The 42,283-nt window shown below is 62.3% G+C and carries 39 protein-coding genes; 13 read left to right on the top strand and 26 right to left on the bottom strand.

Annotated features, from left to right (window positions below):
• Window positions 1-128 precede the first annotated feature (128 nt).
• The 5 genes from JMJ54_RS18575 (at window position 129) to JMJ54_RS18595 (ending at window position 13,270) form a co-directional block, all read left to right on the top strand.
• Window positions 129-1,982 (top strand): DUF927 domain-containing protein, encoded by a 1,854-nt coding sequence (locus JMJ54_RS18575; protein ID WP_203540026.1) that lies wholly within the window; start codon window positions 129-131, stop codon window positions 1,980-1,982.
• A gap of 229 nt (window positions 1,983-2,211) precedes the next feature.
• Window positions 2,212-2,535, top strand: a complete 324-nt coding sequence (locus JMJ54_RS18580; protein ID WP_203540027.1) for a hypothetical protein — start codon at window positions 2,212-2,214, stop codon at window positions 2,533-2,535.
• Between the two features lie 675 nt (window positions 2,536-3,210).
• Window positions 3,211-3,525 (top strand): BON domain-containing protein, encoded by a 315-nt coding sequence (locus JMJ54_RS18585; RefSeq protein ID WP_203540028.1) that lies wholly within the window; start codon window positions 3,211-3,213, stop codon window positions 3,523-3,525.
• 218 nt (window positions 3,526-3,743) lie between these two features.
• On the top strand, window positions 3,744-12,482 hold the full coding sequence (locus JMJ54_RS18590) for a glycoside hydrolase family 94 protein (protein ID WP_239000205.1): 8,739 nt from the start codon (window positions 3,744-3,746) through the stop codon (window positions 12,480-12,482).
• Window positions 12,483-12,562: 80 nt separating this feature from the next.
• Entirely contained in the window at window positions 12,563-13,270 is a 708-nt protein-coding gene (locus JMJ54_RS18595) for a Crp/Fnr family transcriptional regulator (RefSeq protein ID WP_203540029.1), read from the top strand.
• Window positions 13,271-13,369: 99 nt separating this feature from the next.
• On the opposite strand, the gene JMJ54_RS18600 is transcribed toward JMJ54_RS18595, so the two are convergent.
• The 11 genes from JMJ54_RS18600 to JMJ54_RS19660 all read right to left on the bottom strand — a co-directional run bounded on the left by JMJ54_RS18600 (window position 13,370) and on the right by JMJ54_RS19660 (window position 19,291).
• Window positions 13,370-13,555 (bottom strand): CsbD family protein, encoded by a 186-nt coding sequence (locus JMJ54_RS18600; protein ID WP_203540030.1) that lies wholly within the window; start codon window positions 13,553-13,555, stop codon window positions 13,370-13,372.
• A gap of 226 nt (window positions 13,556-13,781) precedes the next feature.
• Window positions 13,782-13,943 (bottom strand): DUF3309 family protein, encoded by a 162-nt coding sequence (locus tag JMJ54_RS18605; protein WP_203540031.1) that lies wholly within the window; start codon window positions 13,941-13,943, stop codon window positions 13,782-13,784.
• Window positions 13,944-14,611: 668 nt separating this feature from the next.
• The gene (locus tag JMJ54_RS19320) at window positions 14,612-14,956 is read right to left on the bottom strand and encodes a hypothetical protein (RefSeq protein WP_239000206.1); all 345 of its coding nucleotides are present in this window, start codon (window positions 14,954-14,956) and stop codon (window positions 14,612-14,614) included.
• Between the two features lie 63 nt (window positions 14,957-15,019).
• Window positions 15,020-15,205, bottom strand: coding sequence for a CsbD family protein (locus JMJ54_RS18615; protein WP_203540032.1), 186 nt, complete (start codon window positions 15,203-15,205; stop codon window positions 15,020-15,022).
• Between the two features lie 380 nt (window positions 15,206-15,585).
• Window positions 15,586-15,744: a DUF3309 domain-containing protein gene (locus JMJ54_RS18620; protein WP_239000207.1), complete on the bottom strand. Its 159-nt coding sequence runs from the start codon at window positions 15,742-15,744 to the stop codon at window positions 15,586-15,588.
• Window positions 15,745-16,059: 315 nt separating this feature from the next.
• A complete protein-coding gene (locus tag JMJ54_RS18625; protein WP_203540033.1) occupies window positions 16,060-16,887 on the bottom strand; it encodes a BON domain-containing protein in 828 nt (275 codons plus the stop codon).
• A gap of 138 nt (window positions 16,888-17,025) precedes the next feature.
• Window positions 17,026-17,484: a hypothetical protein gene (locus tag JMJ54_RS18630; RefSeq protein ID WP_203540034.1), complete on the bottom strand. Its 459-nt coding sequence runs from the start codon at window positions 17,482-17,484 to the stop codon at window positions 17,026-17,028.
• A 601-nt stretch (window positions 17,485-18,085) separates the two neighbouring features.
• Window positions 18,086-18,415, bottom strand: a complete 330-nt coding sequence (locus JMJ54_RS18635) for a transposase domain-containing protein (protein ID WP_465262094.1) — start codon at window positions 18,413-18,415, stop codon at window positions 18,086-18,088.
• Window positions 18,297-18,593, bottom strand: a complete 297-nt coding sequence (locus tag JMJ54_RS19655) for an IS66 family transposase (protein ID WP_373310165.1) — start codon at window positions 18,591-18,593, stop codon at window positions 18,297-18,299. The genes JMJ54_RS18635 and JMJ54_RS19655 overlap by 119 nt, the downstream gene beginning before the upstream one ends.
• Window positions 18,594-18,718: 125 nt before the next feature.
• Entirely contained in the window at window positions 18,719-19,036 is a 318-nt protein-coding gene (locus JMJ54_RS19480) for an IS66 family transposase (protein ID WP_275411153.1), read from the bottom strand.
• Window positions 19,037-19,069: 33 nt separating this feature from the next.
• The gene (locus tag JMJ54_RS19660) at window positions 19,070-19,291 is read right to left on the bottom strand and encodes an IS66 family transposase zinc-finger binding domain-containing protein (protein ID WP_373310166.1); all 222 of its coding nucleotides are present in this window, start codon (window positions 19,289-19,291) and stop codon (window positions 19,070-19,072) included.
• 287 nt (window positions 19,292-19,578) lie between these two features.
• Between JMJ54_RS19660 and JMJ54_RS18650 the strand changes: the two genes are divergently transcribed.
• Both JMJ54_RS18650 and JMJ54_RS18655 read left to right on the top strand, forming a co-directional pair.
• Complete coding sequence (locus JMJ54_RS18650; protein ID WP_203540038.1) at window positions 19,579-19,755, top strand: hypothetical protein; 177 nt, start codon at window positions 19,579-19,581, stop codon at window positions 19,753-19,755.
• On the top strand, window positions 19,745-20,308 hold the full coding sequence (locus JMJ54_RS18655; RefSeq protein ID WP_203540039.1) for a hypothetical protein: 564 nt from the start codon (window positions 19,745-19,747) through the stop codon (window positions 20,306-20,308). The genes JMJ54_RS18650 and JMJ54_RS18655 overlap by 11 nt, the downstream gene beginning before the upstream one ends.
• A 998-nt stretch (window positions 20,309-21,306) precedes the next feature.
• Here the strand turns inward: JMJ54_RS18655 and JMJ54_RS18660 are convergent.
• Genes JMJ54_RS18660 through JMJ54_RS18670 form a run of 3 tightly spaced genes read right to left on the bottom strand, consistent with a single transcriptional unit; the run spans window position 21,307 to window position 25,547 of the window.
• A complete protein-coding gene (locus JMJ54_RS18660) occupies window positions 21,307-22,617 on the bottom strand; it encodes an MFS transporter (RefSeq protein ID WP_203540040.1) in 1,311 nt (436 codons plus the stop codon).
• A 2-nt stretch (window positions 22,618-22,619) separates the two neighbouring features.
• Window positions 22,620-24,770, bottom strand: a complete 2,151-nt coding sequence (aas, locus tag JMJ54_RS18665; protein WP_203540041.1) for a bifunctional acyl-ACP--phospholipid O-acyltransferase/long-chain-fatty-acid--ACP ligase — start codon at window positions 24,768-24,770, stop codon at window positions 22,620-22,622.
• A 12-nt stretch (window positions 24,771-24,782) separates the two neighbouring features.
• Window positions 24,783-25,547: a hypothetical protein gene (locus tag JMJ54_RS18670; RefSeq protein WP_203540042.1), complete on the bottom strand. Its 765-nt coding sequence runs from the start codon at window positions 25,545-25,547 to the stop codon at window positions 24,783-24,785.
• 116 nt (window positions 25,548-25,663) lie between these two features.
• On the opposite strand from JMJ54_RS18670, the gene JMJ54_RS18675 reads away from it, so the two are divergent.
• Window positions 25,664-26,395, top strand: coding sequence for a helix-turn-helix domain-containing protein (locus JMJ54_RS18675; protein ID WP_203540043.1), 732 nt, complete (start codon window positions 25,664-25,666; stop codon window positions 26,393-26,395).
• A 109-nt stretch (window positions 26,396-26,504) separates the two neighbouring features.
• Here JMJ54_RS18675 and JMJ54_RS18680 read toward each other — a convergent pair whose 3' ends face one another.
• The 4 genes from JMJ54_RS18680 to JMJ54_RS18695 all read right to left on the bottom strand — a co-directional run bounded on the left by JMJ54_RS18680 (window position 26,505) and on the right by JMJ54_RS18695 (window position 29,255).
• A complete protein-coding gene (locus tag JMJ54_RS18680; protein WP_203540044.1) occupies window positions 26,505-26,948 on the bottom strand; it encodes a YdeI/OmpD-associated family protein in 444 nt (147 codons plus the stop codon).
• Window positions 26,949-27,032: 84 nt separating this feature from the next.
• A complete protein-coding gene (locus JMJ54_RS18685; RefSeq protein WP_203540045.1) occupies window positions 27,033-27,341 on the bottom strand; it encodes a hypothetical protein in 309 nt (102 codons plus the stop codon).
• 96 nt (window positions 27,342-27,437) lie between these two features.
• Window positions 27,438-27,737: a hypothetical protein gene (locus JMJ54_RS18690; RefSeq protein WP_203540046.1), complete on the bottom strand. Its 300-nt coding sequence runs from the start codon at window positions 27,735-27,737 to the stop codon at window positions 27,438-27,440.
• 768 nt (window positions 27,738-28,505) lie between these two features.
• Entirely contained in the window at window positions 28,506-29,255 is a 750-nt protein-coding gene (locus JMJ54_RS18695) for an SDR family NAD(P)-dependent oxidoreductase (protein ID WP_203540047.1), read from the bottom strand.
• Window positions 29,256-29,370: 115 nt separating this feature from the next.
• On the opposite strand from JMJ54_RS18695, the gene JMJ54_RS18700 reads away from it, so the two are divergent.
• Window positions 29,371-30,288 carry a LysR family transcriptional regulator gene (locus JMJ54_RS18700; RefSeq protein ID WP_203540048.1) on the top strand — a complete coding sequence of 306 codons (918 nt, stop codon included), beginning with the start codon at window positions 29,371-29,373 and terminating at the stop codon, window positions 30,286-30,288.
• 5 nt (window positions 30,289-30,293) lie between these two features.
• On the opposite strand, the gene speG is transcribed toward JMJ54_RS18700, so the two are convergent.
• The 4 genes from speG to JMJ54_RS18720 form a co-directional block, all read right to left on the bottom strand.
• Window positions 30,294-30,824 (bottom strand): spermidine N1-acetyltransferase, encoded by a 531-nt coding sequence (gene speG / locus JMJ54_RS18705; protein WP_203540049.1) that lies wholly within the window; start codon window positions 30,822-30,824, stop codon window positions 30,294-30,296.
• A gap of 11 nt (window positions 30,825-30,835) precedes the next feature.
• The gene (locus JMJ54_RS18710; RefSeq protein WP_203540050.1) at window positions 30,836-31,276 is read right to left on the bottom strand and encodes a PACE efflux transporter; all 441 of its coding nucleotides are present in this window, start codon (window positions 31,274-31,276) and stop codon (window positions 30,836-30,838) included.
• A 113-nt stretch (window positions 31,277-31,389) separates the two neighbouring features.
• The gene (locus JMJ54_RS18715; protein ID WP_203540051.1) at window positions 31,390-31,785 is read right to left on the bottom strand and encodes a hypothetical protein; all 396 of its coding nucleotides are present in this window, start codon (window positions 31,783-31,785) and stop codon (window positions 31,390-31,392) included.
• Between the two features lie 103 nt (window positions 31,786-31,888).
• Window positions 31,889-33,793 (bottom strand): hypothetical protein, encoded by a 1,905-nt coding sequence (locus JMJ54_RS18720; protein WP_203540052.1) that lies wholly within the window; start codon window positions 33,791-33,793, stop codon window positions 31,889-31,891.
• Between the two features lie 224 nt (window positions 33,794-34,017).
• Between JMJ54_RS18720 and mutL the strand changes: the two genes are divergently transcribed.
• From mutL to JMJ54_RS18740, 4 genes are read left to right on the top strand one after another with little or no spacing between them, the layout of a single operon-like run.
• A complete protein-coding gene (gene mutL, locus JMJ54_RS18725) occupies window positions 34,018-35,931 on the top strand; it encodes a DNA mismatch repair endonuclease MutL (protein WP_203540053.1) in 1,914 nt (637 codons plus the stop codon).
• Between the two features lie 8 nt (window positions 35,932-35,939).
• Window positions 35,940-36,704: a hypothetical protein gene (locus JMJ54_RS18730; RefSeq protein WP_203540054.1), complete on the top strand. Its 765-nt coding sequence runs from the start codon at window positions 35,940-35,942 to the stop codon at window positions 36,702-36,704.
• Window positions 36,701-37,627, top strand: a complete 927-nt coding sequence (gene miaA / locus JMJ54_RS18735) for a tRNA (adenosine(37)-N6)-dimethylallyltransferase MiaA (protein WP_203540055.1) — start codon at window positions 36,701-36,703, stop codon at window positions 37,625-37,627. The genes JMJ54_RS18730 and miaA overlap by 4 nt, the downstream gene beginning before the upstream one ends.
• Window positions 37,628-37,632: 5 nt before the next feature.
• Complete coding sequence (locus tag JMJ54_RS18740) at window positions 37,633-39,096, top strand: sigma-54 interaction domain-containing protein (protein WP_203540056.1); 1,464 nt, start codon at window positions 37,633-37,635, stop codon at window positions 39,094-39,096.
• 116 nt (window positions 39,097-39,212) lie between these two features.
• Here JMJ54_RS18740 and JMJ54_RS18745 read toward each other — a convergent pair whose 3' ends face one another.
• From JMJ54_RS18745 to JMJ54_RS18760, 4 genes are all read right to left on the bottom strand, one after another.
• Window positions 39,213-40,598: a T6SS phospholipase effector Tle1-like catalytic domain-containing protein gene (locus tag JMJ54_RS18745; RefSeq protein WP_203540057.1), complete on the bottom strand. Its 1,386-nt coding sequence runs from the start codon at window positions 40,596-40,598 to the stop codon at window positions 39,213-39,215.
• Window positions 40,599-40,604: 6 nt separating this feature from the next.
• Window positions 40,605-41,096: a hypothetical protein gene (locus tag JMJ54_RS18750; RefSeq protein WP_203540058.1), complete on the bottom strand. Its 492-nt coding sequence runs from the start codon at window positions 41,094-41,096 to the stop codon at window positions 40,605-40,607.
• A 22-nt stretch (window positions 41,097-41,118) separates the two neighbouring features.
• Window positions 41,119-42,051 (bottom strand): DUF4123 domain-containing protein, encoded by a 933-nt coding sequence (locus tag JMJ54_RS18755; protein WP_203540059.1) that lies wholly within the window; start codon window positions 42,049-42,051, stop codon window positions 41,119-41,121.
• A partial coding sequence (locus tag JMJ54_RS18760) for a DUF2345 domain-containing protein (protein ID WP_203540060.1) occupies window positions 42,048-42,283 on the bottom strand: 236 nt, incomplete at its 5' end. The genes JMJ54_RS18755 and JMJ54_RS18760, both read right to left, overlap by 4 nt.

Genomic DNA, 42,283 nt, shown 5'->3' on the forward strand with positions numbered 1-42,283 from the left:
AACGGCACCGGCCAGCATGCGGCTAACACCCTCGCCGCCCGGCTGTTGGCCGAGGGCCGCACGGTGCGGGTACTGCTGCCCTCGGCACCCGGGCGGGACTGGCTGGATGTACTGGTCGGAGGTCGGGTATGAGTGATGACCTCGCACTGTTGATGGACCCGGCTGCAGCCCTACCCCTAGCTGCCACAGCCAACGACAAACCCAAGGCCAAGACGAAATCCAAATCGACCAGTAAGCCCGTCTCCGGCGGCTTCGACCGCTTCCGCAGCAAGGATGACGGCGTCTGGTACCGACCCGATGAAGATACCGAGCCGCGCAAGCTGTGCGGACCGTTGCAGATCGTCGCGCAGGTGCGACATCTGGACGGCAGCGGCTGGGCGGTGCTGGTGCAGCTGGCCGATCTGGACGGGACGTCCAAGGCGCACCTGATTCCACGGGCCAAACTGTTGTCGGACCAGTCATCCAAGGTGCTGGAAGAACTGGCCGAGAAGGGTTTGTGGTTCTCGTATGCGGCCGATCTGAAGAAGCTGATGCTGCAGTACCTGCAGACCGGGATCGATGCCCCCCGGGCGCGATTGGTACCGCGCACCGGCTGGCAGGGTCCGGCCTTCGTGCTGCCGGAACGGGTGATCGGTGACGGTGGCGAGCTGCTGGTCTATCACGGCGGCGCCAGTGCCGAGCTGGTGTCCAGCGGGACGCTGGCCGGCTGGCAGGACGGCGTGGCGAGATTTGCGGTCGGCAATCCCTTGCTGGCACTGACGCTCAGCGCGGCACTGGCCGGGCCGTTGATGGCCTTCTTCGGTATGGACTCGGGCGGTTTCCATCTGGCCGGGCCGTCGAAGAATGGCAAGAGCGTCGCCTGCCGCGCGGCGGCATCGCTGTTCGGTGCGCCACCGCGTTACGAGAAGTCGTGGCAGACCACGGCGTCCGGGGCAGAAGCCCAGCTCGAAGCGCACAACGACCTGCCGCTGATCCTGGACGAGATCGGCCGCGCCAAGGCGTCGGATGTGGCGGCCGTGGTGTACATGCTCAGTCAGGGCCAGGGCAAGAGTCGCAGTCGGGCCGATGGCGGTTTGCGGGCGATGACCCGCTGGCGCTGTTTCGTACTCTCGAACGGCGAACACTCGGTCGCCGACTACCTGAAGATGCACGGTGTGCCGGTCAATGCCGGCCAATTGGCGCGGCTGCTGCACGTGAGCGCCGAACGCGCGCACGGGGCCTTTGATGATCTGCACGGCTTCGCCGATCACCCGGCGCTGTGTTCGGCCATCGCCAAGGCCGCCGACCAGCATCATGGCGTGGTCGGGCTGGCTTGGCTGGAACAGCTGGCCGGCCTCGATCACGACCTGCTGCGGCAGCAGTTGGGCAAGGCGCAGGCCGCCTTTGCTGCTGCGTTCGTACCGGCCGGTGCGTCAGGTCAGGCAAGGCATGCGGCGAACTACTTCGCCCTCGCCGCCTTCGCAGGTGAAACCGCCACGGCAGCGGGGCTGACCGGCTGGCCAGCGCAAACCGCGTGGCAATCGGCCAGCGGGCTCTATCGTGACTGGCTGAAGCAACGCGGTGGTGCCGGCAACGAGGAAGACCGGCAGATCCTCCGGCAGGTCCGGCTGTTCTTCGAGCAGCACGGTGAAGCCCGCTTCACCCGCTGGGACCGGGAAGACGCGGTGATCGACGAACACGGGCCGAAGACGCTGGCCCGTTGCGGCTTCCGCAAGACCGAGCTGATCTGTGAATCCGGCAAGGCCAGTGGTACCCAGCACAGCGAGACCACCTATTACGTGTTGCCCAATTCCTGGGCCAGCGAAGTGCTCAAGGGGCTGGACCTGAAGCGGGCCAACCGGCTGTTGCTCGCCCTCGGCGTGCTGTTGCCGGGCACCGGCAACAAGGCTTCGAAGACCGAACGGCTGCCCGGCATGGGCTCGCCCCGGGTATACGTCGTGCTGCCGACGCTGTGGCAGATGGGCAGTGATGATGACGTCTGATCAGGACGGTTTCTTCAACTGGATCAACGGCTTGGATCCAGTTTCATCCCCGCCCGCTCCCGGTGAAAGCGTGACACCTGTGACACGTGCCGACACCCCCGGTGTCACGACAAAAACCCTTATGAATCAACGTTGTGACACCTGTGACACGTGTGACACCACAAAATCGACGGAGTCGGGGGAAGGCCTGCTGAGAACAGGCCAGCAGGACACCCTTCGCGCGGGCATTTTGACGAAAGACGACTGGGGTTTGTGGCGGGAGATCACCGGGCAGGTGGCCGACCATTACGACGCCAGCGATGCCGAAACAGCGGACCTGATGCGGCAACTGGCAGGGCAGGATCCGGCCTTCCTGACCCTGCTGCTGGACGAAGCCCGACGTCATGCCCTGCCGGTGACCGAGCGCTTCGACTTCTGGCAACTGGTCTGCCCCGACCACGCCCTCCTGCGCATCGTCACACCGACGCACAGCGGCTTCATCGCCCTCCCCGCCGACCGCCCCGGCGCCCGGCTCTACCATCAGGCCACCGCCACCCTGTCCCCGATGCCTTAAGGGGCACGGGTCCTTCCGGACGGGGTGGCCCTCACGGGTAACGTGGCCGCGCAAGTCCGCTGACGTCCGGTTGCCGGGCATTACTTAACAGTTAACCGACTTAACAGGGCAAGCCGATAGGCTCGGGCGATGGTCCGGTCACCGCAGGATACAGGGGGGCTTCAAAGGATTGGGCTGCCTTCCCCTTGACCGAGTAGTCGGCGATCTCTGTGACACGACTGAAAAAAAGGGACATCAAACCGGGGAGAGAAGCAGGTTACCCCAAGTTGAATCAGTCCGATTTCTCTAGGCACTCAAGCATTCAATAGGTCTGGAATGCCTACAAATCCAAGCACAGCACGCCCTTATTGCTAGCGCCGTCTGCAAGTCCGGCAGGTATTGTAAGAAACCCTGGTTTAAGTTGGCAGTCCACTGCAAAAAGTTGGGAGACAAACTGCCGTGCGGCGCCTCGCTCCCGCCATTTTGCTTCGGCACATCATATTTAAAATCTTTCTGTCCCGTGGAAGCCGGCCGTAACTGGCATATGTGCGTTATCGCACCGAATTTTGGCATTGCCGCATATAGCCTGTTTCGCATGATCGGGAGCCTCCGGAAGCACCTTCATCCACTTTTCGGCCTCCGTGCCGCACTGGCCCCTTTCTTGAAGACTTCGTCGATCGATCTGGAGCAACTGCTATGAAAAGACTGGTCAGGTACCTTTCCGCATTTTTTATTGCCATCACGGCACTGTCAGTCGCCGGTTGTGCGTCAACCGCGACGCAATCGGGCACCGGCGAATATGTCGACGACAGTGTCATCACCACCAAGGTCAAGACCGCGATTTTCAATGAACCGACTCTGAAAGTTGCCGAAATCAGCGTTGAAACCTACAAGGGTGTGGTGCAGCTCAGTGGATTCGTCAGCTCGCAAGCCGCGGCCAATAAAGCGGTTGCAGTTGCGCACAGTGTTGCCGGCGTCAAGTCGGTCAAGAACAACATGACCATCAAGTGAACCAAGCTGGTCGGCTTGGGTACACAACGCGGTTCGCCCATATAGCGGCACCAAACTGACACCGACCCGACCGAGCCCCGCCCCCCATCGGGGCTCGTCTTCGCATAGGACGTCCGCCATTGAATGCCGGTCAGTACCTTTTCGGGCAGTTTCAACGCTGGCCGTCGCGAGTGTGGGGCATCGGCGCGTCCCGCACTCGGCCAGACGAAACCCCGCCTTTGCGTGCAACACTGTTCAGTGCCGAGCAGATGGCGCAACACGGCAAGATGCTGGCCGCTGCACACGCGATCGCATCTGGACGAGCACATGATCAGCTGCTGGCCCGCTTGGCGGATAACGAAAGCACACTGATCAGCGTATGCAAATCGTTGACGGAAGCCGTGACCGAAAAGCGCCGGATCACACCGGCCGGGGAATGGCTGCTCGACAATTTCTACCTCATCGAAGAACAGATACGTACGGCCAAACGGCATCTTCCCAAGGGATATAGCCAAGAGCTGCCAAGGCTGGCGCACGGCCCGTCGACCGGACGTCCACGCGTGTATGACATTGCGCTGGAAATCATTTCGCACGGTGACGGCCGCGTCGATACCGAGGGGCTGCGACGTTTTGTTGCCGCCTACCAGAGCGTCACCCCGCTTACTCTGGGCGAGTTGTGGGCCATCCCCATCATGCTGCGGCTGGCGATCATCGAAAACCTTCGCCGTGTCGGGGTGTGGATCGCGGCCGGGCGCGCCGAGCGCAATCAGGCCGATGTCTGGGCAGACCAGATGATCGGTGCTGCGGAAACCGATCCCAAGAGCCTGATTCTGGTCATCGCCGACATGGCGCGTGCCAGACCGCCAATGGTCAGCGCGTTTGTGGCCGAATTGGCGCGCCGCTTGCAGGGACGCGGCCCTGCGCTGACCCTGCCGCTCACGTGGATCGAGCAGCATCTTTCCGAATCGGGGCTGACGATCGAGCACCTGGTTCAACAGGAAAACCAGCAGCAAGCCAACGATCAGGTCTCGATCAGCAATAGCATTGGCAGTCTGCGAATCCTCAGTACGGTCGACTGGCGCGAGTTCGTCGAGCACCTGAGCATCGTCGAGCAAACGCTGCTGGAGGACCCAGCGCACATTTATGCCAGCATGGACTTCGCCAGCCGCGATCACTATCGCCATGCAGTGGCAAGCATTGCCCGGCTCGGCCAACTCTCCGAAGGCGATGTTGCGCGCAAGGCGGTCGAACTGGCCGGCGCCGTTGCATCCGGCGCACCGGAAGAACGTACCAGGCACGTCGGTTTTTATCTGATCGACCGAGGATTGCCGCAACTGGAGCGCGCCGCACAAATCCGCCTGCCCCGCATGCAAGCGCTGCGCAGATCCGCAGCCCGTCACTCCTTGTGCCTGTATCTGGGCGCCATTCAACTGTTTACGATCGGGCTTACCGGCTTGTTGCTGGCACAATTTGACGACGCCATGCTGCCGGACTGGGCATGGGCGCCGATCGGCCTGTTGCTGCTGCTAGCCACCAGTCAGTTGGCAGTCGCGCTGGTGAACTGGCTGACCACGCTGCTGGTCTCGCCACACCCGCTGCCCAGAATGGATTTCTGCAGCGGCGTTCCTTCTGCGTCACGTACCCTCGTCGTCGTCCCGACCCTGCTTACCAGCCCGCAAAATATCGAGGATCTGGTCGAAGCGCTGGAAGTGCGCTTTCTGGCCAACCGCGATGCCCAGCTCCATTTCGGACTGCTGACCGATTTGCGCGATGCGCAGGCGGAGTCACTCCCTGAGGACGAACAACTACTCCAACTCGCGCAAACACGCATCGCCGAGCTGAACGCCAAGTATGCCAGCGAGCGCGGCACCGACGCCTTCTTCCTGTTTCATCGCCACCGACGCTGGAACCCGCAAGAACGAGTCTGGATGGGGCACGAGCGCAAGCGCGGCAAGCTGGCGGATCTGAATGCGTTGCTGCGCAGTGGCGATCATCCGCAGGCCGGCAGTGCGTTTGCGCTGATAGTCGGAGATACCTCCGTCCTGCCCGGTGTCCGCTACGTCATTACACTCGATACCGATACCCAGTTGCCGCGTGATGCGGCAAGGCAGTTCATCGGCACGATGGCGCACCCGCTGAACCGGCCAAGGTACGACAACGAAAAGCGGCGTGTGGTCGAGGGCTACGGAATTCTGCAGCCTTGCGTGGCAATCAGCCTGCCGGGAACGAACCGTTCGCTGTACGCCCAGCTGTATGGCGGTGAGCCGGGTATTGATCCCTATACGCGCGCGGTTTCGGATGTCTATCAGGACGTGTTCGGCGAGGGCTCCTTCATCGGCAAGGGTATCTATGACGTCGATGCATTCGAATCCGCGCTGAGTCACCGCTTCCCTGAAAACCGTATCCTCAGCCACGATCTGCTGGAAGGCTGCTACGCGCGCGCCGGCCTACTCAGCGATGTGCCGTTGTACGAGGCCTATCCGGGCCGCTACAGCGCCGATGTCAGTCGCCGTCACCGCTGGATCCGTGGTGACTGGCAGCTCGCAGGCTGGCTGTTGCGAAGAGTGCCCGGCGTGCGTGGCAGTCAACTGGAGCGGCAACGCAACCCGCTCTCGGCATTGTCTCAATGGAAACTGGCCGACAACCTGAGACGGAGTCTTGTCCCTGTCGCCCTGACGCTACTGTTGCTACTGGGATGGATATGGCTGCCATTTGCATGGTTGTGGACCCTCGTCGTTGTCGGCATCAAACTGGTTCCTTCGCTTTTCGCACTGGCCTTCGAGCTGTTTCGCAAACCGCCGGACATCGGGCTGATGCAGCATCTCTCAGCATTGGGACGCTCGGCAGTCAGACAAGGCGCCCGACTGGTGTTCGAACTGGCTTGCCTGCCCTATGAGGCACTATTCAGCCTCGATGCGATCCTCCGCACGACCTGGCGAATGCTGATCACGCGCAGACGCTTGCTCGAATGGAATCCGTCCAGCGAAGTTGAACGCGAAGCGGATCGCCCCGGCCGCACCGGGGTACTCGCCAGCTTCAGGGCCATGCGGTTTGCCTGCGTGATCGCAGTCGCGACAACAGCCTATTTGCTGACCCGCTCACCCGCCACGCTGTTGCTGGCAGGGCCGATCCTGTTGCTGTGGTTCGGTTCACCGGCCATCGCTTGGTGGATCAGCCTGCCAAGGCGACAGCGACCGCTCACGCTGAGCAGCGACCAATTGCATTTTTTGCGTGCACTGTCCCGCCGGACCTGGGCCTTTTTCGACCACCTGGTCGGCCCCGCCGACCATTGGTTACCGCCAGACAACTACCAGTCGTACCGCATAACCGCCATTGCGCACCGCACCTCGCCGACCAATATTGGACTGGCCCTGCTGGCCAATCTGGCCGCGCACGATTTCGGCTACATCCCGGCCGGCCGGCTGCTTGACCGCACTGCCAACACCCTCAAGGCCATGGGCAAGCTGGAACGGTATCGCGGCCATTTCTACAACTGGTACGACACCCAGACAATGCAGCCGCTACCGCCGTTGTATGTTTCGACCGTCGACAGCGGCAATCTTGCCGGCCACTTGCTGACCCTGCAGCCGGGCCTGCTCGCGCTTGCCGACGCGCCCATCCACTCGGCACGCGCGTTCGACGGTCTGCAAGACACTCTCTCGCTGCTGCTTGAAGCAGAGAACGGTGCGGCTGCCGCGCAAGCGGCAACGTTCCGGCACGAACTGGTACAAGCCAGCGCTGCTCCTCCGGACTCACTTGATGCGCTGTATCAGGCGCTCATTCGTCTGGACGCCAGTGCAGCCGCCCTGCTCGGGCTGGTCACAACCTGCGCCGACCCGGATGACTTGGACGACACGGCGCCCGAGCATCGGAGTGGCGAAGCGAACCCACAAGATGCCGCCCGGTGGGCTCTTGCCTTGGCCAGACAATGCCGGGAAGCGCTGGACGAGCTGGTTTTTCTGGCACCTTGGCTGTTGCAAGCACCTGCGCCTGTTGGATTGAGCCTGCGATCTAGCATTACGCTGCCATGGTCCGTTCCGACATTGCGAGAACTCGCGCAACTCGGGCAGACACCAAGTGCCGACCTAGCCAACAGCCCCGTCACGACACCGGAGCAGGCACGCTGGCTGGCCGAGCAGCAAAAGCACTACGCCGAAGCCGCGACCCGCGCCCGTGACAGAATCGCCGAGAGCGAGCGCCTGGCCGCGCAATGTGCCGCGTTTGCACAAATGGATTACGACTTCCTGTTCGACAAGACCAGTCACCTGCTCGTGATCGGCTACAACGCCAGCGAGCACCGTGCAGACGCCAGCTACTACGACCTGCTGGCCTCCGAAGCACGACTGTGCAGTTTCGTCGCCATCGCACAAGGACAGGTGCCGCAGGCCAGCTGGTTTGCGCTGGGACGCTTGCTCACCCGAACCAATCATGGCCCGGTGCTGCTGTCCTGGAGCGGATCCATGTTTGAGTACCTGATGCCGATGCTTGTGATGCCAAGCTACGAAAACACCCTGCTCGAGCAGACCTGCAAAGCGGCCGTGGCCCGGCAGATCGAGTACGGGCGCCAGCGCAATGTGCCCTGGGGGGTTTCCGAATCCGGCTACAACACCGTCGATGCGCATCTCAACTACCAATACCGCGCTTTCGGCGTACCGGGGCTGGGGCTCAAGCGCGGGCTGGCAGACGATCTGGTCATTGCGCCATATGCCGCGACGCTGGCACTGATGGTTGCACCCGAGGAAGCCTGCCAGAACCTGCAGCTACTGGCAGCCCATGGCTTGCTCGGCAAGTTCGGTTTTTTCGAGGCTGTCGACTACACACCTGCACGGCAACGCCGGGGGCAAACGAGCGTCGCCATCCGATCCTTCATGGCCCATCACCAAGGCATGAGCCTGCTGGCTCTGGCGTATGTACTGCTGGATCGCCCCATGCAGCGCAGGTTTGAATCGGACCGGCTGTTCCAGGCCGTGATGCTGCTCCTGCAAGAGCGCATCCCCAGAGTCACCGCGCTGTTCACCCATACGGCACAACGCTTCGACGAACATGCCACATCCGGTGCGTCCGACGCCCCCATCCGGATTTTCACGACACCGGATACGCCGACGCCGGAAGTGCAGCTGCTGTCGAATGGCCGCTACCACGTGATGGTGAGCAATGCCGGAGGCGGCTACAGCCGCTGGAAAGACCTTGCCGTAACCCGCTGGCGCGAAGACGGCACCTGCGATCAATGGGGAACGTATTGCTTCCTGCGCGACATCGCCAGCGGCCGCTACTGGTCGACCAGCAGCCAACCGACCGCCAAGCGCCCCGCCCACTACGAAGCGATTTTTTCCGAAGGCCGCGCCGAGTTTCGCCGCCGGGACGCGCTGCTGCCCACGGATCAGCGCGGCGACGAGGGCTTCGAAACGCATACCGACATCGTGGTTTCGCCGGAAGACGATATCGAACTGCGCCGGGTTCGCGTCACCAACCGGTCATCGCAACGCCGCAACATCGACATCACCAGCTATGCCGAAGTCGCCATTGCGCCACCGGCGGCCGATGAACTGCATCCGGCGTTCAGCAAACTGTTTGTCCAGACCGAAATTCTGCCCGCCCAGCAAGCCATTCTGTGTACCCGCCGGCCGCGCGCAATCGGCGAGACGGTGCCATGGATGCTGCACCTGTTAGCAGTTCGCGATGCCGAAACCTTGGCAGCATCCTACGAAACGGATCGCGCGCGTTTTATTGGCCGCACCCGCAGCGTCGCAGCGCCGTTGGCTATGGATACGGCTGCGCCGCTTTCGGGCACCGAAGGGTCGGTACTCGATCCCGTTGCCGCGATCCGCATCTCGCTCACCCTGGAGCCAGGCCAATCGGCCACCATCGATATGCTCACCGGCATGGCCGAAACGCGGGAAGCTGCCGTCGGGCTGGTCGGCAAATACCAGGACCGCTATCTGGCAGACCGCGTCTTTGATCTGGCATGGACGCACAGTCAGATCGTGCTGCAGCAGCTCAATGCCACCGAAGCCGATGCGCAGCTGTATGCCCAACTGGCCGGTGCGGTGATCTACGCCAATGCCTCGCTACGGGCCGACGCGGCGGTGCTGATCAGGAACCGTCGTGGTCAGTCCGGCTTGTGGGGCTATGCAATTTCGGGCGACCTGCCCATTGTGCTGCTGCAGATCGGCGATGCCGCAAACATCGATCTGGTACGCCAGCTGGTACAGGCACACGCGTACTGGCGCCTGAAAGGGCTGTCGGTCGATCTGGTGATCTGGAACGAAGATCATGCCGGGTACCGACAACGACTGCAGGAACAGATCATGGGCATGATCACCTCGGGGATCGAGGCCAACGTCATCGACCGGCCCGGAGGTATTTTCGTACGCTCGGCCGAGCAGATTTCCGCAGAGGATCGCACCCTTTTCCAATCGGTTGCACGGGCTGTCATTACCGACGCACAGGGTTCGCTGGCCGAACAGCTCGATCATCGTGTGCTCGCGGGACGCCCCGCCCCGCTGCTGCGGCCCAGTCGTCCCTACCAACCCGGAACGCTTGGCGACATCGGTCAGCCCCGACGCGATCTGCTCCTGTTCAATGGGCTGGGCGGTTTCAATCCTGACGGCAGCGAATACGTGATGACGCTCGCCCCCGGCCAGATCACGCCGGCACCATGGGTGAACGTTCTCGCCAACCCTGCATTCGGCACTGTCGTTTCGGAAAGCGGCAGCGCCTACACCTGGAGCGAGAACGCCCACGAACTCAGACTGACCCCATGGCACAACGATCCGGTCGGCGATGCCTGCGGCGAGGCACTCTACCTGCGCGATGAAGAAACCGGGTATGTCTGGTCCCCGACACCGCTGCCGGTTGCAGCCGACGCCGCGTATGTAGTTCGCCACGGCTTCGGCTACAGCGTGTTCGAAACGCTGGTCGATGGCATTCGCTCGGCGCTCTGGGTGTACGTGGCACAAGACGCCGCGATCAAGTTCACCGTGCTACGGATCAGCAATGAATCCGGGCAGTCACGCCAACTTTCGGCGACCGGCTACGTCGAGTGGGTACTGGGCGACCTTCCGGCCAAATCGGCCATGCATGTCACGACCGAAATCAATCCTTTGAACGGCGCGCTCTACGCGCGCAACCCCTACAGCGCCGAATTCGCCGAGCGGGTCGCCTTCTTCGATGTCGACGATCCCCGGCGCCATATCAGCGGCGATCGCACCGAGTTCCTCGGCCGCAACGGCACACTGCAACACCCCATTGCGATGCGCCGGACCCGGCTTTCCGGCAAGGTCGGAGCAGGTCTCGATCCTTGTGCAGCCATCCGGGTGAGTTTCGATCTGGCGGCCGGGCAAACGCACGAGATCGTTTTCCGGCTGGGCATCGGTCGCGATACCGAGGATGCTGGAAAATTGGTGCACCGTTTCCGCGGCGCAGGGGCGGCACACGATGCGCTCGAGGCGGTGCAACAGTATTGGCGCCATACGCTTGGCGCGGTCAAGGTCGATACGCCCGATCCGGCGGTCAATCTGCTTGCCAACGGCTGGCTGGTCTACCAGACCCTCGCTTCCCGGCTCTGGGCGCGCAGCGGCTACTATCAATCGGGTGGTGCATATGGTTTCCGCGACCAGCTGCAGGACGTCATGGCACTGATCCATGCCGAACCCATGCTTGTGCGAGCGCACCTGCTGCGCGCCGCCAGTCGACAGTTTGTCGAAGGCGATGTCCAGCACTGGTGGCATCCGCCAAGCGGTCGCGGCGTGCGCACGCGGTGTTCGGACGACTATCTCTGGTTGCCGCTGGCGGTGTGCCGCTATGTGAACAGCACCCGCGATACCGGGGTACTCGGCGAGCCTGCGGGGTTCCTCGAGGGTCGAGCGGTCAACCCGGAAGACGAGTCCTATTTCGATCTCCCCGGCCAATCCACCGAAGTGGCCAGCCTTTACCAGCATTGCGTTCGCGCCATTCGCTATGGCCTGCGTTTTGGCGAGCACGGCCTACCGTTGATCGGCGCCGGTGACTGGAACGACGGCATGAATCTGGTCGGGATACACGGCAAGGGTGAAAGCGTCTGGCTGGGCTTCTTCCTACACACTGTGCTCGGACAATTCGCCGAGCTGGCGCGGACACACGGCGACCCGGCCTTTGCCGACAAGTGCAAGTTCGAGGCAGACCGCCTGCGCAACAATATCGAGCAGCATGGCTGGGATGGCCAGTGGTACCGCCGTGCCTATTTCGACGATGGCGCGCCACTGGGTTCGGCCAGCAATGACGAATGCCAGATCGACTCGATCTCGCAAAGCTGGGCGGTACTTTCCGGCGCCGGCGATACCGCACGCACGCGCATGGCCATGGAAGCGGTCAGCACGCGGCTGGTCAACCGCAATGACGGGCTGATTCAGCTGCTTGATCCGCCGTTCGATCGCGCCAACCTCAATCCGGGTTATATCCGGGGTTATGTCCCTGGTGTACGGGAAAACGGTGGGCAGTACACCCACGGCGCAGTCTGGACGGCCATGGCGTTTGCCGCGCTGGGCGAGCATGAACGGGCGTGGGAAATGCTGGCCATTCTCAACCCGCTGAACCACACCCTGACGCCGGAGGCCGTCGCCCGCTACAAGGTCGAACCCTACGTCATCGCGGCCGATGTGTATGCCGTCGCCCCGCACACCGGCCGGGGCGGCTGGAGCTGGTATACGGGTTCGGCTGGCTGGACGTACCGGCTGATTACCGAATCGCTGCTGGGGCTGCAAATGGCCGGCGAAACCTTGCACATCGCCCCCCGTCTGCCCACCGGCTGGCAGGGTTTCAAGCTCCGTTACCGTTATCGGGAGACGCAGTACCACATAACCGTCTCGCAACTGCCGCCGGGCAGCGGTGCGCCCGGCGTCGGCGTGGTGGTGGACGGACACAGGCGAGCCGGCGACACGATTACGCTGGTCAACGATCACCGGGAGCACAAGGTCGAAATAACGGTGACAGCGGCGTAAATCCGGTTCCAAGCAAGGCACTGCTTTTTGCATCCGCCGGAATGGTCTATTCCGGAATCTGGAACGACCGAGAAACGCCCATGACCGATGCCCTCCAGAACAAACTGCTTGCCGCCCTGCCCGATGCGGTCATCCAGCGGCTGCTGCCGCATCTGGAAAGCATCGATCTGCCGCTCGGCGACGTGCTGTATGAATCGGGCAGCACCTTGAGATACGTGTATTTCCCGACGACAGCCATCGTTTCGCTGCTCTACGTGATGGAGGACGGCGCATCGGCCGAAATCGCCGTGGTCGGCAACGACGGCATCATCGGCATCGCCCTGTTCATGGGTGGAGAAACGACGACCAGCCGAGCAATCGTGCAAAGCGGCGGACTAGCCTACCGCTTGCCGGGCAGCTTCCTCAAGCAGGAGTTCACCCTCGGCGGCGAACTGCAGCACCTGCTGCTCCGCTACACCCAAGCCCTGATCACGCAGATGGCACAAACGGCGGTCTGCAACCGGCACCACTCCATTGATCAACAGTTATGCCGCTGGCTGTTGTTGAGCATGGACAGGCTGACCGGCAACGAACTGGTGATGACGCAGGAGTTGATCGCCAACATGCTAGGCGTACGGCGCGAAGGAGTGACCGAGGCCGCGGGCAAACTGCAGGCCGACGGGCTGATCCAGTACAGCCGGGGACATATCAAAGTGCTGGACCGGGCGGGGCTGGAAGCGCGGGTTTGCGAATGCTACCAGGTCGTTCGGCAGGAGTTCGATCGAATAATGGCCGTACATTTGCGCTGACGCCCGGATCAAACCGAGCGACTCAACGTTCGTTCATGCGCCGGAATTCGGAGATGCACAACAGTGCGCCCGTCAAAGGACAAGCGCGACAAATGATGTTCAATGTTTGTGGACTGAATTGTTGAGGATTTCACGTACACCCCCAAGTTCCTTTTCTGCCTTGCCGGCCACCTGTCTTATCAGTCCTTTTGTTTGAAGGGATTTATTGCCAAGTAGTTTGCCGGCTTTTTCCTGCACTTGCCCCGCAATTTCCTTGGCAATACCCTTTACCTGATTTCTATCCATGATCCCTCATCCATTAGTTGATGGATTGGCCTTGAATGCGCCCTTCCAGCTCGGTGAAAAGTCCAGCAGATCGTTTGGTCGCTGACAACCGCGCGAATGACTTCCCCACTCTCAACAACATGGCGGGATACTGCCGAATCCCCTTTCTGTTCGACCTAGCCCCCCAAGGTCATTACATTAATAACCACAGACAATCATACGTGACGCCAATCAAAAATCGCCCAGATCAAAGTCGCCCCATCACCATTAAAAACAGCATGACAACGGCTGTGACGGCGCCAGTTAATCCACTAACCCCATAGCCCCAGTTCTTGCTATACGGCCAAAGTGGCATTGTCCCAATTATTATCAAAACCAGAACAATTAGCAAAATGGTTCCCAAACTCATGATTTTCTCCCATATCTCAAGGGAGCCGATTCATCCACTTCGCAGCTCTGAAGTTGCGTCGTCGGACCCCTGCAAAATCAAACTCCCTTAGGGTTGGAACATCCGTAGCTTCAGCAGTCACGGCACTCTGTGTGGCATCAGCGATTAAAGCCATCACCACTACAGTTCCAGCATATGCCGGAGCCCAAGACAACTTCGTGCGCTGACGCACACACGACTCAATTAAACGGCTAGCGCAGTACGCTTCAGAACCACGCAGCGATCCAGTAAAAAAACCGCCACACGGCTCGCGGCCGTTATGGCAATACATATTCATTGATCAGCCAAGGCTAATACGTGGTCCGTGCAGTCGACTGAACGCTTCTGACGCCACTTACATTCTTCGCCAACTCCACTGCCAGTGAGCGCTCTAGGCTGAGCTGCCCCCAGTTTCAGGGCCAAGGGCGAGTTAGTAGCGCCCGGGTTCGTTGGCACGTCGTCCTTGACGATATGCAGGCCAGTGCCGCAGATCGTCGTTTTAACCAAGCGAAGCACGGTATCGGTGGGTGCTTCAATCTGAGGGTAGGGACTCCGCTGCAGCGAAATTCGCCCTGAACCTTCATAAACAAGTGCACGCATGATGAACTCCTATCCAATATTCAGGCGAAACCGGGCCGGATAGCCCCATATCAGGGTTCGTCATCCCAATGAACCCGGTGCATCAGCCGATGGAAAACCGGAGTGAACAGCAAAGCCGCAGTTACGATGAACACCAGCCCCGCATACAGCGCATAACAACCTGCAAAGATCTTGCCTGCAAGCGATTGCGGCGGGTTGACCGGCCCCATGCCTCCCAGCAACATCGCTGCATTGACGAAGGCATCGGCCCAGCTCAGGTGTTCGAAGCGTACATAACCCAGCATGCCAAGACCCAGAGAACCAAGCAGCAAAATCAAGGCCACCAGCAAGTGACCCAGCAAACGACGGATGAAGCGTCCCCGGGAGACAGGTGGTTGATGTCTGGATTCGTACATGATCCGATTGCCTTGATCCGCACAGCAGTGCGCCCGCCGGAGGGCGAGCGCACTGCGCACTGCTTAATGCTTGTGGGCTGAATCTTTCAGAACTTCTTCCGCATCACCCAGTTTCTTTTCGGCCTTGCCGACGGCCTGCCGGATCAGTCCTTTGGCTTGTTGGGACTTGCTGCCAACCAATTTGCCGGCCTGTTCCTGCACTTGCCCCGCGATGCCCTTGGCGACACCTTTCACTTGATCTTTGTTCATGATGACCTGCCTGTCGATTGATGGAACGGCCTTGAATGCGCCTTTCCTTCTCGGTGAGGAATCCAACTATCGTCTGGCCGCCGAGATCCACGCGAATGACCCATGTACTTTGAATGCCGCTCTACTCCATGCACCCAGTCTGCACGCCAAACACCCCGGAATCTGTACGCTATCGCACCTAGCTGAAAGTCTTGGTTCTGTCGCGCCCGAGCGCCGGGCCTTGACGGGAATCGGTGCTCGGGCCACCACATGCAATCAGCCGGCCGCGCCGTGCAGGACAAGCGCCGGCCCATGTCACCACGGGCGGCGACATGGGCCAATCCAACAGAAACTGTCGATCAGACCGTCACGTCAGACAGCCGCATCCGGCACCCGACCGCTCATAATCGCCCCATGACCAGCAAAATCAGGATGACGATGGCGGCCACACCCAGCAAACCACTGGGCCCATAGCCCCAGCTCCTGCTGTGCGGCCAACTCGGAATCGCCCCGATCAGCAACAGGATCAGCACGATCAGTAAAATGGTTCCCAAGCTCATGGCTTTCTCCTAGGTCACCAGCGAGCCGACTCATCCGCTTCGCAGTACTGAAGTTGGCAAGGCCGGGGCCAAGCAGAATCGAACTCCCTTCGGTTTGAAACAATCATGGCCACAACGGTCACGAACTGCGGCGGCGGCACAAGCAACGAATGACCACAGCCGGCACAGTTCCAGCGTAGGCGCATGCCCGGTGCAACTCGGTGCGCTGGCGAACACAAGCCGCAAGGGCTGCGGTCATGGCCCGACCATGTCCCATGAAAACGAAAAATCGCCGCCAGGATGGCGGCGATATACCTTCATCGATCCGATTGCGTGTCAGTGCACCGTCAGTCCCTTCGACTCAACGCTTTTGACACCACGCACATTCTTGGCGAGTTCCAGTGCCAGCGATCGCTCCGCACCGCTATCGAGCTTGCCGACCAGCGTGACGTTGCCGTTCTTTGTGCTGACCGAAATATTGCCGCTATCGATGTAGTTCGAATACAGGAAAGTCGACTTCACCTTGGTAGTGATCCAGCTATCGGAGATGTCCTGTCCGGCTGCGGAAGCCGTGCTGCCGATCGTCACCGGATTGGTTTTCGTCACCACCAGACGATTGTCGACCGACTGTACACCGCGTGTGTTGATCGCCAGCCGGGCCGCGTGTTCCCGGGCTGCAACGCTATCGGCCGTCCCTGTCAGGATTACTCGGCCCGACTTGGTTTCAACGCTGGTGGCCAGACTGTCGGTGTACTTGCTCCACAGCAACTTTGATTTGACTGCTGTCGTGATCGTCGCATCATCCACCGCCTCGCCATAGCTTCGGGAAGACGACCGTGCCGGCGGGACGTACCCGGACTGGATCACGATCTGGTTGTCGACCTCCTTGATGCCCGGAACCCCCAGCGCGATCTGTTTCGCCAGATCCTTGTTGACGCCTTCGTCGACCTTGCCGGTCAGCGTTGCCATACCCTCGACAACCGAGACCTTGAGGTCATTGGCGCGCAAATAGGGATTGAGGGCATAGGAAGTCCAGATCTGGGCCTCCTGGCGGGCATCTTCGGCAGTCTGTGCCGCGGCGCCCACGGCACCTGCGCCATTCATCATCAGGATCGCCAGGGCGATACCCGAGACAATGGTCCGTTTTCCGGTTTGCATATTCATGGATTTGCCTCACTCGGCAAAGCACCGCCACCTGCCAGCAAGCTCCGTCAGAGCCGCCGCGTAGCGTATGCGTGATGCTTCGACGGCAGATAGAAGTGCCGTATCCGGCACAACCATCCGCATCCGCACGGCGTGGCTTCAGCCGTGATGTTTTTCAAAGAACCGTTTGACCATCCCATCGGCTTCACCGCTGCTCATGTCATAGCGCCGTTGCAGCAGGGCCGCCAGTTTCCGCTCGTGACCGCCGGATTTCAGCAGCTCGTACTCGGTCAGATCATCCCAAGCCATTTTTGCCGCACCCACTTGCTGCGGCCAAGCTGACAAATGCCGGTCCGACAGGAGTGCGCCGGCCGACTGACTCACCGGTTCGATACCATCTTCAGCAATCCGCCGGGATTTGCCCAACGTCTGCTGTGGCCCATGCAAGGAAGTTTTATGTGCAGCGAAGTAACACACTTCCGGTGCAGTAGGCTTCAAATCGGGCATGTGTTCAGAGCGGGTAAATACTGGTTCGGCGCTGCCAATACCGACCGTCGGGCTTGGTCCCATTGGTTTCGTGAAAAGCTGTTCTGCCTTTTCTCTGTGTGAGTTGTTCATGACGACCTCCGGCCAAACCCTCGTCGCGAGATTGCGGTGATCGAGTTGGCTGTCACACGTCAACAATGCGAGGGGACAGTGTCCGCGTCTGTGCGCTGGCGAGCTTAAGGAGCTCAAATCATGGAAAGCATTTCACGTGCGGTTCGTGATTTCGCTGCCCTAGATTTCCTAACCTCACCTTGGCCGATCAGACGCTCAAATAAGTTGCGTTACGAGACTTAAGGGGCTGTGCGTCTCGAGAGCAGAGCCCACTTCACCCAGAACTGGATCGGTTCATCAAAACGCGGCCCTTCGCCGTTTAGCCGGTGCTAGCCGTCTGAAGACCACACCGTATCGTCATCCCTTCAGGGGACGCTTCAACACGTCTCTACTCTAGGGCACAGTTGGCCAACCCGATCCGCTCATCTGGCCGCCGGGTCTACTCTCCCACTGCCAGCGGATCGATCCGGGATGGCGAGTGTGCAGTATCACGCAGGCCAACCTGCTTGCCGCCCCACCCACATTCCGCTGGTTGCCGGGGCACACTGCCGTCCGGGTTGCCGGGATCGGCGGGCACTTCGTAAGCGTACGTCCTGAACTGCCTTGACGAGCATGCCGACACTCAGTCCAGTGTGCCGGTACGTGGAAGCAGGTCTGCAACGACCCACGGCAACAGTTCGTCGACGCGATTCACTGGGTGATCCGCGGTGCGGTCGAGCATGTGGGTCAGGTAGACCTTGGGGTTGATTCCGTTCAGCATGCATGTCCCGATCATGCAGTACATGGCCACACCGCGTTCGGCGATGTTGTGGTCGATTTCGGGAAGACCGTCTTTAGCGTAGCGCGTCAGCGCAGCCCACTGGTTCAGCGTGTAGTTGATCGCGGTCGCTGCATCGCTTTTGCGCGAGATGAGCGCCAAGCTTTCCTTCAGCCAGCATGCGAGACCGGCCAGCAGCGGTTGGCTGCATTTGCCGTCGCAACACCAGCCGTTCAGCCAGTGGCCTGCCCCGGGCTTGTGCCTCCACCGCATACAGTTCGCCGATGTGCCGCAGCACTTCCGCCGGAAACACCGTCGGCGGGCTAGCGTGCAGGTCGTGGAGCTTTCGCCGTGCATGCGCCCAGCGGCCCACCTCCGTAATTCGTCCGTAGCATAGTGCGCGTTGTAGTCGGCAAACGCATCGGCCTGCAGGCCTCCGCAGTAGTGTTCCAGGTGGCCTTGCGAATGGTCGCCAGCCCGACCCGGACTCCAAGCATACTAGGCCGCAGGCGGATCCTGCGATCCGGCGGGCCTGTCATCCCTCACGTAGGTCCAGATGCGCCCGGCACTGGAGGAACCGTTACCCGACATCAGTATCGCCACCGGCGTTTCGTCCATGTGCGGTTTCCCGCCGGCCATGACGTGCTGCCGTAGGGCCTCCACCAGCGGATGCAGCAAGGCGCCCACCCAGCCGACCGAGGTGGGACGCGGAATCTCTACGCTCTCGCGGGCGTAGATCTCCGGCTGCCGGTACAGCGACTGGTGATCGCCGAACTTGTTCACCAGCACATGCGCCAGCAAACCGGACCCCGGCAAGCCCCGCGAGATCGGCCGGCTGGCTGCAGCGGCCTAGACGACGCAGTCGCAGCAGGTGCAGACCAGCCGGGGGCGCACATGGAGGATGACCTTGAAGCGGGCCGGCACGATTTCCAGTTGTTCACTTACGTCCTCGCCGAGCTGTTCAAGCGTGCCGCCGCAGACGCCCCTCCCGATAGCGCTTGCGCTAGTCGAAAAGCAGGTTGTCGTTGACGTCGTACTTGCGTGCCTCCTGGTGATCGAGTTGCCGGGCATCTGCGTTTCGCGAACGATATGCAGCTTCGCTTCCAAACTCCATCGGCGGGGGGGACGTTTCGCTCCGGCCACGGGCGGTATCTCATTTCAACGGCTGTCCGGATCATCCGTGCCGCGACAAAGCCTGGATCAGCCGCGACGACCGACTGGCCCACCAATGGCTGGATGCACATTGTCCCCGCTACGGCGCCCGCAAGACCAAGTTGATCTGTGAGTTTGGCAAGGCCATTGGAGCAGAGCACATCGAGACCACCTACTACCTGCTGCCCAACTCGTGAGCCAGCGAAGTGCTCAAGGGGCTGGACCTGAAGCGCGCAAACCGGCTGTTGCTCGCTCTGGGTGTGCTGTTGCCGGGCAACGGAGCCAAGGCCTCGAAGACCGAACGGCTGCCCGGCATGGGCTCGCCAAGGGTCTACGTCGTACTGCCGACGCTGTGGCAGATGGGCGGCGACGATGACGTCTGAACAGGGCCATTTCTTCAACTGGATCAACGGGTTGGATCCTATCTCTTCCTCGCCCGATACCGGTGAAGGCGTGACACCTGTGACACGTGCCGACACCCCCGGTGTCACGACAAAAACCCTTATGAATCAACGATGTGACACCTGTGACACGTGTGACACCACCAAATCGACGGAGTCGGGGAAAGGCCTGCTGAGGGCGGGCCAGCAGGACACCCTTCGCGCAGCGATTTTGACGAAAGAGGACTGGGGTTTGTGGCGGGAAATCACCAGGCAGGTCGCCGACCATTACGACGCCAGCGACACCGAAACAGCCGACCTGATACGGCAACTGGCAGGACAGGATCCCGACTTCCTGACCCTGCTGCTGGACGAAGCCCGACGCTATGTCCTGCCGGTGACCGAGCGCTTCGACTTCTGGCAACTCGTCTGCCCCGGCCATGCCATCCTGCGCGTCGTCACGCCGACGCATAGCGGCTTCATCGCCGTCTCCGCCGACCGCCCCGGAGCAAGGCTCTACCATCAGGCTACGGCCACCCTGTCCCCGATGCCTTGAGGGGCATGGGTCCTTCCGGACGGGGTGGCCCTCACGGGTAACGTGGCCGCGCAGGTCTGCTGACTTCCGGTTGCCGGGCATTGCTTAACAGTTAACAGACTTAACACGGCCACCCGATAGGCTCGGGCAATGGTCAGGTCATCATCGGATCAAGGGGGGACGTCAAAAGGCTGGGCGCCCTCCTTCTAGACCGAGTAGTCAGCCGTCTCTTCAACACGTCTGAAAAAACATAGGGGAGGGTCTGAACTGGATCGGAGACCGAAAAAACGGCAGGTCGATGACGTTCGAGTCCGGCAATCCGGCGATCGCGGCCTGTCGGCCCTGCCTGCTGCCGATATGCGGCGACTCGACTGGCAAGCCGGCACACCTGCCTGTGCGGTTTCGCAATGCCCCCTCATCCGGACACGCAAGCCATCATTCATACATCATATAAAAATTGAATACGCCTTAGTCCCGTAGAGGTGTAACGGGTGTCACCCTTCGTCCCGAAAACCCGCCCTGAACAGCCCCGAAAGAAGGGGTACCGAACACTTTTAGGTATACGCTTAGGGATACGGATGAAAATCTAGAAACAACAAATACAGCATTTATGCGGGTTAAGCGCCCCATAGTCGAGTCCGACCCCGGCACCAGTCACCCTTCCTAGGGCGTCCTAGGAAGTCCAGAAATCCCCCGTAAAGCCTAGCTTCCGGGGGATTTTTTGTTTCCAGCCCCGTCCAAACTCTTCCCGTTGAATCCGGGGGTACATGGGGGTAACTTTGGGGGTAGATCCGGTTCGATTTCGGAATCACCCCAAATGCCGCTGAACGACATGCAGGGCTGCACCAAGTGACAAACCATGCAAAATGGCCGATGGCTTGGGGCTGCCCCGCACACGCGGGGGATAGTCCCGGATCAGGCGCCCCCCGATGAACCGGACCGGTGGGCTTCCGCCGAGCTCGCAACGCCAAGCGGTGCGCCGGCGTACACCGATTGGCGTCCGCCAGCCCTGACTTTGTTCATCCTTGACCGGTAGTAGGCAGCCGCCGCCGCAACCTCCCCAGACTCCCCGGCGCCAGCCGTACGATCAGCAGCGCCATGGCGCCATTGCCGACCGCAGCGAAGCCGAAGAGTTGCGGAATCGTGTATCCGGCCGAGAGCAGTTTTGCGGCCAGGAGTGCGCCGGCCACCATGAAGAGCGCATTGGCGATGTTGTTGGCGGCAATGACCCGGGCACGGTGGGCCGGATTCGCGCGCAACTGCATCAGCGCGTACAGCGGCACGATGAACAGCCCGCCGAACAGGCCGATCGCAAACAGATCAACCAGTACCCTCGGTGTGCCCGGTACCGCGAGCAACGCTTGCAGGCCGAGCGTTGCGGCTGCCGGTCGGGCCGGAGAGGAAAACGACAGGTCGAGGCCGAACAGCAGCATCCCGATGGCCCCCAGCAGTACCAGACCGGCTTTCACCTGCCCGGCGGACAGCCGCTCGCACAGCAGGGATCCGATGCCGACGCCGAAGGTGAACGTCGCCAGCAGCAGCGTGACGCTGGTCTCGCTGCCGCCCAGGACGCTGCGCGCGTAGGCGGGAAACTGGGCGAGCAGCAGCGCGCCGAACAGCCAGAACCAGGAAATGCCGAGGATGGCCAGGAACACCTTGCGATCCTCCCGGGCGTAGCCGATGTTGCGCCAGGTTTCGGAGAACGGATTGGGGTTGATGCGCAGCGCCGGGTCCGGCGCCGGTGCAGCCGGGACGCCGCGGCTCGCCAGATAGCCAGCGACCGCCGTTGCGAGGCAGGCGGCCGTGATCCACAGGCTGTCCATGCTCGCGAGCAGCCCGCCCGCCAGCGTCCCGACCAGAATGGCCACGAAGGTGCCGGCCTCGATCATCGCATTGCCGCCCACGAGTTCGTCGTCGCGGAGGTGCTGCGGCAGCAGCGCGTACTTGACCGGACCGAACAGTGTCGAATGCAGGCCGAACAGGAACAGCGCGCCGAGCAGCACCGGCAGGCTGTGCAGCTGGAAGCCGACGCCGGCAATCAGCACGATGCCGATTTCCAGCACCTTCACCAGCCGGGCCAGCAGTGCCTTGTCGTACTTGTCGGCCAGCTGCCCGGCCGTCGCCGAGAACAGGAAGAAAGGCAGGATGAATACGCCGGCTGCGACATTGGCAAGCAGCTCGGGCGCCAGTGTCGTCCACTGCGCCGCATGGAAGGTCAGCAGGACGATCAGCGCGTTCTTGAACAGGTTGTCGTTGAAAGCGCCGAGAAACTGGGTGCCGAAGAACGGGCCGAAGCGGCGGGTTGCGAGTAGCGAGAAAGAATTGCTCATGATCAGGCCTCGATCGATGCCGGCGCCGCGGTATCGGCCGCCAGCTGTTTCAGTTGCACGTAGTCGGTCTTGCCCGAGCCCAGCAGCGGGATCGCCTCGAGCAGCCTGATCACGCGGGGCACCGCCAGCTCCGAGGCGCCCCCGGCCCGGGCGGCGGCCAGCAGTGCGTCGCGGTTCAGTGCCGGCGATGTCGTGAACAGCACCAGCGCCTCGCCCTTGGCGGCATCCGGTCGGCTGGAGGCGGCGTGGACATGCCCCGGCGCGGCGGCAGCGGCCAGCTGCTCGACCACTTCGAGCGACACCATCTCGCCGGCGATCTTGGCAAAGCGCTTGAGGCGGCCACGAATATGGACGAAGCCGTCTTCGTCGATCGTGACGATGTCGCCGGTGGCGTACCAACCCGGCCCCATCGACTGCGGCGGCTGGATCCGGCCCGGCTGGTCGAACAGGTAATAGCCCAGCATGACATTCGGCCCCCGCACGTGCAGCGCCCCACCCTCGTCGATGCCCGGCACGGCCTCGAGCCTGGTCTCGACGCCGGGAACGAACTGACCGACGCTGCCGATTTTGCAGGCCATCGGCACGTTGACCGCCACCACCGGCGCGCACTCGGTCACCCCGTAGCCTTCGAGAATGCGGATGCCGAACTTGTCGATCCACAGCTTGCGCACGTCGTCGGCCAGCTTTTCCGCGCCGGCAACCACGTAGCGCAAGCGGCCGAAGTCGTAGGGGTGCGCGTACTTGCCGTAGTTGGCAAGAAAGGTCGACGTGCCGAACAGCACCGTGCAGTCCCGGTCATACACCACCTCGGGAATGATCCGGTAATGCAGCGGGCTCGGGTAAAGGAAGGCCTTGCAGCCGGACACCAGCGGCAGGATCGCGCCGCAGGTCAGCCCGAACGAATGGAACATCGGCAGCGCGATCATGAATTTGTCGAGCGGCGTGAAATCCGCCACCGCCCTCACCTGCGCCACGTTCGACAGCAGCGACTGGTGCGAATGCACGACGCCCTTGGGCTTGCCCTCCGACCCCGAGGTGAACAGGACAACCGCCGGGTCTTCAGGCGACTGCGGCAGCGCGGCGCAGCGGGCGAAGCACAGGTGCCAGAGGATCCAGAGCTTATCGCTGAAACGGACCTGCGTTTTCAGGTCCTCGAGGTAATGCACCGTGATCCCCGGCAGCGATTCGACCAGCGCGGTCAGCTGCGCTTTCTCCAGAAAGGTGCGCGAGGTGACGATGGACCGGATGCCGGCTGCGGTGCATGCGGAACGCAAGCCGTCCTGGCCGGCGGTGTAGTTGAGCATTGCCGGAACGCGCCGGCCGGCACTCAGGGCGAGGATCAGCCCCAGGGTCGGCGCGGCATTGGGCGTCAGGACGCCGACCACCTCACCCGGGGTGGTGATGCGGGACAGCAGCCGCTGCATGCCGAGGGTCATTTTCAGCAGCGAGCCGTACGACTCTTCCTGCAGCCGGACGTCCTCGACCAGCTTGTAGTTCACACCGAAGCTTTCCTTGGCGTCGAGGAAGGCATCGAACAGGGTCCGCTGCGGCCGGGTTGCGACCAGCATGTCGAGCAGGATGGCCCGCAGCAGCTCGCCCGTGCGGCGGCGGCGGAGCTTGGCCGACGGCAGGTCGGGCATCGGGATGGACCGGCGCGGCAGGACCGTGATGGTGATCCTGGGCAGCAGTTTGCGCGGATAAATGCCGGCCAGCCGGCCGAAATAGCTGCGGCCGGTGCCGTCGATGCGGACCGGCACCACCACCGCACCGGTGCGGGCGGCGACGAAGGCGGCACCGTCGTAGACCTTCATCAGCGATCCGGTACGGGTCAGCCGGCCCTCGGGGAAGATCACCACCGGGCGGCCGGTGTCGACCAGCCGGACGATCTGCTTGATCGCCAGCGGACTGGTCGAGTCGACGGCCAGATGATCGACGAAACGCAGGCCGATCCGGAACAGCGGATGACGGGCCACCTGGGTGTGCACCACGAAGACCGGATTCACCGGCAGCGACAGGCCCAGCAGCAGCCCGTCGAGCAGCGATTCGTGGTTGGCGACGATCAGGGTTTTGGGGTTGTTGAAGACCGAGGGATCGCAGCGAAACCCGACACGGAACAGCACCTTCAACACCGATTGCAACAGGCTTCTGAGCATGATCTTCCTTCCTTATCGTTGTTCCGGAACAAACGCGACCGCATGTGCAATCCGCAGCTCGAGGCCGGCGACGATACTGGCGGCTGCCAGCGTCGCCAACAGATGCTTGAGTGTGTGGCCCGTGAGGTACAGCACCGAGCCGATCAGGTGATCGTTGAGCTCGGCCAGCTTGGCCACGCCGTACAGCAGCAGCGCCAGACCGAAGCAAATGCGGTCGCGGCGGTTGCTGCCCCACTGCCAGATCGGTACCAGCACGATCGGCAGCACCTGCAGGAGCAGATACGGCCGCAGGTCGCCGGTACCGATCAGGCCGGTGATCCACCACCACGCCACGCTTGCGACCGCCAGGGCTGCGAGGACAAGGGTAAGGATTCGCCCGTCGCGCTGGTGGGTATCTCCCCAGACGCCAGCCAGCAAGCCGGCGCAGACCAGCGCGATCGGCAAGCGGTCCCAGACCAGACGCGCGTCATCGGGCGCGAGGTGGTAGAAGGTCGAACCGATGCTGGTCAGCAGCAGGCCGGACAGAAACAGCCGGTAACCCGGCCAGCCGTGCGCCAGCGCGACCTCTTCACGGTAAGGGGCAATCCGGACGAATCCCCAGAGCCCGACCAGCAGGAAACCGAGGTTGGACACGACATCGGCGAAATGCGGAATGCCGAAGTGGCGGCTCTGGTCGGCAAACGCGTGGTAATCGGGCAATTGGGGAATCGGGCCATGAATGAGACCCGCCAGCACGAGGACCAGCGTGACGAGGATCGGGGACAGTGTGCGCAACATGGGTGGCTCCGGGGGAGGAATGCGCACAGCATCGGTGAACATATCGCATACGGAAACTTCTTCCTGAAAAGTTGCATGAGTTAGCATTGAAGGTATCGATTTTTGATACTTTCCATATGCACGAAACCGATCAGTTGATCGCGACGATCAAACGACAGCTCAAACTGCAGGGACTGACCTACCGCGACCTCGCCGGGAAGCTCGGGCTGGCCGAACCCAGCGTGAAACGGCTGTTCGCCAGCGGACGGCTCACGCTCGAGCGGCTGGCCGATATTGCCCGGGTGCTCGGTTTCACCCTCGCCGAGCTGACCCACGAGGCAGCCCAGACTCGGGGCCGGCTGCACCTGCTGGATGCCGCGCAAGAGCGGGAACTCGTCGCCGACGAACAGCTGCTGCTGGTCGCCGTGTGCGTGCTGAACCACTGGACCGTCGCCGACATCACCCGGACCTACGCCCTGACGGTGCCGCAGATCGTCGTTCACCTGGCCCGCCTCGACCGGCTCCGCATGATCGATCTGCTGCCCGGCGACCGGGTCCGCCTCAACGTCGCCCGTGATTTCGACTGGTTGCCGCAAGGCCCGATCCGGATGTTTTTCCTGCGCCAAGGCATGGGGGAATTCCTTGGCAGTCCCTTCGATGCGGACACCGAGACGCTGGCGTTCTCGCACGCCATGCTGACGCCGTCGGCCGTGGCCATGCTGCAAGCCGAATTGCGCAAGCTGCGCCAGCGTCTGGCAGAACTGCACGACGACAGCCGCGATGCACCGCTGGCCGAGCGTCACGGGGTCGGCTTGCTGTGTGCGATGCGGGACTGGGAGCCGGCTGCGTTCACCGCCTTGCGACGCTAGGGTGTTGCGGGCAGGGGCAGACAGGCGCTTGCGCCGGACCGCCGTTGCCCGGGATGGCCGCAACCAAAGGGGTACGAAGCCCGCTGGCGGCTCCCTTGTAATGGAAGGGTCAGGCCGCACTCGCTTGAAGCTCGGAAAGAAGCTTGGCCAAGCGCCGGTCTCGCGTTTCCGCGGACTTGGCTTCTTCAAGCTGGCGCACATGCTTAAGCCGAAGCCCGAAGGGCAGCTTCTCGAATGCCGAACGCGCGGACGGGTCCGCATCAAGTTCACGCTTCAAGTCCGGTGGCTCCGGCACCTCCCTCGGCAGTTCGTCCAGCGCAATGTCGAGCTCGACGTGATCGCCCTCCGCGATTCGCGCCCCAGCTCTGTTCCGGGTGCTGATGCCGATCAGGCACATGCCCCGCATTCGCGCGACACGAGTTCGCCAGGTGTGGCCGTTGATCGTGACCGAAACGGCCGGCCTGGCGCCACCGCCAAGCGATACCAGCGCGGCCTCCGGGATTTCGACCGCGGTTGCATTGCCCGAGGGGATGACTTGTGCTTGCAGTTTCATCGTTACACCTGAGAATCGTCGCGTGGCCTAACGTTTGGATTTCGAAATCGGCATCGCCACTTCCGCTTGAGTGACAGGTCAGGTCTATTTGTTAAAGTACAGCGCGGCCGATATGGTCAAGACGATCCAGCATATTCCGGAAAACACCACCAAGAGTCCGGCCCAGAATCCTTGCATGGTATCGCGCACGCTTTCTGCGCCATATCGATTGTTCTCGTTACCATAACCCGCATCATTTTTGATGATGAAGCCAATGGCGACAACAAGAAGCCCGACAACAACCCCGACATTCGCAATGCTTTTCCCGGAGTATCTATGAGTAAAAACGCAATAAGCAGCCGTAACCAATGCCGCAAGCACGTTAATGAAAATTACTCGCTTTATTTTTGACACCCTGCCACCTACCGCTTTTTAAAATAGCGAACCCGCGTTAGCCACCCGGACCGGCTGAAACATCCGGCGCATCAAATATGCGTCGCCGAACCCGCGTTACTTTTTCAGTTTTCCGAGAACCTCATTGATATTGACCTCGTCTTCTGAAAAGCAATACTCATTCTTGCCGGCCTTGATGTGCAGATATTTTTTTGCCGATGAATTTCTGTTCTTTCGCGCAAGAAAATAATTGACCACCCCCGCAACAAGCAATTCAAATACGCTACCAAGGTAGTTGTTTTCCTGGTAGTAAAGCCTGGATGCCCTGTCCTTCCCTGACTCGTGATCAACCCAAAATTTTTCAACATCACCGATTTTTAGCTGCACACTCCCAATTTCCACAACACTTTCACTCATGCTACGCCCGCAGTTCGGAATGATGCACTGCACTTGCACTCACCCAAGAAAACACCCCGTTCGATTCAATACGACTGCGATGTTTTTCCTGTCCCATCCATTACCAAACGTGAGAAAACCCGCGCAGGCACCGGCCGGAAGAACCCAGCAGTCGTGCAATGGTTTGAATGTTGAAAATACAAACGCGCCAACGTTTCAAATAACAGGCCGACTTTGGCCGATCCAGATTGATTGATGAAATTACCGTGAGCATGACCCCTGGTTCAACGCAGCTCAGGCAAAAGTTCTTCATAGGGAGCCATGCCCGGAACTTAGTCATTCTTTCGTTGAAGCTGGCTTTTCACTATGTTGTGGACCAACTCGGCAGAGAGCGACACAAAGCGTATTTTCTGACGAACTGATATATGCGACTTCATTACCCTCACTGCTGTCGGCTTTTCCCACGCTTCAGCATGCCAATACTGTTACGTTTAACCCAACGTCATCAAAGTCCATAGTTTCTCAACAACCTTACAAAGCAGATCCGCAGATTTTTCTCGATAATACTGACACGACTTACCTTACGCAGCATTCATAACCAGTCAGCCATTTTATGTTGCGGAGGCGTTGCGCTTTGGTCCTCGGGCGGCCCGACGTCACGGCACTACTGAGGTACGCCGGCTGTGGCCTGCAGCATCCGGCCGTCCCCCCGCCTTGCCGGAGACCCTGCATCGGCTCAATGAAAAAAACGCGGCACCCGGCCGCGTTTTTTGTCACCGTGTCGGCGGGTCAGCGCGCGGTGTAACCGCCGTCGACCGCCACGCTCTGGCCATTCAGGTAACGGACCTTGCCGCTGGCGAGGAAGACGATCGTCTGGGCGATTTCGTCGGCGTCGGCCGCGCGCGGGTTCGGCAGCGACGCGAGCATGCCGGTCTGGACGGCCGCATCGTTGCCGGTGAAGCGCTCGAACATCTCGGTCCGCACCGGTCCCGGTGCGACGGCGTTGACGGTGACGCCATGCGGCGCCGCTTCGAGTGCGGCACTCTTGGTCAGCCCCTCGACGGCGAACTTGCTCGCCACATAGACGGAGGCACCGGCCATGCCGACCTGGCCGACGATCGACGAGAGGTTGACGATCGCGCCACTGCCCTGCGGCAACATCACCGCCAGCTCGTGCTTCATCGCCAGCAGCACGCCGAGCACATTGGTCCGGAACGTCGCCTCGTAGTTGTCGACGGTCTGTCCGGTCAGCGGGCCGGATTCTCCTTCGACCCCCGCATTGTTGACCGCGACATCGAGCCGGCCGAAACGCGCAACGGCGCGGGCCACCAGCTGCTGCACGTCGGCCTCGTTGCGGACGTCCGCATGGACGTATTCGGCTTCGGCATCGAGCGCGTGCAGTTCGGCCACCAGCGCAGCGCCGGCCGCGTCGCGACGGCCGCTGACGATCAGCCGGGCGCCTTCACGGGCAAAGGCGATGGCGGTGGCGCGACCGATGCCGGTCAGTGCACCGGTGATCAGGACGACGGGCTTGTTCATGGTGTTGCTCCTCGGGGTCGGATGGTGATGCCGATCTTCATCCATTCCCGTCAAACCGATAAGAAGGCCGGATCGCCTATCATTCATTCCTGAACAGACTTGATGGACGATACCGATGGACCGGCTTCAAGCCATGCACACCTTCGTCCGCGTCGTCGAAACCGGCAGTTTTTCGGCCGTGGCGCGCGAACGGCACACCACGCAGAGCACCATCAGCAAGCAGATCGCCGCGCTCGAACACGCGCTGGGTGTGCGCCTGCTGAACCGCTCGACCCGGGCTCTGGCGCTGAGCGAGGCCGGTGCACACTATTTCGAACAGGCACGGCGGCTCGTTGCCGAAGTAAGTGAACTCGAAGCCGGATTGCGGCAGGGGGAACAGCGCCTGAGCGGGCCATTGCGCGTCGCCGCCGCCGTCGGCTTCGGCAGGCTGAAGCTGATGCCGCTGGTGCAGCGTTTTCTCGAAGCCCATCCCGACGTCTCGATCGACCTGCGCCTGCACGACGGCTTTGTCGATCTGGTCGAACAGGGCGTCGACGTCGCGGTCCGGATCGGCGAACTGGGCGACAGCAGCCTGATCGCGCGGCGCATCGGCACCTCGTACCGGATGGCACTGGCCAGCCGCAGCTACCTCGCGTCGCTGCCGGCGGCGCCCCGCAGCCCGGCCGATCTGGCCCGGCACAACTGCCTCGTCTACACCGAGCTCAGCGCCGGCAATGCCTGGCTGTTTACCGCCGGTGAAAACGCCGGCGTTGCGGCCGGGACGACGCAGACCATCCGCGTGCGCGGCAACCTGCAGTCGAACAGCAGTGAGGTCATCCGCAGCGCGGTGCTGTCCGGCATGGGCATCGCCTACTCGCCGAGCTGGCTGTTCGACGCCGAGATGGCCAGCGGCGACGTGGTCCGGCTGCTTCCCGGTTGGGTGGCGACCAGCCCGCCGATCCATCTGGTCTATCCGCGCGCCCGCGCGCAGGCGGCCAAGGTCAGGGCCTTCAGCGATTTCGTCGCCAGCGCGCTGCGGCTCGGGCCGGGCTGAGACGCTCAGGCCGGCTGAGCCCGGGCGGCCAGATAGTCCGACTGGAACAGGCACATCCGCAGCACGTTGTGGTAACGGCCGTTGCTGAAGAACTCCTCGACCAGCTCGGCCTCGATGCTGAAGCCGCACTTCTCGTAGATATGGATTGCCGCCTTGTTCGACACGTCGACGACCAGATACAGCTTGCGCAGGTTCAGCACCGAAAACGCATAGCGGATCGCCAGTTCGGTGGCGCGGGTCGCGTAACCGCGGCCCTGCGCCCCCGGCGCGATGATGATCAGGAACTCGCCGCGCCGGTGAATGTAGTCGAGCTCGATCAGCTCGACCAGCCCCACCGGCTGGTCCGCCGCATCGACCGCGACGAAACGGCGTTCGCGCTGGTCATGCACGTGCTGCTCGTACAGTTGGGTCAGCTCGGCAAAGGTTTCGTACGGTTCCTCGAACCAGTAACGCATCACTCCGGCATCGTTGTTCAGCGCGTGGACGAAGCGCAGGTCGTCGCGCTCGAGCGGGCGCAATCGCAATGTATTCGGCATGGTCATTTCCTTCAGGCCGCCTTGACGGCGGGCAGTGCCGGCTCGGCGACCGGAAACACCCAGTCGTAAGCCCAGTTGAACACGAAGGCGTAGACCAAATAGAAAACGACGATGGCCAGATCCATCACCAGCGCCTGCCACAGGCTGATCTGCAGATAGAGCGCCATCGCCGGCAGCAGGATCAGCAGCAGGCCGCCTTCGAACAGCAGCGCATGCACGATGCGCAGCCGCAGCGTTTTGCGCGTCGTGCCGGCGTGGCGCAGCATGAGCCGGTCGAAACCGAGGTTGTATATGTAGTTCCACACCGTGGCGACCAGCGCACTGGCCACGCCGATCACGCCCATCTTGGCGGGCGGCAGATCGAACAGCAGGAAGCCGTAGGGAATCACCAGCAGCACACCAAACACCTCGAACATCAGGGCATGGCGGATGCGGTCGGCGACGTTGCGCACAGTGGTCTCCTTCGTGAATGAAGGCCCCAGTCTATCCGCCGAGCAATATTGATCCAGTCAGGAACCATCGGTTATTCAGATGGATAACCTGCGACGCCGGATCCGGGCGTGATTCAATCGTCGTTGCGCTGAACCGGCGGCAAGCGCAGCAGGCGGGCGTCGCCGACGCGCATCGTCGTCTGGTCCATCAGCCAGCGCGTCAGCGTCTCGCGCTTGTAGTTCAGTTCGTCGACGCCGAAGCCGGCCAGATCGGCCACCCGCGCGGCGGCAGCGATCACGACTTCGCCGTCATGCGTCGGCGCGCACGCCAGATGGCGGAAACCGTTCTGCTCGGTCAGCCAGTAGACTTCGTCGCCGTCGTCGACCAGCGCCAGCGTACCGGGACGCTGCGCCGCCAGCTCGGCCGCGACCAGCTGGCAGACGGCGTGGAACCACTGCCAGGCCTGTTCGGTGTCGTCGTCGGCGCCATAACGGGGAATGTCGGTGAAAAGCGGCAGGGGATTGGACACGTGCGGAACCGGTCGGCAAAAGCGCATTGTGCCAGATGCCCGCAATGCGCCCACCAACACGAACGCCACCCGAAGGTGGCGTTGTGCTCAACGAATCGGGCGCTTAGAGCAGCCGTGCGGCATCAATCCGGTAGTTGTACTGGCCGGTGCAGCTACCAGCCCCGGTGTACTGCTCGGTGCGGCTGTAGCTGCCGCCCAGCACGCCGGTAGTGACGTTGAAGTCGAGCTGCTGCGAGTAAGACAGCGTGACATCACCGCCCGACGAGGACTTGAAATTGTTCAGCGTCGTCGAACCCGGATAGGTGATCGGCAGCATGGCGATCGTGCTGCCGTTCCAGGTCCGGTACTGCGCCGACTTGCCGTCGCCGTCCGGCTTGACCAGCCAGTTGAAGCCGACGGTATAGCCGTTCACGCTGTAGTCGCACTGGCTGCCGGCTTGTGCGGTGGTCGATGTGGTGCCGGTCTGGATGCCGAACCACAGGTCGTAAGCACCGTAGCGCTTGCCCTGACGGCGTGCGCCGGCCAGCTCGTAGCTGCGGCTGTCCTCGTAGTACAGCACCTTGCCGGTGCTGTCGTTTTCCTGGCTGCCGGTCGTACGCTTGACGTAGCCGAGCTTGGGCACGTGCCACTTGGTCTCGGTCCAGGTGGCATTCAGCGTCAGCTGGCCGTTGGCATCAAGCTGCGTCGCCTTGACCTTGTATTCGGACTTGCAGGCCTGGAAGCTGCCCAGCAGCGTCTGCACCTGTTCGCGGCCGATGAAGGTCACCTCCTCGTCCTGCGTCTCGGTGATCGCACCGTTCGCGTACCAGTTGCCGAGCGATTTGCGCGTGTAGCTGTTACGGGCCGTGGTCCCGGGCTTGAGTTCGAACAGCTGGTCGAACGCGGCACCGGTTTGCGGCGTTTTCTGTAGCCAGTAGTTGTCGAACTTGCCGTTCTGGTCGTACTGCTCCTCGCGCCAGCCCATCGGCTGCCGGCGGTCCAGCGAGGTATAGGTGTAGTTCTTGAACGAGAACGGGAACTGGGTCTTCAACGCGCCCGGCGTGTAGCGGGTGCTGTCTTCCTGGACGATGAGTTCGTCCATCGACTGCAGCATCTGCCGGCCATCGACCGTCACCGGCTCGCTGTTCATGCCGAAGTAGGTCTTCTGGATGCCGCCGAACCAGCCCGACTTATAGTTTTGTGCGCCGCTCCAGTCGACCTTCTTCTGGCCGTCCCAGGTGTACACGGCAAAATCGCTGCCGTCGGTTGCCACCGTTTTCAGGTCGGCCGGCAAATCGAGGCTGGCGATGCACTGCCCCAGCGTTTCGTTCGCCGTGTCGATCTTGACCGTACCGGTCAGCGCTTTCACCAGCGCCACCGCCTGATTGGCGATGTTCGGCTCAACCTGACGCGCCTTTTCCAGCATCTGGTCGTACGGATCGTTGGCGCCGGTCGCATCCAGTTTCGCGGTAATCAGGTTACCGATGCTCCGGGCATCGAGCTTGAGGGTGTTGAGCAGGTAATCGAGCACCGCACTGTTGGCGGCAACGACGCTGTCCGTGCTCTTCGCCGCCTTCAGCAGTGCACCGCTGAAGGCGGCGAACGCGTCCTGCGGCAGCTGCTTGCCCAACTGCGCGACGATCAGTGTCGTCAGCGTCGTGATGTTGGCGGTCGCCTCGCCCGGAATCGCGATCGAGTACAGCACGGTCCGGTTCGGCAAGCCGGAGGTGACCATCGTCCCGCCCTCGACCTTGAGGATGAACGGCGCGGCCAGCGCGCTGGTGTCAAAGCTGTATTCGCCCTTGGCGTTGGTCTGCGTCGTCAGCGTCTTGCCGTTGGCGTCCTTCAGCGTCACCGTCGCGCCGGACAGCGCGCTGCCGGTTGCCGCGCTGCCGTTCAGCTTGCCAGCATTGGCGACCGGAGCGACCGGCGGCGTCGGCGAATCACCACCACCACCACCGCCGCCGCCACAAGCGGTCAGGGCCAGCAGTGCGGCCGCAACTACGCCGAGCTTCAATCGTGCACTCATTGTTTTCTCCCCTTTTTCAGGCTTGTTTTGCTTGGCGGCCATAGTAACAAATCAAGAAAAATCAAGAATAATGAAAGATTACTTTCATTATTTTGTCTACAAAGCCATCAATCGCACGAACATAAACTACAAAGAACCGCGTGGCGTCCATCCCGTAGGCGGCAGTGGGCCGATGGGCGAAACAGCAACTGTTATCATGGCGTTTTGTCTTGCCTTACCCAGCCATGCCCCGCATCCAGGTCCTGTCCGATACCCTCGTCAACCAGATCGCCGCCGGCGAGGTGGTCGAGCGCCCGGCGAACGCGCTGAAGGAGTTGCTCGAAAACAGCATCGACGCCGGCTCGGTCAATCTGAACGTCGAGCTGATGGCGGGCGGCACCAAGCTGATCAAGGTGATCGACGACGGCATCGGCATCGGTCGCGACGATCTGGCGCTGGCCTTGCACCGGCACGCGACGAGCAAGATCCGCGATTTCGACGACCTGCAGCGCGTGGCGACGCTGGGTTTCCGCGGCGAAGGGCTGGCGTCGATCGCGTCGGTATCGCGGCTGGTGCTGACCAGCCGTGAACGTGACGGCGTGCACGCGTGGCGGGTCGAGGCCGACCACGGCCGGCTGACCGAGGCCGAGCCGGCGGCGCTGTCGGTCGGCACGACAATCGAAGTTCACGACCTGTATTACCAGCTGCCGGCGCGGCGCAAATTCCTCAAATCCGACAGCACCGAGTACGCGCACTGCGCCGACATGGTGCAGCGGCTGGCGCTGGCGAATCCGGACAAGCAGTTCACACTGACGCACAACGGCCGCGCCCAGCAGCGCTATCTGGCCGGCGATCTGGCCAAGCGCGCTGCGGCGATTCTCGGCGACGAATTTGCCGCCAGCGCAATCGCGATCGACGAAGCCGCCGGCCCGCTGCGCATCCACGGACTGACCGGCAGCCCGACCTTGGGCAAGGCCAGCCGCGACGCGCAGTATTTCTTCGTCAACGGCCGCTTCGTGCGCGACAAGGTGATCCAGCATGCGCTGCGCGAAGCCTACCGCGACGTGCTGCACCACGACCGCCACGCCGCCTACTGCCTGTTCCTCGACCTCGAACCCGAGGGCGTCGACGTCAATGTCCACCCGACCAAGATCGAGGTACGCTTCCGCGAATCGCAGGCGGTGTACCGCTTCCTGCTGCACTCGCTGAAAAAGGCGCTCGCCGACACCAAGGCCGGCATGGCCTCCGCCGAATCCGCGCCAGCGCACGTCGATCCCGAGACCGGTGAAGTACTGGCGCCGCTGGCCGGCCAGTCGCCGGTGCTCCGGCCGCAGACCTACGCCGACTTCGCCGCACGCGGCGCGTACAGCCAGCAGCCGATGCCCCTGCCGATGGCGAACGAGCCACTGGCGCTGTACGAGAAGATGTTCGGCGATCTGCGCGATGCTGGCAGCGGCTCGCCGCAGTCCAGCGACGAACTCGCCCAGGTCGACACGCCTTTCGCGTTCCAGTCCGTGGCGACCCCGCGTGCACCGAATTCGGCCACGCCCTTCCCCGCGCATAACGACGCCGGCATTCCGCCGCTCGGCTTTGCGCTGGCGCAACTGCACGGCGTCTACGTGCTGTCGCAGACCGCCGACGGGCTGATCGTCGTCGACATGCACGCAGCGCACGAACGCGTCGTCTACGAAAAGCTCAAGACCGCGCTCGATCTGGAAAAGCTGCCGACCCAGCCGCTGCTGATCCCGCACGTGTTCCCGGCCGACCGGCTCGACGTCGCCACGGTCGAGGACCATGGCGAAGCGCTGGCCCAGCTCGGTTTCGATCTGTCGGTGCAGTCGCCGACGCATCTGGCAATCCGCGGCGTGCCGCTGCTGCTCAAGGACGCCGACGCGGTCGAACTGGCGAAATCGGTGCTGACCGACATCCGCGACGTCGGCGCCAGCCAGGTGCTCACCGGCCGGCGCAACGAGATCCTCGCGACGATGGCCTGCCACGGCTCGGTGCGCGCCAATCGGGCGCTGACGATTCCAGAGATGAACGCGCTGCTGCGCGAGATGGAAGTCACCGAGCGCAGCGGCCAGTGCAACCACGGCCGGCCGACGTGGTTCCGGCTGACGATGAACGACCTCGACAAGCTGTTCATGCGCGGCCAGTGATGGGCAGCGTGATCGCAGTCAAGCTGTTCGCCGGTCCGGTGGTCATCGGGCTGGCCAGCCTTGCCGGCAAGCGCTGGGGGCCGGCCGCCGCCGGCCTGCTCGGCGGCCTGCCGCTGATCGCCGCCTGCGTGATCACCGCGCTGTGGCTCGAACACGGTCAGGACTACGCCCTCGCCGCCGCCAGCGCCGCGCCGGCCGGGCTGTGGGCCAACATCGTCTACATGCTCGCACTCGGCCATGCCAGCCGGCGCTTCGGCTGGCCGGGCATGCTCGCCTGCGGCTGGATCGCCTATCTGATCACCGCGCTCGCACTGGCGTGGAGCGGGCTCGCGCACAGCCTGCCACTCGGCATCGCCGCGCTCGCCGGGCTGCTGATTGCGGCCGGCGTGCTGCTGCCGAAACCGTCGGCGCCGCCGCGCATCGTGCCGATGCCGAAAGCCGAACTCGCCACCCGGATGGCCGCCGCCTTCGTGCTGGTCGCCAGCCTGACCGCCATGACCTTGCCGCTGGGCCCGGCGCTGACCGGCGTGCTGTCGGCCGGTCCGGTCGCCGCCACGGTCATCCCCGCCTTCACGCTCGCCAACGCCGGTCGCGACGCCGTACTGGTGCAGCTGCGCGGCTTCCTCATCGGCCTCGTCGGTACCGGTGCGAGCCTGCTGTGCCTGGCGCCGCTCGCCCGCCACCTGGGCGGCTGGGCCGCGCTACCGGTCGCGGCGATCGCGCTCGGCGCCGGCTATGCCGCCAACCTGCTGATGCAAAGACTACAACGATGACGCCTGCAATTTTCCTGATGGGCCCGACCGCGTCGGGCAAGACCGCCAGTGCGATTGTGCTGGTCGAGGCCGGGCTGCCGGTCGAACTGATTTCGGTCGATTCGGCACTGGTGTTCCGCGACATGGACGTCGGCACCGCCAAGCCGGACGCCGCCGAGCTCGCCCGGGCTCCGCACCACCTGATCGACATCATCAGCCCCGAGCAGTCGTACTCGGCCGCGCAGTTCCGCAGCGACGCACTGGCACTGATGGCCGACATCTCGGCGCGTGGCAAGGTGCCGGTGCTGGTCGGCGGCACGATGATGTATTACAACGCGCTGCAGTACGGCCTGCACGATCTGCCGCAGGCCGATGCCGCGCTGCGCTTGCAGATCGAGGCTGACGCCGCAGCAATCGGCTGGCCCGGCATGCACGCGCGCCTCGCCAGCCTCGATCCGGTCACCGCCGCACGACTGGCGCCGAACGACTCGCAACGGGTCGGACGGGCGCTGGAGATCTGCATCCTTTCCGGCAAACCGATGAGCGAACTGCTCGCCGCGCCGACCGCCGAACCACTGCCGTACGCGCTGCACAAGTTCGCACTGGTGCCGGGCGACCGTGCCTGGCTGCACGAGCGGATCGCGCTGCGCTTCGACCTGATGCTCAAGGGCGGACTGCTCGATGAAGTGACGATGCTGCGGCAGAAGTACACGCTGTCGCTCGATCTGCCGAGCATGCGTTGCGTCGGCTACCGTCAGGCATGGGAACACCTCGACGGCGACTACGGCGCACAGGCGCTGCGCGACAAGGGCATCGCCGCGACCCGTCAGCTCGCCAAACGCCAGCTGACCTGGCTGCGCGGCATGGACGACGTGACGACGATCGACTGCCAGCAGCCGGACCTCGCCGGGACCGTGCTGCGCCATATCGCCGAAAGGATCTGACACCGATGAGCGACCTCCCGCCCGCTTCCGCCCTCGGCGCCCACCTCGCCGATTACGAACAGACGCGGGACTGGGCGATCGCCTCGCTGTTCCGCTCGTTCGAAACCTTCAGCGAAGGCACGGTCATCGTCGATGCCGATACCCGCGTGGTATGGATCAACGCCCGCTATGCCGACCGTTTCGGCTTCAAGAATCCGGCCGACGCGCTCGGCCGGCCGGTCGAAGAGGTGATTCCGTCGAGCCTGCTGCGCGAGGTCGTCCGCACCGGCAAGCCGATGCTGCTCGACCTGATGCCGACGCGTGGCGGTTCGCTCGTCGTCACCCGGCTGCCGCTGCGCGACGAGGCCGGCCTCATCGTCGGCGCGATCGGCTTCGCGCTGTACGACGAGGTCCGCTCGCTGTCGCCGCTGATCGCCAAGGTCGGCCGGCTGAACGACGAACTCGCCGCGGCACGCGAATCGCTGGCGCAGGCACGCCGGGCCAAGTACTCGTTCGACAACTTCGTCGGCAGCGCGCCGGCCAGCGAAGAGGTCAAGCGCCAGGCGCAGCGCGCGGCGACGATGGATTCGCCGGTGCTGCTGCTCGGCGAAACCGGTACCGGCAAGGAAGTGCTCGCGCACGCGATCCACAGCGCCTCGCGCCGCGCCAGCAAGCCGCTGGTGACACTGAACATGGCGGCGATCCCCGAATCACTGCTCGAAGCCGAGCTGTTCGGCGCGGCCGCTGGCGCCTACACCGGCGCCGACCGCAAGGGCCGGGTCGGCAAGTTCCAGCTCGCCGACGGCGGCACGCTCTTCCTCGACGAAATCGGCGACCTGCCGCTGGCGCTGCAGGCCAAGCTGCTGCGCGTACTGCAGGACAAGGAATTCGAAGCCCTCGGCTCGAATCAGGTGATCCGCTCGGACGTGCGCATCATCGCCGCGACGTCGGCCCGGCTGTTGCAGCAGGTCGAGACCGGCGCCTTCCGCGCCGACCTGTTCTACCGGCTCAACGTGCTGTCGATCCAGCTGCCACCACTGCGCGAACGCAGCTCGGACATCGCCGCGCTGTGCGCAACGGTCTTCGCCGAACTCGCGGCGACCGAAGGCGGTGCGGTACGCCGGATCGATGCCGGCGGCATCGCCTTGCTGCAGGGCTACGACTGGCCAGGCAACGTGCGCGAGCTGCGCAACGTGCTCGAACGCGCGACCATGCTCAGCGACCACCCAGTGCTCGGCGCCGCCGAGCTGCTGCCGCTGCTCCGCCCCGGCCTGCCGTCACCCCAGCGGGCGACCGCCCCGAACTATACCGACGCCATGGCCAGCTTCGAAAAACAGCTGCTCGAAGACGCGCTGGCCGCGTGCAACGGGCGCGTCATCGACGCCGCTGCCCGGCTCGGCATCGGCCGCGCCACCTTCTACAAGAAGATGGTACTGCACGGCCTGCGCGTCTCAGCGAACCAGGAAGGCAGGCCCCTGCAGGGGGCGTAGGGGTCGTAGGACTGAAGTACTGCAGCCCCCGGCGCGCCTGCGTCACGGGCTTTGAACCGGATTGCCGGGCGGCAATCCGCCCCAGCATGAAAAACGGCGGCCTGTGCCGTCGTTTTTCATGCCGTCGGGTTCTTCATTTCCCGGATCTTGTAGTACTCCGCAATCGACATGTCCGTCTGCATGGTTCCGCCTGACATGGAAAAATGTCCGAAAGAATCATGAATGTATGTTTCGAACATCTTCTCGACAACCGGGTTGACGCTGCCCCTCTTCGGATTCACGCCGGTCCGCCCTTCCGGTGTTCGCGCGGAGTACCGGAGAATGTGTCTGACCGTCAGAAGACCGTCCTTTTCATCCCTCGACATGGCGCTCGCCCGCTTTGATGTCGCATCCTCCAGCGCCAGACCGGAATCGATCCAGGCCCACATCTGTTTCATGTGTGCTTCGAAATGCTGCCTGACCGACCCGCTCGGTTTTGCAACCGCCATGTACTGGTTGAATGTCGTTCTGGCATCTTCCGGCACCGAAAATGACGGTGCGAATTTTTCCTTCCATTTGCGATCCGCCTTCATTTCGCCGACGGACTTGAATTTCAGCCCCGCCGCCCTCGCCTCGTCGTGCATTTGCAGCAGTGCGAGTCTGGCCAGGTGGTTTTTCCGGCCCTGCTCGATGACCTTGTACCCCCCGCCGATATCCGCATGCATGCCCGGATAGACGATGGTCCGCTGGCCGCCATTGGTCAGCGTCAAGGGAAAGGCATGCCGGAGTTCGTTTGCCGCAACGATATGCGTGCATTTTTCGACATACGCGGGAATGGTCGTTTTGATCAATTCCGGCATCTTGTTGTCCGCCGCCATACCGACGGATTCGACCGTATCGAAGATCCCCAGGAATTTCACATTCAGCGGAATGCCGTCATAGCTCAGCTTCCCGCCCCTGTTCTGGACTTTGCTGTGCGCGGCAACCCAGTGCATGAATGCACGCGCTTCGGTAGCGCCCCGCGAAAATCCGAACGCGGTCAGGTTGATTTCATCCACCCGCCTTTTCAGCTGCCAGTTCTGAATGGCCACGTCAAAGTCGAACAGGGCCTTTTCAAGCCTTTCCGTAATGCCGTTTGCAAAGCCGAGTCCCAGGCTGCTGTTTCCGCTTTCCTTGTACCCGATATCCTCTACTTCAACAGGACCGACGCGTGGGTTGTGGATGGTCCTTTTCTCGTAACGTTGCGAAAATTCGAACGGCGTGCCCAGACCTTCATAATAAAACGACGTAATGCCGTTGGCCGGATCATTGACGTGCGCGTCAAACAAGGCTGCCACGTTGGAATGACTGTTTGGAAAGTCGTTCCATTTGTTGTTGCCGGTTCCGTCGAAAAAGAAACTCAACCACAGCTTGACATGACAAGTGGGGCAGGCAGGCCCTGCACCTTTCTTTTTTCCGGCAATGGCTTGCGCACGCGCGACCATGTTTTCTACCGACCTGACTTTCGGCTTGATTGCATCCATGACTTCTCACCGTCCCGAAACAACAGGCCCGTTGTCCATGACATCGCTGAATGGCACTTCCTGTTTCAACTTGTACTTTTTCATCTGCCGCTCGATCAGGTCCCGGCGCGGAAAGGCATGAATAGGCGAAATTTCCGCAACCACCTCGTTTTTGGGCAGGAAGTGAAGCGTCAGATAACCGGGCATCGCCGGCCATGGATTCTGCTCGACCGACGCCTTGATCAGAACCTGCTTCTTGCCCGCGTACTCAACAAGCAGATCCAGTTCCTTTGCACCGCTCTTGACACTCAAACAGCAAATGATGCCAGTCCCGGTCACGCCCCCCAGTTTCGTTCCGTCCAAACCGATCATGCCGCCTTCGCCATTGCCGGTTTTTACGGACATGATGTCCTCGCTGGAATAGTTGTACACCTGAAGCGACATGCGACTGAGCTTTGCCGACTCCGCCCCGCAGGCGGAAAGTGAAAGCGCGAACAAAATACCGACCATCTTCATCATGAAACAATCCCTCGTACCCGATTCAGGCATTGACGTCGAATCCGACTTCGCCTTCAAAAGACTCCCACTCTTCCGCAGTGACTTTTCCGACCTCGACGGAAAAACGCCTGCCGTCGCGTCGGACGGACTGCAAGATCCGGCTGAATGGTTTTACGTTCTCGAATCCCGCCGGGAGCTGCAGACCCAGGACGCAAAAGAGCGAAACATCATCGTCAAGGTCGATGCCATGCGATCTGGCCACTTCGATTCTTGAACGAAGATCGGTGATGACCTGACACGGATCCTTGCCGAGCAGAATGGCCGAATCGACCTCATCGACTTCGGCCTTTATCGAATAAGGCAATAGCCGCTCGTTCAGCGCGTCGAATTGAGTTTTGGCCAGCACCAGCTCGCCACTCAACGGGTCGGTGTTTCTGGAAAAAACACCAAATCCACCACAAGCGCATGGCACTGCCCAGCTGGACGCACCGCCCAGCATGATCGCGATTTGCCTTGCATTCAGCAGCCCGCCCAGCTCCCGCAGCACGATCGCATCCTGAAAGCGAAACAGCGACCGCCCGCCGTCAGGCAGAACGATTTCCCGCAATTTCAGCAGGTGCGCGCTCAGCGAAGGCAGGGAATCCCGCGCGAGCAAATAGCTGACGGCCTGTCGCGGCAGAGCCAAAGGCGTGTCCCCGATCAGTTCCGGCACGTCGGCAACGCGAATCAGGCGGGGACCGAGACGTTTCCACTCGTCGCCTTCAAAATCGTCGTACAGCCCCGTCCAGACGCTGCCTTGGCAGATGTCGTCCAGACGCCTGTTTTCCTCATCGGTCGTGCACCTTGCGGTATCCACCAGAAGATACAGCGACAGCGGTTTGTCGTCCGCCTCCTCCTGCCCCAGTGCCTTTGGAAGCCAGACACGGAAATCGTCATCCGAAGCCAGCTCGGTGAATTCGTTCGAATCTCTGATCATTTCATTTTCACAAAAGCGCTACCCTGCTTTGCGGCCGCAGCGGCGCAAGGAAGGTTCTTGTTGGTACTGGTCCACGACGGTAAGGAATATGTGAAGCTGGCAGGCCCACTGAAGCTGTGATCCGCCCCCTTCACATCCACCTTCCCCGGACAATGGATCTCGATGTTCCCGCCCTTGAGCCGGATGTAGCCGCCGCCTGCCGTCAGCAGGATTTCCTCGCCGGCGATCACGT

This window comes from Jeongeupia naejangsanensis (assembly GCF_016865585.1).
GTDB classification, from domain to species: domain Bacteria; phylum Pseudomonadota; class Gammaproteobacteria; order Burkholderiales; family Chitinibacteraceae; genus Jeongeupia; species Jeongeupia naejangsanensis.

What these genes read in the sequence shown, in the direction of transcription:
- mutL (WP_203540053.1), top strand. Translation starts at nt 34,018, where the DNA reads ATGCCCCGCATCCAGGTCCTGTCCGATACCCTCGTCAACCAGATCGCC.
- JMJ54_RS18755 (WP_203540059.1), bottom strand. Translation starts at nt 42,051, where the DNA reads ATGATCAGAGATTCGAACGAATTCACCGAGCTGGCTTCGGATGACGAT.
- JMJ54_RS19660 (WP_373310166.1), bottom strand. Translation starts at nt 19,291, where the DNA reads ATGCCCGGCAACTCGATCACCAGGAGGCACGCAAGTACGACGTCAACG.
- JMJ54_RS18720 (WP_203540052.1), bottom strand. Translation starts at nt 33,793, where the DNA reads ATGAGTGCACGATTGAAGCTCGGCGTAGTTGCGGCCGCACTGCTGGCC.
- JMJ54_RS18700 (WP_203540048.1), top strand. Translation starts at nt 29,371, where the DNA reads ATGGACCGGCTTCAAGCCATGCACACCTTCGTCCGCGTCGTCGAAACC.
- JMJ54_RS18620 (WP_239000207.1), bottom strand. Translation starts at nt 15,744, where the DNA reads ATGAGCTTGGGAACCATTTTACTGATCGTGCTGATCCTGTTGCTGATC.
- JMJ54_RS19320 (WP_239000206.1), bottom strand. Translation starts at nt 14,956, where the DNA reads ATGTACGAATCCAGACATCAACCACCTGTCTCCCGGGGACGCTTCATC.
- JMJ54_RS18690 (WP_203540046.1), bottom strand. Translation starts at nt 27,737, where the DNA reads ATGAGTGAAAGTGTTGTGGAAATTGGGAGTGTGCAGCTAAAAATCGGT.
- JMJ54_RS18575 (WP_203540026.1), top strand. Translation starts at nt 129, where the DNA reads ATGAGTGATGACCTCGCACTGTTGATGGACCCGGCTGCAGCCCTACCC.
- miaA (WP_203540055.1), top strand. Translation starts at nt 36,701, where the DNA reads ATGACGCCTGCAATTTTCCTGATGGGCCCGACCGCGTCGGGCAAGACC.
- JMJ54_RS18595 (WP_203540029.1), top strand. Translation starts at nt 12,563, where the DNA reads ATGACCGATGCCCTCCAGAACAAACTGCTTGCCGCCCTGCCCGATGCG.
- JMJ54_RS18655 (WP_203540039.1), top strand. Translation starts at nt 19,745, where the DNA reads ATGACGTCTGAACAGGGCCATTTCTTCAACTGGATCAACGGGTTGGAT.
- JMJ54_RS18605 (WP_203540031.1), bottom strand. Translation starts at nt 13,943, where the DNA reads ATGAGTTTGGGAACCATTTTGCTAATTGTTCTGGTTTTGATAATAATT.
- JMJ54_RS18740 (WP_203540056.1), top strand. Translation starts at nt 37,633, where the DNA reads ATGAGCGACCTCCCGCCCGCTTCCGCCCTCGGCGCCCACCTCGCCGAT.
- JMJ54_RS18680 (WP_203540044.1), bottom strand. Translation starts at nt 26,948, where the DNA reads ATGAAACTGCAAGCACAAGTCATCCCCTCGGGCAATGCAACCGCGGTC.
- JMJ54_RS18695 (WP_203540047.1), bottom strand. Translation starts at nt 29,255, where the DNA reads ATGAACAAGCCCGTCGTCCTGATCACCGGTGCACTGACCGGCATCGGT.
- JMJ54_RS18615 (WP_203540032.1), bottom strand. Translation starts at nt 15,205, where the DNA reads ATGAACAAAGATCAAGTGAAAGGTGTCGCCAAGGGCATCGCGGGGCAA.
- JMJ54_RS18600 (WP_203540030.1), bottom strand. Translation starts at nt 13,555, where the DNA reads ATGGATAGAAATCAGGTAAAGGGTATTGCCAAGGAAATTGCGGGGCAA.
- JMJ54_RS18660 (WP_203540040.1), bottom strand. Translation starts at nt 22,617, where the DNA reads ATGAGCAATTCTTTCTCGCTACTCGCAACCCGCCGCTTCGGCCCGTTC.
- JMJ54_RS18670 (WP_203540042.1), bottom strand. Translation starts at nt 25,547, where the DNA reads ATGTTGCGCACACTGTCCCCGATCCTCGTCACGCTGGTCCTCGTGCTG.
- JMJ54_RS18625 (WP_203540033.1), bottom strand. Translation starts at nt 16,887, where the DNA reads ATGAATATGCAAACCGGAAAACGGACCATTGTCTCGGGTATCGCCCTG.
- speG (WP_203540049.1), bottom strand. Translation starts at nt 30,824, where the DNA reads ATGCCGAATACATTGCGATTGCGCCCGCTCGAGCGCGACGACCTGCGC.
- JMJ54_RS18675 (WP_203540043.1), top strand. Translation starts at nt 25,664, where the DNA reads ATGCACGAAACCGATCAGTTGATCGCGACGATCAAACGACAGCTCAAA.
- aas (WP_203540041.1), bottom strand. Translation starts at nt 24,770, where the DNA reads ATGCTCAGAAGCCTGTTGCAATCGGTGTTGAAGGTGCTGTTCCGTGTC.
- JMJ54_RS18585 (WP_203540028.1), top strand. Translation starts at nt 3,211, where the DNA reads ATGAAAAGACTGGTCAGGTACCTTTCCGCATTTTTTATTGCCATCACG.
- JMJ54_RS18750 (WP_203540058.1), bottom strand. Translation starts at nt 41,096, where the DNA reads ATGATGAAGATGGTCGGTATTTTGTTCGCGCTTTCACTTTCCGCCTGC.
- JMJ54_RS18630 (WP_203540034.1), bottom strand. Translation starts at nt 17,484, where the DNA reads ATGAACAACTCACACAGAGAAAAGGCAGAACAGCTTTTCACGAAACCA.
- JMJ54_RS18745 (WP_203540057.1), bottom strand. Translation starts at nt 40,598, where the DNA reads ATGGATGCAATCAAGCCGAAAGTCAGGTCGGTAGAAAACATGGTCGCG.